Here is a 57,671-nt window from a genome sequence, read left to right as displayed (position 1 = left end):
ACTCGCCTGCGCTATTGGCCTTACATGACTGTACATGCTGAATGCCGGCGTCGCCTCTATTATCGATGTCGAAGCTCTCGCTAATCGTCCGGCGGGCAAGAATAAGAGGTCTCTGATCTATAGGAAGATCTGTAGTATCATCGATGACCGACGTCTCGCTGGTTTGTTTAAGCACGTTACCGTGGTGATCGATAAGGTTGGTGGTGACTTCCTGTTTTTCGATAAGGTTCTCAGGCGCCTCTACGGAAGTCCTGTAGCGCATTACTGTGGTGAATACGGCGTTGCCGCGCCTTGCGGCGATCTGGCCTTCCATGGGGCCTTCAACGACCCTCACTTCTATGGAGGATCCTGCCGCTGGAACATTGGTGAAGGTAATAACACCGGTGGATTCATCTACAGTATAGTCATAACCGACACCTTTGGTTTTAAGCTCGCCGTTTATGTAGATATCGTAGGTCTTGCCCACAAGCGAGTATTTACTGAACGTGTAAACACCATCTATAGCGGTGATGGTTACGACATCTACACCCTCTACCTTGCTTGAATAATCGTTCACTATAGTCTTATGCTCGACAAGGGCCGCCTTTTTGGAATCAACAGAGCTATCATTGGTAATGGATTTATCATTATAAGTATCTATAATCTGATTAAGGCAGTTATCGAATCTATCATAGTCAACATAGGTAATTATCTGTTTATCGACGAATTCTCTCCTGGAATTGTAGGAGGTGATAGTTGACAGTTTGGTATGGTCCCATATGTCAAATTTATCGTTTACGATCACGCGTTTCTGGCCGACATCATAGGTGTTTTCAGGATCCGTGGCTCCGGCTTCAAGCTTTTCTATGCTATATGATGTCTCCTTCAGGGAATCAAAGTCTTTAAAGCATTCATAAGTCGTCTGATTAAGAGCGTTGCCGCGTTCATCGAAGCTCGACGTGACGATTACCTGGGCATTAGAAAAGCCTGCGTAGGTGATAGTGCCATCAGCATTTAATGCGGCGCTAAGATACTTCTTGGAGGTGACTTTTTTAAAGTTACCATACTGGTCGGGTTCTTCATTTATTATAACCTTGCAGTCAAGGAAGCTGTCTATTACCGCATTTCCAAGTTCATCGGCCTTACTATAAGACGCGATAATCTGCTGATGGACGTTGTTGTGACTATCATAGGTCGTCCGTATTTCCTGGACATCGGATAGGTACTTTATGGTACCGGCATCGTCACTGTAAAGATAGTTAAGCACCTTCTGGTTCTTAACATTATGATCTCCGTCAAATACACGGTTGGTGATGACCTGGTAACTGGAGGCCACAGGAATGCCGGTATTATCAGTCTTCCATGACTGTATATGCTGGATGCCGGCGTCGCCTCTGTTATCGATGTCGAAGTTCTCGCTAATCGTCCGGCGGGCTAGGGATGGCTCGGTCGCTGCGGGTTGCAGGGTACTATCCATCACATAAGTCTCGCTGGTCTGCTTAAGCACGTTACCCTGACGGTCGATAAGGTCGGTGGTAACTACCTGTTTTTCGATAAGATTCGATAGGTCAGTTTCATCGGCAGGAATAGTCTTGTAGCGCATTACTGTGGTAGTTACAGCGTTGCCGCGCCTTGCCGCTACCTCGCCACTGACAATGCCGTCGTTAACTCTCACTTCTATGGAAGAACCCGCTATCAGGGCACTGGTAAAGGTTATAACGCTCTTGCCATCGCTATTTGTGGTTACTGTATAATCCGTAGTGGAGTCACCGTTTATAAAGATATTGCAGGCCTTACCTTCAAGAGAATACTTATCGAAAATATAGGAGGTCTGGCCCCCCACCGCTGTTATGGTTACAGTATCCGCGCCCTCCACCTGGCCTGAATATTTGCTCTCGATCGTCTTATGCTCTACAAGGGCTAGCGTTTTGGACTCAATGGAGCTATTATTGGTAATAGATATATCGTTATAGGTATTTATGGTCTGGCTAAGGCAGTTATCGAACTTGTCATAGTTGCCATAGGTGATGATCTGGGTGTCGACGAATTCTCGGCTGGAATTATAGGCAATAACTGTGGATAATTTTATCCGGTTCGATATGTCATAATTAATGTTATAAGTGACCTTCTTTTGACCGGCGCCATTTGCATCGCCACCCTGATCAAGCATTGAAAGCGTATATTTATCTGGATCAAGGTCCTTAAACCATTCATACGTTGTGAGAATTCTGGCATTATTCTGTTCGTCATAATAGCGGCCATCATAAGGGCCGGCCAAAAGAACGCCGTCCTTCACTTCACCCGCAACCGTTATTTGAGCATTTGAGAAGTCTGAATAGGAGATCTTGCCATTGGCATCCAATGTGGCGGCCAGGTATTTTTCCGTTACACTCTTCAGGGCATTACCCCAACGATCGACCGCCTCAGTCGTAATGTATTTACAATCGAGTAAGCTTGTCGTATCTACCTCATTAGTGACCTCGCTTAGCTTGCCATAAGAAGCTACCACCTGCTCAAGAGCATTATTATGCGCATCATAAAGACGCGTCCTTATCTCCTGGATATCAATTATAACTTTTTGTCCGCCGGTATTATCTAGGGGCTGGTAGTTAATGATCTTCTGGTTTGTCACATTATGATTTTGATCAAACTCTCTACTGAATGTTTCCATATAACCTGAAACAAAACGATTGCCTGCCTCATCCTTAATAGTGGTAGTGATATGCTGCTCAAGGGCATCACCGTACGTGTTATAGGCGATGTATTTGACTTCCTGTTCATTGATGAACAGCGTCTTATCAACATCTTTGTATGCGGTAATGATGGATGTAACGGCCCATCCTTTCGCGGCCCATGAACCAGTCGGTTCATCATACTTATTCACCATCTCTTTATAGTTAACCACCACCAGCGCGCCGTCGAGATTATATCGATAAAGAGTAGTGCTCTGGCTCTGAACATTGCCATAAGCATCATAGGCATCAATGATTGTGCCATCGGGTGCCTGATAAGGTTTGTAATCGACCGATTGATATTCGATAAATAATTTCTCTTTTGAAGAATCCGTATATGAGTTAATATCGGAATGTGAAGCCCATCCCCGAAGCGCCCACGAAGCGACAGCATAAACGTTTGCGATCTCCTTATATCCGATCATGACATGGGAGCCATCATACTCAGTTATCCGTTGATGAAGCGCATTTCCATAAGAGTCATACTCTTTCTCTTCCGTGATATTTCCATCGGCATCATAACTTCGGTAATCGACGAATTGTTCTCTCAGAAGCGTAATACCGTCCGGGGTAAAGTTCTTTATCGAGGACGTGTCGGCCAGAGACCTCAACACATTGACGCCTGAATATGTGCTGATAATATCCTTTTTATCAAGAACCGCGCCTGTTTCATCTTTGCGGGTGATGGTCTGATGTAGTGAATTACCCCATATGTCATAAGCATTAACGGTTGTGCCATCGGGTGCCTGATAGGGCGTATATTCAACTATCTCTTCACGGAATAGCGTATGATCGGCAGTGTAATTCTTAGTCCTCATCAGGTCGGCCTGCCTGTTATAACGAGCGGAATCGGTATTGTACTCGATCGTAATATCTTTTGACCCTAAAAGTTTATGGTCTTTGTCAAACGTTTCAACTGTCTGCTCAGTAGAGTTACTCCAGTCGTCATACTTCACATAGTGGACAACCTGCTGATCGACAAAGATATTAGATGTCGTAATGCTCCCGTCAGCGTTAGTTGTGCTGCTTGGGCTCCATATCGTTACATCACCGATAGCGGCGTAGCCTTTTATGGGATCAACGTAGCTGGTGACGATCGTTTTGACGCTTAAGACGGTCCCGAATCCGTCCTTGGCCGTCACTGTCTGCGAAGTCGCATTACCCCAGGCGTCGTAGCTGGATGTCGCTACAAGCTGATGTTCGACGAATATCTTCTTATTGATATCGGCGTAGGTGGTAACATCGGTGGTATCGGATAGGCCGCGCAGGGCATATACTCCGGAATATGTGTTTGTTATACCTTTGATCGAGAGGAGCTTATCATCGGCTTCAGAAGCATCGAAGTATGCCGCAACTGTCTGTTCGGTGGCATTGCCCCAGTCGTCGTAGCTGGCGGTTTTCACTATCTGGTGTTCGACAAATGTCCGTGTCAAGGGATCGGCCTTGTCATAGGTGACGACATCGGTTATGCCGGCGAGGCCTCTTAAGACGTTAAGATAAGTGGTGTTTATGACCTTGACACTCAACACAACGTCGTCTTTGTTCATGGCCGTAACCGTCTGCGAAGTCGCGTTACCCCAGTTGTCGTAGCTGGATGTCTCGATTACCTGATACTCCTCGAATGAGCCGTCAGCGGCTTTAGTGGTGACCTTGGTAGTAGTCTCGATCGTCTTTACGCTTAAGACTGTTCCGGAAGCGTTCTTCGCGGTAACTGTCTGTAAAGTCGCATTACCCCAGTCGTCATATGTGGATGTCTCAACGAACTGGTGTTCGGCGAATATGGTCTTGGCGATATCGGCGTAGGTGGTGACGTCGGTCTTAGTGGCAAGGCCTCTTATGGCGTAGATCTTGTTGTCATATGTGTTGGTTATGTCCTTAAATGAGAGGAGGCTAGCCGGGTTTCTAGTGGTATCGGAGTAGGCCTCAACGGTCTGGTTTATGGCGTTACCCAGGTTGTCATAGCTTGTTGTCGTCACGAACTGGTGCTCGGCGAAGGTGCCGTCAGAGGCAGTTGTGATGACATCGGTGGTATTGGTGCGACCGAGCAATGCGTTGACTCCCGCGTATGTGTTAGCTATGGATTTGACTGATAAGAGATTGCCATTATTTTCCGGGGTATCGGAATAGGCCTCTACCTTCTGGTAGAGCGCGTTACCCCAGGCGTCATAAGCGTCTTTGGCTTTAGTAGCCGCATGGCCGTCCTTATCCATGGCGGTAACTACCTGATACTCCTCGAATGAGCCGTCAGCGGCTTTAGTGGTGACCTTGGTAGTGCCTGAGAGGCCTCTTATAGTGTCTACATAGCTAGTCTCGATCGTCAGTCTCGATCGTCTTTACGCTTAAGACTGTTCCGGAAGCGTTCTTCGCGGTAACTGTCTGTAAAGTCGCATTACCCCAGTCGTCATATGTGGATGTCTCAACGAACTGGTGTTCGGCGAATATGGTCTTGGCGATATCGGCATAGGTGGTGACGTCTGTGGTTATGGTAAGACCCCGGATAGCATTCACCTTCTCGAGGTCGGAAGGTGTGGCGGAGGTAACATATTTATTAACTATCGCTTTAACCGAGAGGAGCTTGAGCGGGTCTCTAGTACTATCGGAGTAGGCCTCAACGGTCTGTGTGAGCGCGTTACCCCATGCGTCGTAACTTGTGGTCGTTACGAACTGGTGTTCGGTGAAGGTATTGTCAGCTGCTCTAGTGATGACATCGGTAGTATGGGCAAGGCCTCTGATGGCGTCTCGGCCATTGGTATATGTATTAGCTATGGATTTGACTGATAAGAGACTGCCGTTATTCTCCGGGGTATCGGAGTAGGCGTTTACCGACTGGTAGAGCGCGTTACCCCAGACGTCATAAGCGTCACTGGCTTTAGTAGCCGCATGGCCGTCCTTATCCATGGCGGTAACTACCTGATACTCCTCGAATGTGATGCCGTCAGCGGCTTTAGTGGTGACTTTGGTAGTGCCTGAGAGGCCTCTTATAGTGTCTATATAGCTGGTCTCGATCGTCTTGATCGATAGAAGCTTGGTCGCCTGAGCGGCCTTATCGGCGCCTGAGTATGCCCTGACTGTCTGTAAAGTCGCGTTACCCCAGTCGTCATATGTGGATGTCTCAACGAACTGGTGCTCAGCGAAGATCGTCTTGGCAGCATCGGCGTAAGTGGTGACATCTGTGGCGATAGCGAGACCCCTTAAGGCCAGAGCATTATCTTCGGAATACTTGTTCGTTATCGTCTTGACACTTAACACGGTTTCGGATTCATCCATAGCGGTCACCGTCTGAGTTACGGCGTTATTGAAAGCATCATAATCTGCTACTTCAACGATTTGGTGTTCAACAAAATTAGCATTTTTATCATAAGTTGCGGCATTTGTATTCCCCACAGTACCTTTGACCTGATCGAGATATGTGGTGATAATATTTTTAGTGTTTAGAAGCTTTGTTAAGTTAGTAGTACGATCACTATATGCCGCCACCGTCTGAGCTGTGGCGTTACCCAAGGCGTCATAACTGGATGTTGTGACGAACTGGTGCTCGGCGAATATGGTCTTGGCGGCATCGGCGTAAGTGATGACATCTGTGGTGCCGGCGAGACCCCGGATAGTATTTACCTTCTCGAGGTCGGAAGGTGTGGCGGAGAGAACATATTTATTCTCTATCGCTTTAACCGAGAGGAGCTTGAGCGGGTCTCTCGGGATATCAGCGCTAGAGTATGCCTCAACGGTCTGTATGAGCGCATTGCCCCAGTCGTCATAGCTTGTTGTCGTTACAAACTGATGTTCGGCAAAGTCGCCGTTAGCGGCCTTTGTAATAACATCGGTGGTATCGGCAAGGCCTCTTAATGGGTTCTTGGTATATGTGTTCGTTACATTCTTGATTGAGAGGAGCGTATTCAGGGTAGCATCGGAGTATGCTCTTACAGTCTGAGCCATGGCGTTGCCCCAGGCGTCGTAGTCACTGACGTTTGTGACTGTTGATACTTGGTGTTCCTCAAAGTTATAGTCCGCATTATAAGTAGTTATGTCAGTTACTCCCGCGAGGCCTCTCAATGGGTCGATGTACTGTGTAGTAATAGCTTTAATGCTTAGAACGGCGCCTTGCTCATCTTTTGCTTTTATGGTTTGAGCAGTCGCGTTACCCCAGTCATCATAGTCAGATGTTATGACAAGTTGGCGCTCAGCGAATATCTTCTTCTCGATATCGGCATAGGTAATAACTTCAGTAGTATCGGCACGACCTAGAACCGCATTTACTCCGGAATATGTGTTAGTTATACCTTTAACCGAGAGGAGCTTATCAACGGGTCTAGTGATATCAGAGTTGGCATAGGCTTTAACTGTTTGATTAAGAGCGTTACCCCAATCGTCATATTTGGATGTTTCAACGAACTGGTGCTCGGCGAATGTAACGCCATCAGCGGCCATTGTAATAACATCGGTGGTATCGGCCAGACCTCTTAATGGGTTCTTGGTATATGTGTTCGTTATATTCTTGATTGAGAGGAGCGTATTCATAGTAGCATCGGAGTATGCTTTAGCTGTCTGTCTTAACGCATTACCCCAATCGTCGTAGTCAGCGGCGCTTGCAACTATTACTACCTGATACTCCTCGAATGAGCCGTCAGCGGCTTTAGTGGTGACCTTGGTAGTGCCTGAGAGGCCTCTTATAGTGTCTACATAGCTAGTCTCGATCGTCTTGATCGATAGGAGCTTGGTCGCGGGATCGGTCTTATCGGCGGCGGAGTATGCCTTGACGGTCTGTAAAGTGGCGTTCCCCCAGTCGTCATATGTGGATGTCTCAACGAACTGGTGCTCGGCGAATATGGTCTTGGCGATATCGGCATAGGTGGTGACGTCTATGGTGATAGTAAGACCCCGGATAGCATTTACCTTCTCGAGGTCGGAAGGTGTGGCGGAGCGAACATATTTATTCTCTATCACTTTAACCGAGAGGAGTTTGAGCGGGTCTCTCGGGATGTCAGCGCTAGAGTATGCCTCAACGGTCTGCGTGAGCGCGTTACCCCAGCCGTCATAGCTTGTTGTCGTTACAAACTGATGCTCGGCAAAAACATGATCTTTATCCCATGTGGTAACGTCTGTGGTGGAGGCAAGACCCCGTATTGCATTCGCTTTGGAAGATAGTGCTACATTTTCGTCGAAATATACGGTCTCTATGTTTTTGATTGAGAGGAGCGTATTCAAAGTGATATCGGAGTATGCCTTAACGGTCTGGTTCTTGGCATTACCCCAGTCGTCGTAGCTGGCGGTTGTTACGAACTGGTGCTCAGCGAATATAGTTTTAGCGATATCGGCGTATGTGGTGACGTCTGTGGTAGTAACGAGGCCCCTTAACCTTAAGACGTTGTCGGTATAGGTGTTATTGACAGTTTTAAAGCTCAATACGTCTCCGGAGCCATTCTTGGTGGTCACTATCTGATACAGCGCGTTACCCCAGGAGTCGTAACCGTCTTCACCTGTACTGGTTACATTGCCGTCTTTATCCACGACTGTCACTATCTGATGTTCGGCGAAGGTCCGTGTCAGGAGATCGGCTTTGTCATAGGTGGTGACATCGGTTGTGGCGACCAGGCCCCTTAAGGTGTCAAGATAGGTGGTTTTTATCTCTTTTACGCTTAGGGTATCGCCCGATTCGTTCTTTGCTGTTACTATCTGTGAAGTCGCGTTGCCCCACATATCGTAGCCCTCAATACCCGCTACTGTCACTATCTGATGTTCGGCGAATATGGTCTTAGCAATATCGGCGTAAGTGGTGACATCGGTGATTTTCGCAATTCCTCTTAATACATCCAGATATTCGGTGTTGATATATTTAACTGAGAGGAGCTTGCCCTGATCCTTAGAAGCGTCAGAGTATGCCTTAACGGTCTGGTTCGTGGCGTTGCCCCATAGATCATAACCGGATGTTGTGACGAACTGATGCTCTGCAAAGGCTCCGTCTTTAGCGGTCTTCGTGACAACATCGGTGGTATCGGCAAAGCCTCGCAACGCGCTTACTATGGGATTATATGTATTTGTTATATTTTTTGCCGAGAGGAGCGCAGTCTCGTTTCTCGTATTGTCAGAATAGGCTTCTACGGTCTGAACCAGAGCGTTGCCCCAGTCGTCGTAGCCTTCCTTGCTTGCGACCGTTACTACCTGATGCTCAACTGAGGCTGTGCTTGTGAGGTCGCGATTGGTAATGACATCTGTGACACCAGCCAGGCCTCTTACGGCATCAATGTATGTGGTACTTATATGTTTAACCGAGAGAAGCATATTCTGGTCTCTAGTGCCTCCAAAATAGGCTTCTACGGTCTGAACCAGAGCGTTACCCCAGGCATCGTAATCCTGTTCACTCGCGACTGTTACTACCTGGCGCTCAACGCCAACAGCACCAACGGCCGTTGTGGTAACGTCAGTGGTGCCAGCCAAGCCTTTCAAGGAATTGAGATATGTGATCTCGATATTCTTGATTGAAAAGAGCTTGTCATCGGATTTAGTGCCGTCGGAGTACCCTCTAACTATTTGGTTCTTGGCGTTACCCCAATCATCGTAGTTGGAGGCTTCCACTACCTGGTGCTCGGCGAAGATCGTCTTAGTGCTATCAGCATAGGTGATAACGTCTGTGGTTTTAGCAAGGCCTCTTAAGACGTCGAGGTATTCGGTGTTGATATCTTTGACGCTCAATACTACTTTGTCTTTGTTCATGGCGGTCACTGTCTGGTGAAGCGCGTTACCCCAGTTATCATAGCTGGATGTCTCAACAAACTGGTGCTCTTCGAAGGTGACACCGTCAGCGGATGTTGTGACAACATCGGTGGTGGAGGCCTGGGCCTTTAAGGCGTTGGCCCCGGCATATGTGGTCCTGATGGTCTTGATCGAGAGAAGCGTATCTAAAGTGGCGTTAGCGTAGGCTTTGACTGTCTGGAGCGTGGCGTTGCCCCAGTCATCGTAGTCAACTTTAGAGGCTACCGTCACCACCTGGTGCTCTGTTACTACCCGGGTCAGATCGGTGGCGACTTTATCATAAGTGACGACATTGGTGAGTCCGGCAAGGCCTCTTATGACGTCGAGGTATTCGGTGTTGATATCTTTAACGCTCAATACTACTTTGTCTTTGTTCATGGCGGTCACTGTCTGGTGCAAAGCGTTACCCCAGTTATCATAGCTGGATGTCTCAACGAACTGGTGTTCTTCGAAGTCGCCGTTGGCGGCCGTTGTGGTAACATTCGTGGTACCGGCAAGGCCTCTTATGACGTCGAGGTATGTGGTATGGATCCTGATCCTTAGCTGTTACAGTCTGGTCGGCGGCGTTACCCCATGCGTCGTAGTTGGAGGCCTCTACTATCTGATGCTCCTCGAATGTGGTGCCGTCAGCGGCTCTGGTGGTAACATTCGTGGTACCGGCAAGGCCTCTTATGACGTCGAGGTATGTGGTATGGATCGTCTTTATGCTTAAGGTGGCGTTGTTCTGATCCTTAGCTGTTACAGTCTGGTCGGCGGCGTTACCCCATGCGTTGATCCTTAGCTGTTACAGTCTGGTCGGCGGCGTTACCCCATGCGTCGTAGTTGGAGGCCTCTACTATCTGATGCTCCTCGAATGTGGTGCCGTCAGCGGCTCTGGTGGTAACATTCGTGGTACCGGCAAGGCCTCTTATACTGTCAAGGTATATGGTCTCGATATCCTTGATCGAGATGAGATTGTCTTTGAGCATGGCTTTGTCGGGGTTGGAGTATGCCTTGACGTTCTGGTTCTTGGCATTACCCCATGCGTCGTAGTTAGTGGCTGTGACGAACTGGTGCTCTTCGAAGGCGCCGTTGGCGGCAGTTGTGACAACGTCTGTGGTAGCGGCCAGGCTCTTTAAGGCGTTCACCCCGGTATATGTGGTCGTGATGGTCTTAACCGAGATAAGCGTATCTAAAGTGGCGTTGGCGTAGGCCTTGACCGTCTGGAGTGTGGCGTTACCCCAGTCGTCGTAGTCAACCTTAGAGTCCACTGTCACCACCTGGTGCTCTGTGACTACCCTTGTCGAATCGGTAGCGATCTTGTCATAAGTTACTACGTTGGTGGTTTTAGCAAGGCCTCTTAAGACGTCGAGGTATTCGGTGTTGATATCTTTAACGCTCAATACTACTTTGTCTTTGTTCATGGCGGTCACTGTCTGGTGCAAAGCGTTACCCCAGTTATCATAGCTGGATGTCTCAACGAACTGGTGCTCTTCGAATGTCCGCGTTAGGAGATCGGCCTTGTCATACGTTGTCACATCGGATTTAGATGCTAATCCCCTATTGTGTCCCGTGAGCGAATATTCATTCTGTATCTCTTTATAGTCGATAATATCATCCGCTGTAACCTCGCCTTCTTTGGCATATTTTGTAATGTTCTGCGAAGTAGCATTGCCCCAGAAATCATATTCCTGATATATGACGAATTGTCTGTCAACAAAAGTCGTGCCATCCGGGGCCCTCCGGCAAATATCCGTTGAATCTGCTTGGGCCTTTAACGCATTAACTCCGGAATAGACCGATGTGAGGTATTTAATATCAAGAACTTGCGCCGCGGAATCCGCCCCTGTCTTTCGCGTTATATCTTGTTTTAGCGCGTTACCCCAGTTGTCATATTTAGTGTAGTTGACCACCTGGTTTTCGGTTACCTCACCGTCAACGGCGGTCTTCGTTGTCACTGAAGCATTGCTTATCCATCCCCTGTTAACATTGATACCCACATAAGTATTTATCGTATCTTTTACATCCAGGACCTTATCGTTGATGTCTTTTCTGATCATGCTCTGGCTGAGAACATTGCCCCAGTCGTCATAGGAGGCGTAAGAGACATCCTGTTTTTCGACAAATTCATTCTCGGCGCTATAGAGCGTAACTATTGATCTTCCGATCCGGCTTAGGTTCTCATCACTATATGTGTTCTCAATAATTTTCTTGTCAATAAGATTGCCTAGCGTCTTTGTCGAGGCATCATATGTCCCATATTTTTTAACGGTCTGAAGTTCGGCATTCCCCCAATCACTGTAACGTGTGTAGGTTACTTGCTGGCCGCTTACAAAAATTCCGCCCCTATCTGTGTAAGTAAGTATGGTCGACGTATTCGCCCAACCTTTGGATCTCCAGATGCCGGATTGGTCATCGTAAGTGTTGGCGATCTCCTTATAGTCGAGGATGGTTGTCATCTCTTTATCCGCATAACGCGTCACTTCTTGCTTGGTCACATTACCGGAAACATCATATGCGCGGTAGACAACTTCCTGGCTTTCTATGCAGGTTCCATCGCGCTTATCATAGGTCCAGATTTTTGCGCTGTCAGCGAGCCCTTTCAGTCTACCGATATCTGAGGTATAGGTGTTCTCCGATATCTTAAAGTCGAGAAGAATTTCTTTTCCATCAGCATCGTAGCCGTATCGCGCGATCTCCTGAGAAGTTGAATTTCCATAAATATCATACTTAGTGTAATTGATTCTCTGCTGTTCAACTATAACACCATCGGCATTCTTCACGATAATAGTCGACTGGCTTGCCTCGATAGAACCTTTCTGATAGATATTTTCGATAGCCTTCTTTTCAATTGTCCTTATGCTATCTTTATCGGCATATCGGACTATGTCCTGGTGAATGGTATTGCCGGAACGATCATACTGATATACCACATCCTGCATATCAACGAAATTTGTACATGCGACGTCGCTATAATTTTTGATGCGAGAGCTTTCCGCTCTATCATGGATATTAAAACTGTTGTTGGTCACTATCTGGGCCGAGCCAAATACAAAATCGGATATTGCCGCTTGATATGTCTCATTGACCATCTTTTGCTCTTTTGCATTGCCTCGGTTATCAAAAGAGGTTGGCGCGGTTGTGATAGTTTGACGATCAACAGCACTAATGGAGACAACCGTAATTGTGCCTTCCAAATTATCGGCTATAGTGGCTGAGCCATAACGCACGATGGTGCTCTTGCCCACATTGCCCTGGGAATCAACGTTATTGTTGGTGATCATCTTAGCCTCGATGAAGTCGGATGCGGTCATGGCCAATGCGGCATAGGTGACTATAAACTGTACATTAGCGGTCCCTGAATAGGTGAAGCCCGCAGTAGCGCGGATCTCTTGAATGTCTTTCAACACCTTAGTCGCACTATCATCGGAGTAAGTAATGATCCTTTGGTTTTCGGCATTGTGATTGATGTCAAATAAGCGGTTCTCTATCACCTGGTAGCTGGTGACCTGGGGATCCTTGCCGTTCTCATCGGTCTCGCTTGTGGTGATCTTTTGGATATGAGCGTCGCCTCTGGCATCTATGCTCTCGTTATGGGTAGTTATTATCTTCTGTGGGAGCATATTACCCTGGGCGTCTCTTACGAATGTCTCGGTCTTCTGATCAATGGCATTGCCCTTATTGTCGTATAACTCAGTGGTGGTGAAAGTCTTCTCGATCAGCTTAGCGCCATCGGCTGTATCGCCGGAATACTTCATAGTCGTGGAAGTCGTTGCATTCCCCTTCATCTGGGCTTTCTTATTATCATAGGTATTCACTATGTCCTTGAAGGTTTTCTGGCCGTCCGATGCGGCGGTGGTAAGTATAGTCTGGTGCAGAGCGTTGCCGTAACGGTCGTATTCAAGATAGCTGATGGCCTGAGTATCGATTTCAGGACCGTTGGTGGTGATCGTGGACTTAGTGGAATCATAGTTTGTGATCTTGGAAGTGGCCACCCTGTCATGGAAGTCATATCCTGAATTCTCGATGTGTTGTTTTTCGGCTACTTTATAGGCTCCTTCGATGTAGGCCTCTTTGGTGATGTCGAGTTGCCTCTTAAGTCGAATCTTGTGGTTATGATCGTTTGTTTTGTGACAGCGGAGACATCCGATAGAACTATGTTGCCGTTACCGCTCTCCAGTGTAGCCGCGGAATAGGTGGTGATGGTGCTCTTGCCCACATTACCCTGGGAGCCGACTGTTTCATTGAAGATATACTTGGCCTCTATGAAGTCGGAGGCGGTCATGGTCAAAGCGGAATAGGTGGCGATGCTCTGCTCAATGGCGGTGCCTGAGGAGGTGAAGCACGCCGAGCGTATCTCCTGGACGTCCTTTAATTCAGTCTTGGCGGCATCGGTGTAGGTGACAATCTTCTGGTTCTTGACGTTATGGCTTAAATCAAAAGCGCGGTTCTCTATGACCTGGTAGCTGGTAACTTCGGGGTTAAGCCCGTCCTTATCGGTCTCGCTTGTGGTGATATACTGCATATGAGCGTCACCGCGGGCGTCGATATTTTCGTTATGGACCGTTACCACTTTCTGGAGAATGGGTTCGTGGGAGCTGTTATAAACAGAAGTCTCGGTCGTCTGGTCTTCAGCGTTACCCTTTAGATCGTATTTGTCGGTGGTGGTAACAGTCTTCTCTATCAGGTTAGTTTCAATGACGGCGGTACCGGAATACTTGATGGTTTCGGAAGTCTTGGAGTTGCCTTTCATCTGGGCTATCTTGTTATCATAGGTATTTGCTATGGTCTTATAGATATAGGTCTTAGTACCGTCGATTTCTTCGGAGGTGGTGAGGATGTTCTGGTTCCAGGCGTTGCCGTAACGGTCGTAGTTAAGGTAGTTAATGTCCTGGGTATCTATAATCTTGGCAGCGTCAGAGGGCTTATTATAGTTAACGGTCACGGCCGGATCAGCGGAATCATAGTTTGTGATCTTGGAAGTGGCCACCCTGTCATGGAAGTCATATCCTGAATTCTCGATGTGTTGTTTTTCGGCTACTTTATAGGCTCCTTCGATGTAGGCCTCTTTGGTGATGTCCTGAGTTGCCTCTTAAGTCGAATCTTGTGGTTATGATCGTTTGTTTTGTGACAGCGGAGACATCCGATAGAACTATGTTGCCGTTACCGCTCTCCAGTGTAGCCGCGGAATAGGTGGTGATGGTGCTCTTGCCCACATTACCCCGAAGACTAATGTCATTATTGGTAATCACTTTAGCCTCAATGAAGTCGGATACGGTCTTGGTCGACTCAACATAGGTGGCATAGGTGGCGATGATCTGTTCGCCAGCGGTTCCCGATGAGGTAAAACCTTCCGAACGTATCTCCTGGACATCCTTCAATTCACTCTTGGTAGCATCGGTGTAAGTAATGATCCTCTGGTTGGTGACATTATGGCTCGGGTCAAAGGAGCGGTTCTCTATGACCTGATAGCTGGTCACTTCGAGGGACTCCCGGGTGCCGGTGCTATCAGTCTCACTGGTAGTGATATGCTGCAAGCCGGCATCCCCGCGGTTATCTATACCTATATTCTCTACCGTTGTGGACTTCTGGAGTTTAAGCTTGCCCTCAGAGTCTAAGACGTATGTTTCGCTGGTCTGTATGCTGGTCTGTATAAGGGCGTTACCTCTGTCATCGAAGGAATCTGTGGCCGTCATGGTCTTTTCTATAAGAGTAGTGTTGTCTTCGGTAGTAGAAGTGTATCTCTTCACCGTGCTTAAGCGGGCGTTGCCGCGCCTTTCGGCTTTATCTGTGGCGGCCTGGTCTATCGCTCCGCTGGCGTCATATACCGTAAAGTTGTTCTCTATCACTTTGTGGTCGATCAGTTCGGTCTTATTAGCATCGGAATAGGAGTTGATGGTCTGGGCTACTGAATTGCCGAATTTATCATATGCGCCGTAGGTGATGACCTGGACTTGCGAGAAGTCCGTCATGGCTTCATCTTTATAGTTATAGATGCTCGTCTGTGTGGCTCTGTCATGTAGGTCGTAGGGGGCGTTTTTGATAACTTGAGCCTCGGAGAACTTTAAGACTCCGTTATCATACCAGCTCTTTGTTATCGTCTGGATTAAAGCGTTGCCGCGGAGGTCGAAGTCGTTTTTCTCGGTATGGATGGCCTGGAGATCTATGGCGTTAGCGGGAGTTATCACCCCGGTGGCCGGATCTATGGAAGCCGAACTGTAACGCGTGACTACGGAGTCGCCCACGTGCCCCAGGCTGTCTATATTTTTATTCTCCACCACCTTCACATCAATTATATCGGTCTTCGCGGCATCGGAATAGGTGATTATGTTCTGCTGGCTGGCGACGCCTGAGGATGTGAAGCCCATAGAACGTATCTCCTGGACGTCAAGAAGAGTGCCGCCTTCCTGGGTGTAGGTCAGGATCTCCTGGCTCGTGGCATTATGGTTCGGGTCGTAGCTGTGGTTCTCTATCACCTGGTATGTGACCACGGTACTATCGGTCTGGCTGGTCGTTATATGCTGCGTGGCCGCGTCGCCGTGGTTATTGATGTTTATGTTCTCTACCAGGGTGGACTTCTGGAGCTTCATCTCGCCTGAGGCGGAGTCCAGGACGTAGGTCTTGCTGGTCTGCTGGACGGCATTGCCGTGGGTATCGAAGGAATCTGTGGTGGTTATGGTCCTCTCTATGAGATTAGACTCAGTCTCTTCAAATGCCTTATACCGTATCACAGTCGTAACGGTCGCATTGCCGCGCCTTCTGGCGAGGTCGTCTGTATAAGTGTTAGTTATAACCTTATGGTCGATCAGGCTGTCGGCGATGGGATTGCCATTGGCGGGATCGACGGATGAATAAGAGTCTATGACCTGGTTCTCGGCGTTTCCGAACTTGTCGTACTTCTGGTAGGTAATGACCTGGAGCTGCGAGAGCTCAGATTTAGCCTCATCCTTATAATTTAGAATACTCGTCTGTGTGGCTCTGTCGTAGAAGTCGTAAGGGGCGTTTGTGATCTTCTGGGCTTCCGAGAACTTTTCGACTCCGTTATCATACCAACTCTTTGTTATCGTCGGCGGGTATTAAGCTTATCGCACCTGTGCCGGTATCGGCTATTGTAGCCGCGCTATAACGCGTGATCTTAGTCTTCCCCACGTATCCTTGCGGAGTTATACTTTTGACGTCGTTCTCTACTACCTTGGCATCGGTTATGCTGGTCTTCGCGGCATCGGAATAGGTGGCTATGGTCTGTTTTTGCGCGGTTCCCGATGAGGTGAAGCCTTCCGAGCGTATTTCCTGAACATCCAAGAGCACTCCGCCTGACTCTGTATAGGTATAGACCATCTGGTTATCAACATTGTGGCTTGCGTCAAAATGTCTGTTCGTTATCTCCTGATAGGTGACTATTGTTAACTCACCGGCGTTGGCAGGATCAGGCTGCTTAATAGTGATATGCTGTAAGCCAGCGTCACCGCGGTTGTCGATATTTATATTCTCTACGGTGGTCTCTTTTTGGAGCTGAAGTATACCGGTAGAAGGATCTTTAACAAATGTTTCGCTCGTTTGCTTCACGGCATTGCCGCGGTTATCGAAGAGATTTGTCTTGGTTATGGTCTCTTCGATAAGGCTCTCGGGTGTTGCTTCAAGCGAAGTGTATCTATCCACTGTACTCATGTAGGCGTTACCGTGCCTTCTGGCTATATCGGTGGCGGCTTGATCTATTACTCCGTTCGCGTCACGTACTGTGTAATCATTAGTTATTATCTTATGGTCAATCAGCTTAGTAGGGTCAGGAGTGGCGGATGAATAGGAATCTATCACCTGGCTAGTTGAATTGCCGAAAGTGTCATATGTTCCATAGGTGATGACCTGAAGCTGAGAGAGGTCCGCCATCACCCCATCCGCATAATCCTTATAATTAAGGATATAGGTCTTCGAAGCTCTATCGTAGAAGTCATAGGGCTCGTTGGTGATCTTTTGGGCTTCGGAAAACTTTAAGACACCGCTATCATACCAACTCTTTATTATCTCTTGGGCCGTGGCATTACCGCGAATATCAAAGCTGGATGTGTTGAGTCGGCGGGTATTAAGCTTATCGCACCTGTGCCGGTATCGGCTATTGTAGCCGCGCTATAACGCGTGATCTTAGTCTTCCCCACGTATCCTTGCGGAGTTATACTTTTGACGTCGTTCTCTACTACCTTGGCATCGGTTATACTAATATTTCCATCGGCGTCAGAGGCATAGGTTACTATGGTCTGTTTTAGTGTGGTACCGGATGAATGGAAGCCTTCAGAGCGTATCTCCTGGACATCTAATAAGGTTCCGCCCGCCTCGATAGGCTCGGTATAGGTATATATCATCTGATTGTCAACGCTGTGGCTTGCGTCGAAGTGGCGGTTCGTTATGACCTGATAAGTGACTATGGTGAGTTCATTCGCGTTGGACGGATCGGGCTGCTTGGTGGTGATATGCTGAATACCGGCGTCGCCACGGTTATCGATGTTTATATTCTCTACGGTGGTCTCTTTTTGGAGCTGAAGGATACCGGTAGCGGGATCTTTAATGTATGTGCTGCTCGTCTGCCTCACAGCATTGCCGCGTTTATCGAAGAGATCTGTCGTGGTGAATGTCCTCTCGATAAGGTTAGTTTCGGTCTCTTCGAGTTTTATATAACGGAAGGTCTCTGTGCTAGTCGGGTTTCCTTTCAGCCACGCGATCTTAGCATTCACATAAGTCGGATCATCCTTATCAGGCAGATCGTAATTATTGACTATGCGCTTATGGTTTATAAGCTCGTCCGCAACAGGCGTCAACGTCGTATAAGTATCAATCGTCTGCTCAAGGGCATTCCCGTACTTGTCATAAGAGAGATACTTGACATCCTGGAGGTAGCTAAAATCGTTGAAACCTTTGTCCGTATAAAATAGGGTCTGGCTGCGCGCCACTCGGTCATGAAAATCATACGAGAAATTGGAGATCTTCTCTGCTTCGGAGAACTTCAGAATACCGTTATCGTAATATTCTTTCGTGATGGACTGTTCCAGCGCATTGCCCCGCGCGTCAAATGAAGTAGTCTCAACTGTCTGAACATCGATAGGATCGGTGTAGATTATATCGCCGGTGCCATTGTCAGCGATCGTAGCGTTTGCGTAACTCGTAATAATGCTCGTCCCCACGTTTCCTTCAAGAGACGATACATTGCTATTTACGGTTACCTTGATATCAACAAGCGATGTCTTGTCTTTATCGGTATACATAGCTACTACCTGCCTCATCGCAACGCCTGAGGAATAGAACCCGATCGACCGCACCTCCTGTACATCGCGAACATCTGTAGCCGCTTCATCACTATAAGTGGCTATCATCTGATTAATCACATTGTGCTGGGAGTCGAATTTCCTATTGGTCAGTTCCTGATAGTTAAGAAATTCCAGGGAGCTCTCAAGGCCTGTCGCGTCAGTCTGATAGACAGTGATATGCTGTGAATGCGCATCCCCCCGATCGTCAATATCGAGATTCTCTATATAACGCTTTGTGACAAGCTTCTCGACCGGTCCGAAAGCGTCCTGAGTAACCAGATAAGTTGTGTTTTCCTGCTTTACAGCAAAACCCCGGCTGTCAAATTGCGTTGTAACAATCAAATCTTCACTGATAAGATTTGTAATATCGTGTGACTTGTGCTGCGCATCGGTGACGATCGCGCTGTATTTACTAATAGCAGTCTTCGATGCGTTTCCGCGCTTCGCGGCAAGCAGGTTATCATAGGTATTCTCGGTTATGCTGTAATAGACTAGCGCCCCGCTCGCCTTCCGAACTTCCTCTATCCGAACTAGCACGTTATTGTAATAGTCAAACTGGCGGTTCTCAACTTTCTTAGTATAATCGTGTATGTGTTCTCCGTGTTCGATTGTATAACTCTCTATCGTCTGACGGATAACGTTACCCTTGGGATTAAAGAGTTCGTTGGTGACCTCCTGATAGAGAATCTCGGTACGCTCACCTGTTGTCTCATCGATAGCGTACGTAGTTCTCGCTTCAAAACCTGCGCGGAGCTTAGCTTTATATCCGGAATAATTGACATCCTCTTCCCGGTCAAGCCGTTCGACACCCTGAAAGAGAGAATAGGTCTTTATATTTTCATGCCGGATATTGCCATTCGCATCTTCGGCGGCTATATCGTAACGGGTATAATTCAGGTCTTTCTCTGTCTCGATCCGTTCTACTACCATACCCTTATCGTCGTAGGTCTTCTCCGCTATGTGAGAAACATAGGATATGCCCCGTGTGTTCTCATTGTAAGTGTAGAGCGTTTCCTTAAGGATCTTGCCGTCGGGATAATAGCTCAGGGCTCTCGAGATCTGCTCCCGGCCGGCTTTCCCTGAGTATATGCTCTCATCTTGAAGCGATGTCGTGCTGTCAAGCGAGAGGCCGGCTATCGCGTAAGTCTTTGTGGACCGCAGGGTGCGACCGTCATAATCATGATCTATGCGCAGCTGCGGAGCATTATTGGCGTCATAGAGAGTGTAGCTATAGCTCATGCGCTCATGATTAGCCTCGCCGGTATAAAATACCGTCTCATTGAGCTTCCCGGTTCCACGCGAGGTGCTATCCCCTGTATCCGAAATATCATATGCTTCGGTCTTTGTAAGCTTTTTGCCGTCATAAGTATAGTCGGTCCTTGTCCAGGGCCTGTATCCCAGGCCGCTCTGAGTATCGTCAAAATAGTCCGACAGTATATACGCGATCTTCTCTTTATCCTTTTCCCCCTGATACACAGAGACGCTGACAAGTTTCGACGGATCCTCAAGATTCATCTCCTTAAGCGACGATTCAGTCTTATCTCTGAGGTCCCCGATAGAGAAACCGTCTATTTCATAGGTCCTGACCTCGTCGAGCGCTTCTCCTGGATTTTTATTGCGGTCATAGATGACGATCTGATGCGGCGTATTCTTACCATCCTCGTCAATAAGAAAGGTATCTATCGAATATGAGATATTTTCTTTCTTGTCAGTGCCTGTATAAACAGTTAGGCGGGTCAGCTTATCTTCCGTGAGGTTATTTTTCCAATCCGAGGTAGAATAGTCGTTCTGGGAAGCGGTGATATTGTAGGTCCTCGTCTCATCCAGGCTGGGCCCGGCCACATGATTGTAATCGTAGATCGTAACTTCATTCGCGACATTCTTCTCGTCATAAGCGGATAAAATATAATCAATACGCTCTTCACTCTTATTGCCCGCATAAACGGTGCGCGATATTATCATGCTGTCGATAAGGCTCGTCATCGCCCCTACTTTCGTGTAGGAGCCCATGAAAGAATCGCCGCTATCCGTCTTTATCTCTTTTGCGGCTGAGGTAAACGGATTGGTGTCAAGCTTGCTTAAATCATATGAAACGATCTCGAGAAGCTTACCGTGCCTGGCATCATCCCCGGCGTATTTATAGACGTTGATCTGGCCCGGCCTTCCCGCGCTATTATAGTCCTCGAGGGTATAGTAAATACCGCCGGCATTCTTTCCCTCAGGGTTGGATCTCTTCTTCTTCAGCTCCAGATCGTCTTCTCCCGGCTTATTAATTTTATTTTTGAGGTCCTGGTCGATATTTGATAAAAGATCTTCTGTATCCTGTTTCTGGCGGATTATACCTTCGTGCTTCTCTTCCTGGTCCTGGATATAGGCAGGAGCAAATTTGTTGGACTCTTCTTTTTCCTGGTTTGTAGGAAGCAGGCCCGGAACAATGGATTTGCTTTTATTGTTGGAGAGCAGATCATAATTCGTAACATCGACAAGATTCTTAACGGGAACAACTGGAGACTTAGGAGCTATATTATAATAAAAGAGATCGCCGGCCCAGGCTATGTCGTACCAAACGAACGACACCACTAAGAGAACGGCGATCGCTTTCATCCAGAGTTTTTTATTGCCGTAGTATTCTATCATCTTAGTTTAACCTTATTAAATACTTTTTTAATACTGAAACTATGTGACGAAAAAAAAATTTCCCGATGACACTATAACTATATCATATATATATAATGGTGTCAATAGAAAATATACAACTTTTTTATATCTTAACATACGCCCTCTACCGATATCGTATTCTTATAGGAATACCTTTAAAATCATACACTTTTCTGATAAAGTTCTCGATAAATCTTTGCATGGTATCATTTAAAGATACGGCGGTATTTATACCTAAAATAAATCCCGGGGGTCTAATACCCTCTTGGACCAGGCATTTAAACTTTATTCTTTTGCCGCTTATCTGGGGCGTGTTGTTCAATAATTTTAGTGTTTCCGCCAACTTATCGGGCGGAATGGTCATTCTAGATTTCTCATAAACCGACAATATCATATCAAGGCTGGGATTAACGTTCCTCCCCGTCTTCGCGGATATAAATATAACCGGAATATTCCTGATGGCACTCATTCCCTCTATAAGCCTGTCGTTATATTTCGACATCTCGGTATCTTTTACAAGGTCCCACTTATTTACAGCTATAACAAGGCCCTTGCCCTCTGTAAGACATAAATCTATTATACGCGCGTCATCCTTCATGAGCCCTTCATAACCGTCAATCAACATTACCGCTACATCCGAGCGTTTTATAGCCTCTTCCGAGCGGACTCCTCCGTAGAAATCTGCCGCTCTGTTTATCTTCGGATTATGCCTTATGCCTGCCGTATCTATCAGAATATAGTCCCTGTCTTTATACTTAAAGTTGGTATCTATGGCATCTCTCGTAGTGCCAGCGACTGAATGGACGATAACTCTCTCTTCGCTAAGTAGAGCGTTTAAATAGGAGGATTTCCCTACATTCGGCCGGCCGACGATAGCGACCTTTATGCCCTGAAGATCGTCCGGCGCTACGGATTTCTCCATATTTTTTACAAGATCATCACATAACCTATCGATGCCTTTGTCGTGCATAGCCGAAATAGCGTAAGGCTCGCCAAGCCCCAGTTCAAAAAAATCGAGCGCGTTACCGGCGTCGCATTCCCTATCGATCTTGTTCACTGCAAGATATATCTTCTTCGACGTCTTCCTGAGCATAGATGAAAGTTCCCTGTCCAGGGGCGTTATGCCGGCGATGCCATCGGTGATGAAGAGTATAATATCCGCTTCTTCTATACCCTTACGAAGCTGTTTCAATACAAGCTCGGGCATATCGCCCTGGGCGGTATCCTCGAATCCGGCCATATCGATAAGCGTAAAGGCCTTTCCTTTCCACTTGATATCAGCATAGATCCTGTCGCGCGTGGTGCCGGAGGAAGATTCTACTATGGCTTTTCTGGCGCCAACGATCCTGTTAAAAAAAGAGGATTTCCCGACATTTGGCCTTCCGACTATGGCCAGTTTCGGTAAATTGGTGTTTTTCATATCGAATCATTCTATCACAGTTCGCATTGCGGGGCCATCCTATTTGGGGACACCCTTCTAGATTCAGGATTACAGGGTGTCCCTTTACAGGATGGCCCCGTTAGTCGTTTAGTGACGTTAGTCGTTAGTGGTGCCGGTCATAACATGCTTTTAGCATATTCCTAACATACATATCTTCAGGATTTGCCCGTAGGGCCTCCTTCCACAGCGCCGCAGCCTTCTCCTCCTTACCCTGTCTAAAATAAAGATTTGCCAGATTTATGCGGGAGCCGTTGTAATACGGCGTATTTTCTATCTCCATAATATATTCCGCTTCCGCCTTTTCCAGCAGTCCCTTACGTTCATAAATCAAGCCCAAACTATTATGTGCGTATCTCTGGTACGGATTTAATGCCAGAGCCTTTTTAAATCTCGTCTCGGCTTCATCATACCTCAGCTGCATGTCATAAACCCAGCCCAGGCTGGCTTGGGCCAATGCCGAATGAGGTGATCTCTTCACCGCGTACTCCCAGAACTCAAGCGCATTTTGAAAACGGCTCGAGTAATTTATGCTTATGCAAAATAATGATCCCGTAATGACCATCACCGCTAATAGAGCCCTTATATTCTTAAAGGTAATGCTCTTTACCGCGTCGATCTCCCCCAGAATGATGAATATGCCAAGTATGGGTAGATATATCCTGGATTCAAGGAATATCGTAGAAGCGCCTGGGACGGGACGGATAAAGGTCGGGGTCAAAAATGATAAAAACCATACTAGCCCTATCAGTATGAAACCATATCGTTTCTTTTTTGAAAAATATAAGCCTAAGGTAATTATTAAAACAGCCGCGATTCCATAGATCACGGCCGAATCTTCAATCGTCGGAATTATTGATAGGTCAAAAGGCATGATCACTTTGCCGATATACACAAAAAAGGCTGGAGCCCCGAGCGCCAGGTCCCGCAAGAGCGTAACAAACGATAATTTTACCGGATTGTACGACAGCGCGTAACCACGGAGTATTAGCCAAAAAGCCAGTGAGAAGAGCCATCCGATAAACAGCTTTTTTTGTTTTCGAGAAAGCAATACTCCCTTGAAAACAAATGAATAATAAAATAGAGCTACTACGAGAAGAGCCGGCGCGGTCTCCTTGGTAAATAGCGCCAGTACAAAAAACAAGATGTGCCCTGTATAGTAGGCCCACTTCCCCCGCTCCAGAAATTCCAGAAGATATATGAAGCTCGCAAGCACGAAGATCCCCAGCAGGGAATCATTCCTCCCGGGTATCCATGCCACGGTTTCGGTAAGAACCGGATGGACCGTGAAGATAAGCGCGAAGGAAAATGCCAGGGATCTGCTGTATTTCAATTTTAAGAACAGTAGAAATACCAGGCATGATCCTATCAGATGAAGGATAATGTTGGTGAAGTGATACCCAAGGCCAAAAAATTTATCGAGTTGCGTATCAATTATAAAGGAGACTGTCAGTAGGGGCCTGTAGGCCGCGTCGTACTCATGCAGCACATGAAATACATCCTGCTTAAATGCTTCGGCTATATTAGAAAGCTTACTGATAAATTCATGATTTTCCAGAATGAGAATGTTGTCGTCCAGATAGCTGAAGCCAAAAAAAGCGGCGGACGAATATAGCAAAAGGCCTATGAGTATGATTAAAAGGTAAGGGCGCGCACCGCCCAAAAACAACTCTCCTAAAGGCTCCCTGCCAGATGAGGTCAATATTAATCCCTCGTAGGTTACGAGATCTTTCTTTTAAATATTACGATGTATTTATCGGACTTAAGCTTGTATTCTTTGGCCTTATCGCCCCAACAATATATGCTCTCATTACGTGAAATTATGTCAGCAACTCCGACGACGTCATAATATTTTCTCGGATAAGCATTGACCCAATCGAATAAGGGCTTGGCCAGGTTCGGGCTCACATATCCATTGAACCAGGATGTATCTATATTAACACAAATTACGTATTCGGATTTGGACGACTCTGCCTCCTCTATGAATTTTTTCTGCATATTTAAGGCATACGGCGTACTCTCTAAGAGAGGATACATATAAATATATTTTACAGGAGCAGGCCTATGCAGATAAAAGTAGATTTGGGGTTCCGAGCCCAATACGAGAACACGGGCTTCTTTGCCGGAGTTGGCTTCTATATACCGGGAGATCTCGACCGATTCCGCAAAGGGTGATCTGTTGTAGATATCGCGGCATGCTTCTACAGGATTCAGTTGAAAAAGAAAGCGCTTCTGCTGAAATATCGAAAGGCTAAAGAAGAGAATAAGCATAGCCGCCAGTATTATATTCCGCGTAGGCAGGAAGATGCCCTTGGTTGATAAGAATTGGCCCGTATATCGTGCGGCAATGCCTGCGAATATCGCTACAACGGGAAAGATGAGGATAAAATAATGGTGGCGGAAGTATAGACCGGGAGTTACGGCAAGAAATGAAAATATGGAGAATCCAGTGATAAAAACTATTTTATCTCGGTCCAGCCTGCTCCATACCCCAGCAATTAATCCTACCCCTGAGATAATCCATACGATAGGCGAAGATCCTACGATCTTATCCGCCACATATAAAAACGACTTTATTCCGTCGGACAATGTCATGAATGAGCAGTACTTGGCCGCGTATTCGAAGACCCAGAACCGGAAGGCATTGAAAGCGCCTGTGGCATAAATATAAAAGCATACAAATATGAATGGTAATGCGGCGCCTGTAAAAAAGAGGCCTATTCTTTTTAAAGCGGCAAGCATCCGTATCGGCCGAACCATTATATGGGTCCAGAATATGTAAAAAACACCGAATAGTATAAAAAATACTGCGTGCTGTTTCGCGATGAAGGCCAACCCGAAAATCAGTCCGCTCAATAAGAAACCACCGCCACGGTCGATGGCGTAAAGCAGTATAAGAGATCCGGCAAGGACTAATAGTATGATCAGGTGCTCTATGTTAAAAGCCAGGGCATACTTTCCAAGCGTCAGCAAAGCAAATGCAGTGCCTGCTATAACTCCGGCATATGCGCCAAGCAAACGCTTTGTCAGAAGGAAAACGAGGATTATCGTAACTGCGGTTATCAGGACGAGCCCCATATGGATACCGTAGGGGCTCTGCCCGAATAGCGACATAAAGGCGGCGTAAACAAAATATATAGCCGGCAGCTTCATGGTGTAAGCATTTAGATATAAAGGCTCGCCATGCATAAGAAGCTGCGCTATATATGCGTATTCCCCTTCATCGCGCTCAAGAGGCATTTCAAACAAATGAAGCTTAATAATGCTTACAATGATTACTACGGCAAGAATAGCACCCCATGAAAGAAACTGCTTAAATCGTTCTCGCGTAGATCGTTTCGTCACTATAGGCCCTTCAGAGATATTTCTCCAAGTCAAAACGCCTGCCCTTAAGAGGCGAGTATCCTATTTTAATATAAACTTGACTCTTCTTTTGAAACTATCTTTCCGTCTTTCAGATAAATTATACGGTCAGCCTGAGAGCCGAGCTTAGGATTGTGGGTAGCTAAAATTATCGTCAGCCCCTCTTCCTTGTTTATCTTTTTAAAAATATCGAAGATCTCCTGGGAGCTTCTGGTATCGAGGTTCCCTGTCGGTTCATCCGCAATAAGGAATTTCGGAGAGACGGCCAGCGCCCTTGCGATCGCCGTCCTTTGCCTCTCCCCTCCGGACATCTCCTTAGGCAGATGATCAACGCGGTGAGCGAGCCCGACCTTCTCGAATAATTGCAGCAGTTTCTTCCGGTCCTGAGGACGCCTCGCGAAATAAAGGGAAAGCTCTACATTCTCGATAGCCGTAAGACTCGGTATGAGCAGGAATTCCTGGAATATAAACCCTATATGGCCACGCCTCAGGCCGACCAAGCTATTCTCTTTTACCTTCGACACGTCTTTGCCAAAGACTTCGAGCCTGCCAGAAGAGACATTATCCAGGCAGCCTATAAGGTCAAGCAGGGTCGTCTTGCCTGAGCCCGACGGGCCCATCAGGGCTATAAAGTCTCCGTCATTTATCTCCAGATTGATACTGTTGACCGCGTAGACCTCTTCGGTGCCGCGTATATAAACTTTGGTTAAACCGGAAGCCTTGATCATGGTCTTCTTCATACGTCACTCTCCCTTCCGGATGGCTTCTATGGGTTTCATCGAAGCGGCCCTGAAGGCAGGATAGAGACCGGCGATAAATCCCATTATAATGGCCCCAAAAAATGAAAGCAGTAATATGTGCGGAGTGATAATGACGAGATGGCCCTTAGGGGCGTACGGCAATACCTGTTTCAGTATATATTCAATGGTCTTGCCGCCCAAAAGGGCGACAACATTTCCTAACAGGCCGCCGAAGAAACAGATTAGCGTCGTCTCCACCCATATAATCTTGAAGATGTCCATCCGGGAAGCCCCTATAGCCTTCATCACGCCTATCTCGCTGGTGCGCTCGAAGACGGACATCAATATAGTATTCACCACTCCTATAACGGCGATTATAACGGCTATCATGGCGACCGAATTTGTCATCGCCTTAGCCGACGAGACAAGATTCAGGATCGTCCCTTTGACCTGGGCTAGACTGATGATCTGTATCCCCGGCACGTTATACAGGTCTTCCTCGAATTTGGACAGCTCTCTCATGTCCTTCAATTTTATACCTATGCCGGTAAGCTTTCCGGGAAGCTCAAAGATCCTCTGTGTGGTTTTTAGCGGCAGGAATATTATGCCATCGTCCTGCGTTCCGTTCCTCTCAAAAATTCCGACTACGGTAAGCACTTCGTTCCTTCCGGGTATAAAGATCTTGTCTCCCGGAGCGCGCTGTTCATATTCGGCAACCTCATATCCCATGATGACCTCATCCGCGTCTTCGCTTGAAAACCATTTCCCAAGCCTAAACTTGGTCCACGGCTTGAGATCGAGATATGATTTTCCAATACCCATATACAATGATACCCCGCCTCTGCCTTGCTGCCTTGCGGCGTCATAAGCCGTCGCGACGAGCTGGGGCGTTATCTTGTCGATCCGCGGATCATCGACGATCTTCTGGTATACGGCATCGTCCATATACCGCAGGCCCCCGCCGCCCTGCAGCATTAACGTCGCCGCCTCATAGGGGCAGCCCTTTGCCGTCACCAGCAGCTGATACCCCATCTTATCGATATCCGTATTGAGCGACCTCTGATACCCGGTATCGAATCCCCATAAACTCACAAGGACCGCTATGGCTATCGCCACACCGCCGATCGTCAATATCGTGCGGACCATTTTTCTAGTCAGATTCTTTAAAGCTACCGAGAAGAGATTCACCGTATCTCCACCGCCTTTCCGGTCAGCGTCAACTTTCCTTTTTCCACAGAGACTGTTCCCTCAACCATAGCGCTGTGACCGACTTTTTGCGGAATAGCGAATCCGTATGGTTGTATATCGGTATATATGACGGCGGCGCCGTCCTTAATATTAAACCAGCATCCCGTATCACATTCTAGAGCTATTTTTCCTTTTACTGTTACCGTCTTGCCCACATATTGTTCCGGGTGCGAAACGATATCTTTTATAGGGATGCTATTCCGGTTAGAGATACGCTCCCCATATGTTTCGATATGCCCGCACCCCGAAAACATAACGGCGCAGGCAAGCATTATAAGCACTATGAAGAGATCTCGCATTTTCATATCGATTTACCTCCCTTCAAAATGAACGTATCGAGCAGAATAAGGTTCTTCTTCGTGCCCCTGATGGTCGCTTTAAAATCGCCATGATTTTTTTCGGACGGATCTTTTATGTCCGCCACTTTTCCGGCCGGATTATCGGAATGGTAAAAATCGGCCAGCGTAAGACCGATGAACTTATCTGTGAAAGATTTATACCTGAACTTCGACGCTTCGGGAGAAGATATCTTCTGGTAATAAAAAGCGATGATCTTGCCTTCGGGATCGGTAGCGAGGATTATCTGTATCGCTCCGTAGATGCCTTTCTGGTTTACCCCATGCACGTATCCTATAACGTCTTTTCCTTTAAGGATGGTGTAGTATGAATACGGGACGTCCAGGCTTTCATACAGCGGATCGAAAACATCTTTCAGCTTCTCCTCCACCTCTTTCTTAAGCTTTTCTCCCCCGGCTTCCTGTATAGTGAAATACGAGGTCTTATAACCGGTCGATTGCGGAAATATCTTCTGGATGTCCCTGTCCGGATCGTTCAGCTCACAGCCGACAGCCGCGAAGGCCGCGCCGCAACCGAAAGATAGTATCGAAACAGCAACAAAGATCGCCAGTATTACAGTTTGCGTTTTATTTTCCATAATAATAGAATTGCACCAGAAATTCGGTGTCCCTTTCTTGGTGATACTGGTTAAGGTCATGCATGAACGCGGCGCGAAGCGTGATCGCTTGGCTTAATTTATATGATAGACCAACGCTTAATGTTGAATTATCCGTCCGGCTCGAGCCCAGATCATTGACAAATGATTGGAACTGCGTTTCAAATTCCCAGTTCTGCGCCCTGGGCGGCGTATAATCGGTTTCGACCAGATATCCGATCACATTACTATTATCGTTTACTCCGAAAGCGGTCTCCCCCTTCAAAACGAACGAGTTCCAATTATACAGGCAATCGAAACCTATCCGCTCTTTCAAGATCACTTTATCGGACAGAAGATGGTTCTTGGGAAACGTCGACATGCCTTCCGTGTCCAGCACATTTCCGCATAGAGCCGAGATGCCGTATTGAAATTCCCTGCCTGCCGGCGTTCCAACTCGGGCCGAAACGAGATAGCTTGAGTCTATTCTCCGTATGCTCATCCCCGAGCCAAGCTGTAAGGCTACCCAATAATCAAATCCGGACAGCGACCCTCGTAACTCTACGCCCCAGTCCTTCGTATAACCTATATCCTCCATCACTAAAGTCTGGAGAATGGTGCTGTGCGCGTCGATCACCTGTTCGAGTCCGAACGCCGGCTCGAAATGGCCGCCCTTTATTTTAAGGCCGTTATTTACCCTGTATTCCGCCCAGGCATTATGGATCTCGCACGACACGGCGTCACTGAATCTCTGGTTGGCGTCATAAGCGCCGCGGACCTGCAGGTCTGTCGTCAGGTAATCCCCGTAGTCGCTGGAAAATTTCGCGTAATGTTCAAATCCGGCCGAATTCGATAACTCCTGCGTTTTACCCACCCAGCCGTTTTTTCGCGAATATCCGCCTATAAGGTTTAATTCTTTATAGAACAGGAAATCGCTGGCAAATGCCATATCGCATAAAAATAGAGAAAAGAAAAGTATAATAAAACATATTATTTTTACAACGCCTTTCATCCCGGTCCTTTCAGAATAACTCTTACATTTAATAATATATCATATTTTAGAATTAATTAATTGGGGTATTCTGTTTCCTTATGACTTTTTTCCAATTCTCTACCTGCCCAAAAGGCTGTACATTAAGATGGAAAATACAATTAAAGTGATGATGACATAAAGGGTGTCCCGTTTACGCGCAAATATATAGATCGATAACGCGACCCGCGTTATGGGCGTTGCTATTAATAAGAGCAGGCCTAACTGGATCAGCCCTCGCCCATGAAACGAAAACGCATTTCCTATTATTCCCCGGATACTGCATAAATAAGAAGGCTCATGCTGAAAAACCCGGTAGTCGGCTGTCGTGAATCCGTGGCATACCAAATAAATCATACCCCCGAGAAATACCGTTGCCGCCGCGAGAATAACGCCGGTCCTCAAGAGATTGCCGATGAAGATCTCCATTTCGTGATTTGGCAGTCCTTGTCCGGTTTTGCTCATTTTAGAAGCCCGCCTTTCAATCCGGAATAGATCATCTCTATGGCTAATATGAAGATGACTACACCGAAGATCGCCCGTAGCTTTTTAGTCTCCGCGCCGAAGAGATGGCGCGCGCCCAGAGATGAGCCGAGAAGAACACCCAGCATGACCGGCATAGTCAGGCCCGGGTCTATATAACCTTTGTTAAGATATATGCCCGCGCTCGCCGCGGCGGTAACGCCTATCATAAAATTGCTTGTGGCGGTGGAGACTTTGAACGGAAGGCGCATCGCCTGATCCATGGCCAGCACCTTGACCGTGCCCGAGCCTATGCCAAGCAACCCCGACGCAATGCCCGCTATGAACATGAAACTAAAACCTGATGGGACCGAGCATACGTTGTACGCTTCAAGCCCCTCGGGGGTAGGATAGGTGCCGTTCATCTTTAAAATAGTCGCTAAGGGATCCGGCCTATCGAGGCACAGATTTTCATTCCTGGGCCGGCTCGATACGTATGCGGAATGCAAGAGCACAAGGCCGAAAATAACGGCGATTATCGGGGTGGGCAGCCTCAAAGCAAGGAACGCTCCGACCAGGGCTCCGACAGTGGTGGCGATCTCGAGAAACATACCTATGCGTATATTGCTGAAACCTTCCTTAACATATGCCGCGGCGGCGCCGGATGAAGTCGCGATCACTGAAACAAGCGACGCACCGATAGCATATCTGATATCCACCCCAAAAACTATCGTAAGCAGAGGCACGATAACTATACCGCCGCCCAGGCCGGTGAGCGATCCTAAGAATCCGGCTGCGATAGAGCCCAGCCAAATAAGTATAGTAAATACCAGAATGCTCATATATTATCAGCTAACTGAACACGTCCCTCCGCCGACTTTTGCTTTATACAATTTTTTATTATAAGGCAGTTTCATAAGCAACATACCCATCATGCAATTGTCGGTCAGCCCAGCGTAAATAAGCCCGCAGGCTACGAATAGCGAAATAGCCAGGAACCATGGGTTGACCAGAACGGAAAGCAGTATTCCCGTTAAAACCAGGCTTCCGGCGCCGATCCTTACCTGGCGCTCCAAAGATATGCCGCCCGCTCCTTTAATAACCGCAAGCTTATCTTTCTGCCATTTGGTGATACCGCCATCCATTACCCTTACCGAAGATAAGCCGGATTGTATCAGCATATCCGCTGCCATAGGCGATCTGTTTCCAGTGCGGCAAAGGACTATATAGGATTGCCCGGGCCGGCCAATTTCATTTAATTTTGCGCTTATCATATCGATGGGGATATTGACCGAATCTTTTATATGCATTTCATTAAATTCCAAGGCTGACCGGACATCCAGTAATTTTACCGTAGGGTCTTTAGAGATCAGATCATACGCCGCTTTTGGAGAGATCATCTCTAACGCGACTGCCTGGGCCTTCTGATTTACCCGTATGATATTATCTATATTAAAGGGCCTTGGCATCACCTTTGACCTCATATTGTTAATAAAAACATCCTTATCGGATTCCTTTAAGAACGGGTTCGTTTCTTTTTCTTTAGCGATGACCGAAGACCTTACTTCATGATAATCGTGCCCGGGAAACACTATGGTTTCGGCCGGAAAGGCTTTCAGCATCTGCAGTGTATCGAACATGGACTCGGGAGAACCGTTCTGGAAGTCCGTCCTGCCGACACTGCCGATAAGAAGCACGTCCCCGGTAAACAGCCTGCCTTCGGCGTAAATATTTATAGTATCATCGGTATGGCCGGGCGCATACAGGACCTTTAGCCGTACATTGCCTAAATCTATTTCGTCATTATGCCTGACCCTGCGGTCAGCGACGCTGGAAACAGCCTTTTCATGCATTATGACCGTGGCTTTAAGCTCTTTTTTTAATATGGCCGCCAGGGAAAAATGATCCGCATGTGTATGCGTATCAATGATATATTTTAACTGCAGGGTGTTTTTATTTAAATACTCGCGATATTCATCTCCCAGACTTATATGCGCGTCTATGATCAACGCCTCGCCCTGAGAACTCAATATATAAGAGTAACAGCTGCCGGCGATGAACTGTTTCACATTAAATATTTTTTTCACAGCTTTCACCCCCGCTTTATTATGCTCAACCCTGTCAAGAAAACCCGCCACCGTTTCGACACAACCGATGCACGGAAGCCTCTTGAGCTGCCTGATCTCTTTGCATTTGGCGGAACCCGCTTTAGACACGAACATGTCTCGGCATTCTTCCAATTTATCCCGATGGCTTTCGTTTAAAATAAATTTTGCGGCACATAAAGCCCCGCATTCGCCTTCCGGAGCCCTGCCGCTGCCGAAAGATTCAAATAAATGAACGGCGTTCTCATCTAAACCGAACTTTTCCCTGAACGCCGCTATGACCGCCTGGGCGCAGTTCAGTTTCTTAGGGCCGTTTCTATCAGTATAATATGCTTTCGCTCTCGCAATGCTCATAATTCACCTCTATCTCCTATTTGCCTAATATTTTTACCAGTTCGGATATCTTGCTATCAAGAACACGATAACACGTCTTAACGCCTTTTTTTCTCATCTCAACTATTCCTCTGGCCTTAAGAAGCGCCAGATGCTGCGAAGCTGTGGATTGGGGGATCTTTAAAGCTTTTACGATTTTATTTACATTACACTCATTATGCATCAAACCTTCGACCATCCTGAGGCGTATCGGATGGGCCAGCGCTTTTAAGATCGCGCTCTCTTTCCTGTAATCTGAGATCATAGCATATCTCCTTATATCGTATTATCTGAATAATACGATATTTAAACGAATTTGTCAAGACATTTTTAATATTATTGTGCCCTGCTCCGTCAGGATGATATAAGAATAGCTAAAAAGCCTATGACCGGCGATACCGATCACAGGCTTTTTAGCTTCTCCCATTATATAGGGAGAAGAATATTACTGGAGTGGCTAACTATACTTGAATCTACTGATCGCTTATTTTAGATATCAAAATAGAGATAGAATTCGTACGGATGCGGCCTCATCCTTACAGGGTCTATCTCTCTCTTCCTCTTAAATTCAAGCCATACGTCGATGACATCCTTGGTGAAGACGCCGCCTTTTAATAGATATTCGTGGTCGGCTTCAAGAGCATCGACAGCGCGTCTTAGAGATGAAGGCACTGTCGGTATCTTCGAGAGCTCTTCTTCGCTCAAGTCGAAGAGATCGGTATCCGTCGGATGTCCGGGATCGATCTTGTTTTGTATGCCGTCTAGTCCAGCCATTAGCATGGCGCTAAACGCCAGATAGCCGTTACAGGCCGGGTCAGGTGGACGAAACTCTATCCTCTTCGATTTAGGACTGTCGGAATACATAGGTATTCTTACGGCCGCCGAGCGGTTTCTTGCTGAATAGACAAGGTTTACAGGAGCTTCGTAACCCGGTACCAGCCTCTTGTAAGAATTGGTGGTTGGCGCACAGAAGGCCATCAAGCTATTGGCGTGCTTAAGTAAGCCTCCTATGTAATATTTCGCCATCTGGCTGAGCAGCGCATAACCGTTCTTATCATAAAAGAGGTTTGTGCCGTTCTTCCAGAGGCTCTGATGGCAATGCATGCCGGATCCATTATCCGCGAATAGAGGCTTTGGCATAAAGGTCGCGACCATATTATTCTTCTTCGCCATATTTTTAATTATATACTTATAGAGAAGGAGGTTGTCGCCCATCTTCAGAAGTGTATCAAACTTCATGTCAATTTCACATTGGCCGGCGGTTGCGACTTCATGATGGTGGACTTCGACGTTAATGCCTGATTCTATCATCTTCAGGATGATCCTGCTTCTCAGGTCCTGAATGGAATCGTGCGGCGGAACCGGGAAATACCCTTCCTTGAAGCGTATCTTATATCCAAGGTTAGGATTCTCTACCCTGCCCGTATTCCAATCGGCCTCTTGAGAATCGATAAAGTAGTAGCCGGAATTCTCAGTCTGGTCGAACCGGACATCGTTGAAGATGAAGAACTCAGCCTCAGGGCCGAAGTAAATCGTATCGGCTATCCCTGTCGACTTCAGATATTTCTCCGCCTTTTTGGCTATATATCTCGGATCGCGCGAATAGGCCTTCCTGGTAAGCGGATCATAGATATCGCATATGATGCTTAATGTTGGGACTTCGCATACCGGATCGACCACGGCAGTATCCGGATCCGGTATTAATATCATATCCGATTCCTGTATCTTCTGAAAGCCTCTTATCGAAGAGCCATCGAAGCCGATACCATCAACCCAGATGGATCTCGTAATATCATCCATATCCAGCATTTCCCTTGCAGGTATAGAAAAGTGCTGCCACAGGCCCGGTAGGTCATTGAACTTCAGATCTATTATCTGAATGTTTTTTTCTTTGATCAATTTGAGAACATCCCTTGCGGCCTTCTCATCGAATGAGCCATTCACAAGCGGATTTTTGGTCTTGATCTCAACCGTCGCTTTTTTCTTTGCCATTTGCTGCCTCCTTTTGTTAACCGATCGCGACATCGGCTTTCTCGCCGGTTCGTATCCTTATACATTCATGAAGATCGAGAACGAAAATTTTACCATCGCCGATATTGCCGGTCTTGGCACCCTTCATTATGGCGTCTATGGTAGGTTTGACGAAGGCTTCATTAACGGCGATCTCCAACCGGATCTTTTTGAGTAGCCCGCCAGTCTCTTTTCTGCCGCGATAAACTTGCGTTATCCCTTTTTGTCTGCCGCAGCCAAGCACGTTGCTCACAGTCTTCAAATAGATCTCTGCTTTATCCAATTCTTTCAGGACATCCTCCAGTTTATGCGGTTGTATAATTGCCGTAATAAGCTTCATTGTATCTCCTCCTTAATCTAGTAATGTATATGCGCTCTCTTCGTGCTGAGTGATATCGAGCCCAATTACCTCTTCTTCATCCGGAACCCTTAGGCCAACAATAGCATCAACGACTTTTAACAATATAAAAGTAACTACTATTGAGTACACCGCTGTAGCTGCAACTCCTATAAACTGAATCCCAAGCTGCCCGGGATTTCCAAAGAATAATCCGTTATTTCCGGCAGGATTGATAAGTTTCTGAGCAAAGAAGCCGGTTAAAAGAGCCCCGAGCGTCCCGCCTACGCCGTGGACACCGAACGCGTCCAAACTATCGTCGTATGCGAGTTTCAATTTAATTACCGCTACGGCGGTATAACAAACAAAGCCTACCGCTATTCCTATGAGTATCGCGGATAGCGGAGAAACAAATCCTGAGGCTGGAGTTATTGCAACTAATCCCGCGACCGCGCCGGTCGCTCCGCCTAGAATCGTCGGTTTGCCGGTCACCTTCCACTCTATAAACATCCATGTCAGCGCGGCTGCGGCTGCAGCGGTATTAGTAGCGATGAATGCCCAGACAGCCAATTCAGTGGAACCAAGGGCAGATCCCGCGTTAAACCCAAACCATCCGAACCAGAGCAAAGACGCTCCAAGAATTGTCAGAGGAAGGTTATGCGGCGGCATTGGTTCCTTACCGTAGCCTCGTCTTTTGCCGAGATAGAGCGCGCAGACCAGTGCGGCTATACCTGATGATACGTGGACTACTGTGCCGCCGGCGAAATCAAGCGCACCCATATTTCTTAACCATCCGCCTGCACCCCATACCCAATGACAGATAGGATCGTAAACCAAAGTTGCCCATAACAGAGTAAAGATAGCGTAGGCTGAAAACTTCATTCTTTCCGCGAACGCGCCCGTTATTAGTCCTGGAGTAATTACCGCGAACATCATCTGGTACACCATAAAAAGTAAATGCGGTATAGTTGACGAGTAATCGGGATTGGGTATCATGGTAACACCTTTAAGTCCGCACCATGCCAGGCTTCCTATCAAATGTCCCTTATCGGGCCCGAAAGATAGGCTATACCCCCATAGTATCCATTGAATGCTTATTAAGCATAGTACAAAGAACGACTGCATCATTGTAGCCAAAACATTTTTTCTTCTTACCAGGCCGCCGTAAAAAAAGGCCAGGCCGGGCGCCGTCATCAGCATCACAAGTGCTGTTGACATCAAGATCCACGCTGTATCTCCTGAATTAATCATCTTGCCCCTTCCCTTTCTTTTTAGTTAAACAATTACTTGTACAAATGGGAAAAAATAAACAACAAATACCCTTTTAAAAATATAAATTATTTTATTCCCAAACGCTCCTTTACAACATCCGCATACACTTTATTTATATGGCCCGTTTTCAGCCACCTCTGCAGCGTCGGCACCTGTATATCGATCTTCCTGGACAACTCATGAAGAGTGTATCCATTTTGCTCCTTGAACAACCTGACCTTTTCTATAAGCTCATTATTTACCATATTCCCTTGTCCTAGATACCATAAATAAAATGACGTTCCTTCTTCATGGAAGAATGGAACGTCATTGTTTTAAACACTACACGGTGTTTGTTTTACAAATCCAATGCTTTTAAGTATACAAGTAAAAAATGGTTAAATTTGGTAACTTTTTTATAAATTTTCTTTCTCAGCACCCCGCTAGAAAGTGATGAGAGCGTCCGTGCTGAATGTCAACTGATCGCGTTCGCCGGTACTAAAGACCGACCGGTCAGAGTGGTCGTAGCGAATTTCCGGACGGAAGAGCAAGTGGGATAGATTCTTGTCATTCGGGAACGGTTTTATGGCCACACCGCCTGTAACCTCATAGTAATTGGCGCCAACAGGCGCACCGGTGGAAAAACCCTGAGCGGCGTCTTTATACCACTCAAGCCGGGTGTTCAGCGTAAAATGGGGATCGATCGCATAGCTAGCATAACCAGCTACACCGCCCCACTGCTTGGCCTTATCTTGTAAGCCTGGGATTTTCGGAGTCTCAACATAGTCAGTGCCCAAGCCAAGGCTCAATTTGTCATCGATCTTCTGAGTGACAACCAAGTCCAAGGCGGTCCAATAGTCTTTGTGGTCACCTGGAGGTATATTGTGCCCAACAGCGATCGGGAATTCCGGGCCTTCTGTCATCACGAAAATAACGGAAGTCTTATCGCTGGGTGTCCATGTCGCACGGCCTAGAAAGTCAATAGCCTGGTTAGAATCACGAATAGACTGGTTCCATCCAAGCGTGAAGCCGGCATCAAATGTCCATTGAGGGTTCAGCACATAGGTAGCAAAAGCGCCCGTCTGCGTTCCGGGCTCGGCGTATAAGAACTGGTAACTATAGGAATAGAGCGCCCTCATAGGATCACCGAAAGCCCCGTAGATATTAGCACTGAATTGCTCGAAACCGGCTAGCTCAATCCATTTACCGACACGCAGTTTCACAGGTATATAAGGAAGTGCCGCATCCACATAGGCCTGGAGAAGGTCCCATTGGTTGTGACCCGTTTGGGTGTCCCACATACCATTCGAGTGGATGAAAGCGGCATCCGCACCAAATATACCCTCTATGCGGCCGCCCAGATCAAACTGTTTTTTTGTCGGATCGACCGTGCGTTCGACATTTAAACTTACCTTGTCAAGAGTGATATCGCTTTTGAAGTTGTTATATCCGATGAAAGTCGGACCGACTCCTTTACGGGGTGATGTGGCATCATAAAACCAACCGCCTTCAGCATAGCCGTAGATATTGATCCCCGCCTTGTTCAAGGGCTCGGCCAATCCTATCTTGTCCAAAGCGCTCATCAACGGCGCAAGTGACGGTCCATCCGCCGGTGTGGATGTAACTGCCGGTGCATTTTCATCAGCATACAGTAATGTGTTTGTAAATATTACCGCGAGCGCGCAGCAAGCTACGGCAACAATGAATTTAAAATTTTTCAACGGTCCCCTTGTTAACAGGTTCATGCTCCATCCTCCTTTATTTTATAACGAGCACATTATAGCATGTTTAACTATACCGCAATATCTCCTCTTTCAGCGGTGCGTATTCTCACGGCATCTGCTACCGGATAGATAAATATCTTCCCATCTCCAACTTCACCCGTAAAAGCGGCTTCACGGACAGCTTTAACTATATTATCGACATCTCCATCCTTAACCACAATCTCTATCCGCGCCTTGGTGATTAAATCCACTTTGTATGTTTTGCCCCGCACCTTTTGCTCTATACCCTTCTGTTTTCCATGGCCTTCGATCTCGGTAATCATGATACCGGGATGGCCCGCCCGATCCAGAGCAGTGCACACATCGCCGACTTTAGTCGGGCGAATAATCACTTCTATTTTTTTCATATTAATACCCCCGTTAAAAATATTTTTCTATTACTATACGGCGCAGATGCCTTTCTCTCCTGTTCGGACACGCATAGCCTCTGTCGCGTCAAGAACAAATATCTTTCCGTCCCCTGCCTGACCGGTATTCGTAGCGTCCCGTATAACGGCCATAATATGAGGGACGTCCCATTCCCTGACAACTACATCGACTCTTACCTTTGGTATGAAAGAGATCCTGTCGGTTTGAGGGCCGTTACCTGTCTGGCCTTTTTGCTTGCCGAACCCCTTTACCTTTGTTACCGTCATACCCTCTACCATCTCTTCTTCCTTTAAGATTTCAACTAATATGCCGAGCGATTCAGGGCGTATCATAGCCGAGACCATCTTTAAAGTATTAGTCTTCCTGAACGTGGTTATACCGATATATGCAAGACTTATGACGGCCCATGCGCCTGCTATGATAAAACATATCTTCGCTTCTGCCTTCGCGTCGGCATTACCTATTATATACAGATAAATTATCGCTACGGTCATGATCACGTTGGTTATGATGCCTAAAACCGGGATGATCCCGTGCTTCAAAATGTTAAAGTCCGCCCTTCTCTTAAAGGCGACTATTGTCCAAAAACAAGTGAGCCCATAAAGCACGAATGTGCCCAGGTTCGAGGCAAGCGTTATGCCTATCAGCCCTACAACCGATTGCACCCCGACAGCCGCTATTATAGAGGAGACTATAACCAGCACTACGATCGCCATGTGCGGTGTAATAAATTCGCCGTGTATAAAACTTAAGAAGTTAGGCAGCTCTCTGTGCTCCGCCATGCCGCAGGTCACGCGAACGGCCGTATTCATGCAGCTCAACGTAGTACCTATTATAGCGATGGCTACGGTGACTGCCATAGTGATCATCAGGCCAAATCCTATACCTCCGAGCATGCTATCGCCTATAAGCTTCGTAAGGTCGCCGATTGGCGCACCTGATGCCGCCGCGGCAGCTATTCCGTTAACCGCCGTCCCGGAAGCTGTGCCCGCCAATTTGTCACTGATCATAAAACCCGCCGCGAAATACTCTAACAGATACGCGAAGAGCCCCTGAATGATCAAAGAGAGTATGATCGCTTTAGGAATTGTGGTCTCGGGCTCCTTGGTCTCAGCGGCCAGAGAAGTGCAACTTTCAAATCCGACCAATATAAGGATAGCCAGAGTAGACTGGATCAGGACCCCTTCAAAAGTATGCGGACGCACCACATCCCAGGTTCCGCCGAAAGACCATTGAGAGGCATGCTGTGGATTCAAGATACGATAGCCGATAGCCAGGCCGCTGAATATAACTAATGTCACAAGCTGAATTATATTTATCCAGATAGAGGTAACGGTTGACCCCGTTATTCCACGGAAAGCAATGTAGCCTATTACAGCCGCAAAGACGGTTCCTATGATAACCAGGTTTACGCTTGATAACGTGTGTCCTGTAAACTGTGTATAGATGTACCCTATCATAGTGGCCATCATAGCGACCATGATCCCGGGATATACCCAGTAGAAGAGGTGGGCTGCCCATCCTGTAACAAGCTTCGCGATGCGGGCTAATGAATGTGGTGTAGTAAATCTCTTATTTTCGCCTTCTCCATCCAGGAAAGCTCTTTCAGCGAAATAACAACAGCTAGCGAATCCGGCTTCAGGATATATCTTTGCGAGCTGGGCATATGAAAGAGCTGTAAGAAACGCTACGATCAGCGCTACGACTATACCCGCCCACGTATCATTTGCCACGGATGTTCCGTTCGGAGCGGTAGCAGCGGCTTGCAGCTGGTAGCTGATCCACAAAAAAGCGCCGGGCGCGATCAGCGCCATAGCATTCATAGTCGCGCCCAATAGCCCAAGCTTGGGCTTTACCGGACTTACCTCTATCATTCCTTTTTCATACATGTTCAGGCCCTCCTCGTTCATATTTACTTACACATTCAGCCGATAAAAATTAAAAAGCGCCATTCCATCCATCGTGGATAAAATGACGCCACAGTCTTACATCTGATTGAAAAATAAAAACGGCGTTCCTTATCATCTTGGAACGCCTATGTCTCTTTTCGCAGCTATGCGAGCCTACATTAATACAAGTAAAAAAAGGTTGATCCTGGTAACCTTTATCTTAAGCACAGTTAACCGGCCTGTATCGGCATTACCATAAAAGGCATACCCTCTTGATGCAATCTTTTCTGCACCGCAAAGGTCACATGATTATACAGGAATTTGTCCAGATAGCTTTCCTCATCGAAAACTATCTGTCCGCCGAAAAATATACAGTTCGGATATTTCTCGTAGACCTTGCGCGCCATCGTGGATATCTCGTCTATGACATGCGGACCTATCGCGGAATATGTCGTCGCAAAAAATCCCTGCTCGCGCATATAATTTTCATATCGCGACAGATCGACGCTGATCTTCTCCTTCAGGGCATCTATCGCGTCGGTTCCCTTAAAGCTGCCCGCGTCTATTATCCCCGCCTCCATAAACACAAAATTCTTAAACGTATCGCCGAAGAGCCTCACTACGCTGAATAATGTATGCAGCCCCATGCCGTTGAATCCATTGACCAGTATAACCGCCGTCTTCGAAGTCTCATCAAAACCTGGAACGCTCTGTTTGACATCCGAACTTTTTTCCTGGTATGCCTCGACCGTATATACAAGCTTATCAAGCCTTTTCAATATTTTCTGCGTCCTGCGATAATATCTTTTCACGCCCGCCGCGACGGCTACCAATGATCCTGTCATGATAAGCGTTATCCATCCGCCCTCGCCGAACTTGATCACGATGACCATAACAAGAATAAATACCGTCAATATCAGGCCTATACCGTTCACGGCAAGCCTTCTCCTCCATGGGTCCGGGCCGAACCGGCTTTTCCACCAATGACGAACCATGCCGGCCTGAGAAAGACAGAATGTTATAAAGACGTTTATGCTATACAGGACGACGAGGAACTTGACAGAGCCGCGGCTGAATATCATCAGGGTAAGCGAGGCTAAACCCATCAGGACTATTCCATGCTTGATCACAAAGCGTTCGCTTAAAAGCGCGAACTGGAACGGAAACCAGCGGTCGGCCGACATGTTCGCCAGAACACGGGGCCCGTCCAGAAAACCTGTCTGCGCGGCCACAAAAAGCAGAATGCCCTCAGATAAAAGCGTGATGAGAACGAATGTGCCGCCGATATGGGGATCCCATCCGGCAGTTACGCTTCCCATTAAAACGGCATTGAGGGTCTTGCCGGGCACATGCTGTACCCTGTAGAGAAGGTAATTGACCATAAGGCCGAATGCCATGAAAGCAAGAGAAATTGCCATATAGAACATCGTCTTTTTCGCGGTCTTCACCTGCGGCTCCCGCAAAATAGGCACACCGTTACTGACCGCTTCTATACCTGTGTACGTTCCGGCTCCCATGCTGTATGAACGCATTATCAGCAGGACTATACCCATCGTGCCTAATTGAGAATATGTCTGTCCGATGTCGGCCCTGGTGGATTGGGCAAGGGCTCCGAAATCCATGAGGTGAGTGAAAAATCCGTATAAAATGGCAAAGACATGGGCGATAATGAAGGTGAGAAATATGGGCACAAGGGGTAGAACGGATTCTTTAACGCCCTTCAGGTTTAATACTATCAGAAGAAGAAGGCCGCATACGGCAAAAGGAAGTTTATAGATGATCCAACTTGGCGGCAGAAAACTGAATATCGCGTCGGCGCCGCTTGATATGGAAAGGGTGATCGTCAATACGTAATCTATCAGAAGGGCGCAGCCGGATATCATGCCGAGCTGCGGAGAAAGAAGCTTACTCGCGACGAGATATCCTCCGCCTCCCCCGGGGAAGAGCTCGACTATCTGACTGTAGCTTGCGGCTATTATCAAAATGGTCAACGCCGTGCCGATTGCTACAAATATACCCAGGAATATATGGCCTTGAAGCGCAAGAAAAGCTTCTTCCGGACCGTAACATGAGGAAGACAATCCGTCAGCGCCGAGGCCGATCCATGCAAAAAAGGCGATCAGGGAAAGCCTGTGGAAGAGCCGCGGGTCTTTTATGTCACAGGCTCTGCCCAACACAAAACACTTGATCCTGTTTATCTTATCCCTTAATCTATTAGACATAATTTTGGTACTCTACTTTATTAAAAAGCCTCTGCTTACATAGCAGAGGCTTTGTTGATATATTATACCTAATATATCAAAAGTCAATGAAATTGAGGTTTTTGTCATTCGGGAACGGTTTGATAGCTAATCCCTCCGTTATTTCGTAATAATTGGCACCGACAGGCGCACCGGTGGAGAAACCGCCAGCCGCATCTTTATACCATTCCAGGCGGGTATTCAGGGTAAGATGCGGATCAAGCGCGTAACTGGCATAGCCGGCAACACCTCCCCATTGTTTGGCCTTATCCTGTAATCCGGGGATCTTCGGAGTCTCAACATAGTCAGTGCCCAGGCCGAGGCTCAATTTGTCATTGATCTTCTGGGTGATAACTAAGTCCAGGGCAGTCCACCAGTTGGCGTTATCACCGGGAGACAGATTGTGTCCGACGCCGATCGGGAACTCCGGGCCTTCCGTCATCGTGAAAATAACGGTAGTCCTATCGCTGGGCGTAAAAGTCGCGCGGCCCAGGAAATCGAGAGCATGATTGGCATCGCGAAGTGATTGGTTCCAACCTAAAGTGGTACCAACGTCAAACGTCCATTGCGGATTCAGCACGTAGGTGGCCAGAAGACCGGTCTGAGTGCCCGGCTCAGCATAGAGGAACTGGTAACTATAAGAATATAGCGCCCTGGCCGGATCACCGAAAGCTCCGTAAATATTTGCGCTGAATTGCTCGAAACCGGCGAGCTCGATCCATTTACCGAATCGGAGCCGTACCGGTATATAAGGGAGAGCCGCATCCACATAGGCCTGGAGAAGGTCCCATTGGTTGTGACCCGTTTGAATATCCCACATACCATTCGAGTGGATGAACGCGGCATCCGCGCCAAAGATACCTTCTATACGGCCGCCCACGTCAAACTGTTTTTTTGTTGGATCGACCGTGCGTTCGACATTCAAACTTACTTTATCAAGAGTGATATCGCTTTTGAAGTTGTTATATCCGATGAAGGTTGGGCCCGATCCTTTATGAGGCGAAGTGGCATCATAAAACCAACCGCCTTCAGCATAGCCGTAGATATTGATTCCTGCCTTGTTCAATGGTTCGGCCAGTCCTATCTCATCCAAAGCGTTCATCAGCGGCGCATTTTCATCAGCGTGCAGTAATGTATTGGTGAATGTTATCGCAAGCACGCAACAGACCGCGATAATAACGAATTTGATCATTTTCATATTGGATCCTCCTTCCTGTCCTAACTATTATAAATACAACGACGTTCCTTCTTCTATGAAGAATGGAACGTCGTTGTATTAAAACACTGCCTAGTGCTTATTTTACAAATTCAATACTTCTGACTATACAGGTAAGAAATAGCTGACCTTGGTAACCATTTTTACAAGTGCTCTCATCTATGTCTCTTATATCATTTAAAACGCCCAGTTAGCAATAACCATGAATTCCATTGGTTTCTTATTACCGTTATAGTTGCCGAGACCTACCTGAAGCCCGTCGAGAGATTTCGTGTAATTAACAAGCCCCAGTTGAAACCCGTGCATCTCCCCGGCATAATTAACAAACCCTCCCTGGAAACCCCGCATCGAGGCTGTATTATAATTTACTACGCCCAGCTCTATGCCTGAAGACTGGCCCTTTGAGATATTTACGACACCGGCTTGTATGCCGTGCATGAATCCCTCTGCCCAATTTACAAGTCCCCACTGTAAGCCGGTAAAATCGCCTTCCACAACATTGGCCATGCCGTATTGCATACCGACAAAACGTTTTCCGGTATGATTGACTATGCCAATTTGCCCGCCACAGGCAGCGCCCTCAACCCAGTTCCCAAGGCCGATCTCAACACCGGACGCATCGTTCGTAGCCCTGTTCACGCCTAGCCATACAAGGCTCAATCCGGTTACATCTTTATTAACTGTGTAAAATAAACTAAGACGCGCTCCTTTAATGGATTCCTGCTCAGGAACGAGTTGGACAGGATTGAATACCGCCAGCTGGATGGGCTTGGCCTCTTCGGCTTTAGCAAAATACGGCATTACAACTAAACATGCTAAAACTAAAACTATGATCTTCTTCATTGCGCCACCTTTCCTCATTGTCAATACCGCGTTACCGATCGCCAAAAACAGCAATAAAAGCTAATCACAAAACAAGAAATTCTTAAAAGACCATACGTTCTTTCTGTCAAGGCATAGATTGGGGTTTTCCTTAAAGAAGATCTGATAATTTTTAAGCGGTGTCCAGTCTGAAGGAGTTGACACAAATTTTCCCAGATACGGGCGCGCTATGTTAAGAATGTACTCATATGGAAGATCATCCGGCATACAGATCCCTTTTTGCGGATTTTCCAGCATCCACATAACCGCTGATACTGCCCCTATAGCTACCTGTATCGTTGTCGCGTTTTGATGAGGAATGAGCCTGCGCGACTCTTGAATACTGAGTACGCTTCCGGTCCACCAGGAGTTATACTGATGCCCCATGATAAGAGCTCCCAGTATATCGTCGCCTCCAATGATCTCATCGCTCATGATCCTCAATTGTTTCTGAAGATCATAATTTCTGCTCCTGAGCTCATAAAGAGATGTTATCGTTTCGTTGCACGGCATATACGCATAATGCACCGTGGGGCAATAGACCGTCTTCCCTTTTTCTCTGACGGTAAGGTGATCTGAAATACTTGCCGCTTCCGCATGGCGTATAACCATCCCGATTATCTCTTCACTGGGAACCCAGGACCGGACCCACGTATTCATTCCCATCTGAGACAGAAATATCTGATTTTTGCTATTCGAGGGTGGAAACGTCGAGAATAACGGTATATCCGTTTCGTGGGTCCCCCATCCCATTTCCGCGGGAGCGATCCCCTCCTCTCTTAGACCTTCGATGCTCCATGTCCCCACAAATTCATTATGCCTTTTAGGTATATTTGTTATCTGCGTGTCGTGTTCACTTATATGAATAACCTTGACCTTCAGCTCCCTCGCCAAATAAGAGAATATCTTTGCCTTAAGGCATTCCTTGATCCTGTGTTTTATCTTCGGCGAAATATTATTTTCGTCTAATAATTTTTGGGCTATATCGGCAAGGCCCTTTTTTGTGAAATGAGAGATGAGCCCCGGGTTCGCGCCATGGTCCAAAATCGCCGTCGTCATAGGCCTCTTCCATCGGGACGCTACTTTCTGTATTTCTTTCTGACGGTAATATAGAGATTTCTGAAACGGGGTTTTGCTGTGAATATCGGCATACGGATCCCATTGCTCTACAGATGTATTGATATACAAAACTTTGTTCTCATGGCACCAGCTAAGCATCTCAACGCAATCTATATTCCACGATAAGTCGATTATAATGCCGCCGGGAGACACATGTTCCGATAGGACTTGCGAAATATTAAGAGGGGTGATTTTTTCCTGGAAGAATTTTATTCCGCGCTTAATCCAGCGCGAGAGCTCTTTCCTTTTATCTGTAAAATCGACTATTGTAATATTTTTGTACGGTATAGAGATATGCTTGAGGAGGATAGGTAAAACGCAGCGTGCTACTGATCCGTATCCGATCATCAAAACTTTATTTTTAAATATCATCCCAACAAAATAATATCACATATATAAAATTTTGGCAAACCCGAAAGAGGAGTGGTATAATCCTCTCAATGACTCTTATCCTGTCGGAAAAAGACGTTAAAAAAGTGATCGGCATTAAAGACGCCATTAAGGCGGTTGAATCGGCCTTCCGGGAATATGGAAAAGGCATGACTCAAATGCCCGCCAAGATATATCTGCACCTCGCCGGACATAACGGCGATTTCAGGGCGATGCCCGCATATATAGAGCGGACCGGCGCATGCGCCCTTAAGTGGGTCAACGTCCATCCCGGAAACAAAAGATTCAACCTTCCTACGGTAATGGCAATAATAACCTTGAGCGATCCGCGTAACGGATATCCATTATGTATAATGGCCGGTTCATATGCCACTGCTTTAAGGACAGGGGCCGCCGGCGCGGTGGCCGCCAAATACCTGGCCAGAAAAGATTCCAAAATTGCCGGAATGGTCGGCTGCGGCGCGCAGGCAGAATCTCAATTAAAAGGGCTGCTGGAAGTCGTTCGTTTAAAAGAAGTCAGGGTATGGGGTAAGCTCGGCTCCGACGCCGTGAGTTTTGTACGGAATATGAAAAGACCCGGCTTGAAGTTCACTGTAGCAAAAGATATAGAAAATTGCGTAAGGCCTAGCGACATAGTCATTACCACTACCCCCTCAAGAAAGCCGATCGTTAAGCTGGAGTGGCTGAAAAAAGGCTGCCATATAAACGCTATCGGCGCCGATGCGGAAGGAAAAGAGGAGCTTGATCCGGCAATCCTTAAAAAAGCTAAAATAGTGATCGATTCATGGGAACAGGCCTCCCACAGCGGAGAGATAAATGTGCCTCTCAGCAAGAAGCTGATTTCCAGACAGGATATTTACGCCGATATAGGCGAAATTATAAATGGGACTAAACGCGGCCGGATAAATCCCCAGGAGATAACGGTCTTTGATTCGACAGGGCTTGCTATACAGGATGCGGCCGTTGCGGATTTTGTTTACAGGGGCGCTCTCCGCCGCCGTATCGGGAAAAGGATGGACCTGATCCCTAAATCTTAACAACGGAGAGCCCATCAATACAATAGAACCGATCCTATCGAAGATAAGCAGTTTTCTCTGGGGACCCCCGCTCCTCATCCTTCTCTTCGGGACGCACCTTTTCCTGACATTCCGCCTTAAGTTCATGCAGGTGTTTATAGGCAGAGCCCTCAAGCTCTCCTTCACGAAAAAAAGTCATGCTAAGGGAGATATCAGCCATTTCGGCGCGCTGATGACCGCGCTTGCCGCGACGATCGGAACGGGCAATATCGTGGGCGTCGCTTCTGCGGTGGCTCTGGGCGGGCCCGGCGCCGTATTGTGGATGTGGCTCACCGGCGTCTTCGGAATGGCTACGAAATTTTCCGAGGCGGTGCTCTCCATAAAATACAGGATAAGAAACGATCGCGGTGAATATTGCGGCGGACCGATGTATGTGATTGAAAAAGGCATGCGTCAGAAATGGCTGGGGATCCTTTTCGCCGGTTTTACCGCCATTGCGGCTTTCGGCATCGGCAACATGGTGCAGGCCAATTCCGTAGCCGTCTTGCTTAAAGATACATTATCGATACCTCTCTGGATAAGCGGTATAATCATGACCGTCTTAACGGCATTCGTGATACTAGGCGGGATAAAATCCATCTCCCGCGCCTGCGAATGGATGGTCCCGTTCATGGCCATCTTTTATGTGATCGGCTGCCTTATTATATTATTTTTGAATTTAAATTCACTGCCGAAAACTATCTCGCTGATATTTTCTTCCGCTTTTACGGGCCAGGCAGCGGTGGGAGGGTTTCTCGGCGCCGGCATGCGCGAGGCCATACGTTATGGAATAGCCCGCGGGTTATTCTCCAATGAGTCGGGGCTCGGAAGCGCGCCGATAGTCGCGGCTGCCGCGCGGACGAAGAACCCGATCCAGCAGGCGCTGGTTTCATCCACAGGCACATTCTGGGATACGGTGGTCATATGCGCGATGACCGGCCTTGTTGTAGTCAATTCCGGAGCATGGACAAAAGGGCTGAATGCCGCATTATTAACTAAGGAGGCTTTTTCGCAGATCCCGGTAATAGGGCCGGCTATCCTGACTATCGGGCTTTTGATATTTGTATTTTCCACTATTATCGGATGGTCTTATTATGGGGAGAAAGCGATCGAATATCTCTTAGGTATAAAGGCAATCCTGCCTTACCGCTGGTTATGGGTAATAAGCGTAATGATCGGTTCGATAACAGTCCTTCCGGTCGTATGGACGTTTGCGGATATCGCAAATGCTTTAATGGCTGTTCCCAACCTCGTATCGCTCATTGCCCTAAATGGCGTGATAGTGGCGGAAACGAAGCGGCATCTATTCCTGCCTGTCTCAAGAGCAAAAAGATTGCGCGTCAGAAAGCTTAACCCAAGAAGAGGTCGTAAACTTTGAAAACGCTTTTTTGGACTAAGGCCGAACGTTTTAGTGGGGTCGCTGGCTCAAGGACGTTAGAACTTGTTTTATGGCGGCTTAACTCTTATTCCCTTAGAAACTATACCTTACATCCAGAGTGCCGTAATGTTCATAGTAGTCTGCCTTGAAAATGAAGTCATAGTCTAAGCCGAGGGTGACATTGTATTTTGTCTTAAAGTCGAGTCTGACGCCGAAATCCCACTCTGATTGCGCCGGAGAGAAGCCGTTCGTCCCGAAGGCTGAACCGCCGCCCGCAAAACTTGCCGTCGAGGCCTGAGCATCGCCTACCCAGTCATATAGCCATTTGAAATGCAGATCGGGTGTGAGTGTCCCCCATTTATTTTCAAATGGGCATGCTACTTTGGCACCAAACCCCGTCTGGGCCATGTCATAATCCTGAGAGACAACACTTAGATCAAGTGCACCGGCATTTGATTCAGTATAGCTACCGGTATGTAGATGCATATATTGGAATGAGGCAAGCGGTGTCAAGCTGATATTTTTGTAGAAGAAAGAGTAACCGCCTTCTACATATCCCGAATACTGTTGTCCGTTATAATCTGCGTTAGCAGTACGTGATATAATGCCGGCTGTGACCTGACGGGAACCATTATAAAGGTTATAGATAAACGTAAACGCGGCATCGACATAAAAAGGAAGAGTATTATTTTCATAATCGCAATATATGGTAGCCGGTATACTATCTATATCGGTCCTGCCCGAGAAGTCCTTTGAGCGGACAAAAGTCTGGCCGTAACCGGTGCCGAGTCCGGTACGGAACGAATCATTGCAGAGCGACTTGTCGGCACCGCCCGAAATACCCCATGAGGTTGCGTTGTAACCGTTACTTGTGCCGCGGGGGCCCTGATGGGCGTAGTCCCCCAACCCTTGCGCCCATATATCGATACCGTTAAGGTAATCATCACCTGTCGCGATACCGGTAGCGCCTCCTGTAGTGCGCACATTTTCAAGATGCGTTTCCATATTAGTGACAAAATTATTGAGCATCGCTGTCGAGGCTTGAGTTGTCGCACCGTCAGTAGCAGGAGTCATGCTATTTTCGGAAGAAGCGACCTGACCCGGTGTTGATAATGTGAGCGCATTGAGAACCGTGGTCATATCTGCGGACGGGTTAGTGATATTGGAAAGAACTGCACCTACGGCGGCACCGTTAGAACTGGAAGTGGCTGTGCTAAAATTAGTATTCGCGGTAAGGACAAGATTATTGTTGGAGATCGCGCCGGAGAATGTCACGTAAGGATTGCTTGAGTTAATGGTCCCGGGGGCGACGTTTCCTGCAATGCCCGCGCCGGTTGTATTCACAATCGTCATCGTTGCGCCGTTTGGTATGTAGCCACCGATATTGACATAGACATTGCTGGCCGCATCGAGTGTCGGCACGACAGCAGTGGTCATAGAACCAAAATTCCCTGCCGAAGCGGAGTTCGCTGTAAGCGCCAGCGTTGAGCCGGCATTCTGCGTATACTTACCTGTTATCGTGAGAGGTGCCGTGTCAAGATTCAACGTGGCGCTGTTCGTAACGGCTCCTACGCTCACGGCCCTGGCATTGCCGACAGTAAGCGTGCCGCCGGTAATTGTCGTGGCTCCCGTATATTCGTTGGCTGCGTTGAGCGTTACAACGCCTGCGCCGGTTTTGTTCAGCCCTCCGGCTCCGGCAAGTATCGCAGAAACGGTGCCACTCTGCATATCAAACGTATTCGGGCTGGTTAGTTTTCCGGTTGTACCGCTGATACCGCCGCTCGTCATCTGGACGTTGGTGGCGGTCTGATTGAACGTTTGGATATCTAAAGTGCCGCCGGCAACATCAAGATTGGTTACATTTATAGTGCCGCCTCCTCCCACCGTGGCAGTCCCGCCTTGAACAGTAAGAGTACCGCAAGTAGCAGTGACGCCCGGATTCACCATAAACGATGAATCCGAATATCCGTTCATGGTAAGTGAAGTCGTATTAAAGCCATTCCCATTTATTGTAAGAACAGGGGTAGTAAAATATTCTGTACCGTCGATGGTCGTCGTGGTCGCGGTTATGTTGCCTTCCAGAGTGGCGGTTCCGCCTTTAATAGCAATTGTGCCGCATGTCGCAGAGGCACCCGCATCTACTTTAAACGATGAAACTCCGTCCATGTCCAGCAAGGTCGTGTTAAAACGTGAAAGAGCTCCTTTTATTTCAAGGCTCGGACGATAGGTGGTATTTTCGATGCCGGATATATAGGTGTTTGTTGCTTTATAAGTGAAGCCCGCCAAATCAAAGATAACCGGGCCGCTTGCTATGAATAACTCCGCGTTGCTGGTGGGAAGCGGAGGAGCCGTCGCAAATGTGACTGTTGTTGCGTTCCCGGGGCCGTTGTTAAATACAGCCGTATCTGTTATGCCGGGCACTGCGTTGACATCCCAATTTCCGACGGTCGCCCAGTCGGTATCCGCACCCCCTCCGCCTGTCCATGTGTTAACTGGATCGGCGGTTAAGATAATAGGCAAGTGAGAGCCGGGAATAGTAGAACCGAGTTTCCACGTATCGCTGGAGGAATCATATAAATAATAGTCAATGCTGATGGTATCTTTGGCTACCGTATAGAGGGCAAATCCGTAATCCGAAAAATTCTGATAGACCATTGTTAAGTCCGGATCCGTCGTACCCGGCGTTGTAACAAGCGGCGCGCCGCCATTACCCGACATGTTCTGGTAAATAGTGTTCTGGGGGAAACTGCTATCCTTGGCTGTCCCCACCTGCAGATTGTGCACATGACAACACAAATACATCTTTACGCCGTTAGAGCCGAGAGAATTCCAGAATACATCACGAGCAGCTATTCCTTGCGCATTTGGAGAACCGTCCGGATTCGTAGTACCATAAAAGTCGCCCTCGGGATTGGTACCCCCACCGCTTTCCAGATCCACATAATATGCCGGCTCATGAGCCATAACGAAAGTATACCGCGTGGGCGCCGTCTCTTTAAGTTGTTGATTAAGCCATGCCTGGTCTATCTGATAATAGTGACTGGTGCCTTGCGCGGTTGAATTATAATAAAAGTATTGGTCCACTCCGATTACGCGAACCCATTTTTTATTAAGGCTGCTTTGGCTGCTAAGGTTCCAGGTAAATCCTGTCTGATTACCGTTACTATTCGCGTCATTCGGGCCGTTCTGGGGAACAGGCGACCCAACCGTGGGAGTAGTTGACCCAAAGGCAGTGTAGTAGGCAGCCTTTAAGGTTTCGCTCGTAGGCAAAAAATCGGTCACTTCGTTTTCGTGATTACCGCGCACCGTGTAGATGGGTATGGCGCCGAGCGATGTCATAGCAGTCTTCCAATAATTGAATTGTATTGAGTAGGGCTGGAGGTAAAATGCGCTGTCACCGTTTACGAGATCGCCGTTGACGAATACAGATGTCGGATTTAAAGAAGCCGCTTTAGCAGCTATTATGGGCAGATATTGGCTCACACCTGTTTGAGTTGGGTCATTGTCCCGCGTGTCTCCTATAACAGCGAATGACCAGTCATCTGTGCCGTAGGCGCGGTGAGCACATAGAGAACTACAAGAGAGTATTGCAATAAAAAACAGAAAAACTGATTTACGCATAGAAATTTTTAATTTTCTAAAATGAAATGTCCAAACCCGCGGTGGCTCCGTGAAAAAGCACGCTGGAATTGGAATTCACGGCGTGTGTATACACCCTGGTCGGATTATTAAATATATAGGTCTGGCATATCTGCCCGGGTGCCGTAGCGACGCCCGAGAGCCAGAGCACCTCATAGCCGAGCTTCAGCGTAATAGCACGGGTAACTTGATATTTGCACTGCAAACCGCCTTCGCCAACAAAGGCGGCATTATTAGCGGAGGCGCCCGATTCGTATACGGTCTTTGCGACACTGACCCCGGTTAACTCTGATGCATGGTTCAAAGCAACTATTAGGGCCATCCTACATGGGGACACCCTATATACTAAGATGTCACTTTGTGGGATGGCCCCATTTTCGACTTCCCTTTTAATCCGGTTATATTTTTTGCACCGGTCGATTCTTATGCCCCCACGATCATTATTCGTTATTTCTTCTTTATAAAATTAATTGCAGATTTAACAACTATTACCGTAACGCCGATTATTACCAAAGCAATGCTAATACCTGTAAGTATATCCAATCTTTTGACAACTTTTTCAAGTAAGCCGATCATAGTTTCAAACTCTTTACCATATGGCATTTGGACCTCCTATACATTAAGGATGGAAGATTCATAATCCAAAAATTAAAATTGGGCTGGCTAACGGAATTCGGCGACTTCGGCTCGCGGAGCTCGCCTCCGTCGCCAGCTCGGCCGCTGTCGCGCATAGCACTTTTCCTCGCTATTCGCTCGGCGCGGCCTCGCTTCGAATCCATGCAGTCACTGAGTGAGATGGGGTCCCTCTCGTATAAGCCGAGGGGAAACCTCTCTCTTTATATAGGTATCTATTATAGCCGAATCATTGGCAGAAACAAGCGAATTTTGCTATTTAGAGAGGTCTATTCCTCACCAAAATGTCCGTTTTGTCCGGTCATTTTTGGCTCAAAAAGTCGTAACTCTTTACAGCGCAAACCGATACAAAATGTCCACCGGCTTTAGCTGGACAAATGGATATTTATACTTTATTTTGAGAGCGTTGCCGGATGATTGCGGACAGAGCGCTATTTCCTTTCAAGGTAGAGATCTCGTAGGGCTTTCTGTCCGGCGGCATCTATACCCAACGCTTCGGAAAAGTAGTTCTCGATCGTGCCGTATTTTTTCTGAATTTCGTCAAACGCGGCATCGAGATATTCCGCCTTTACACTGAGGACGTCCATGGGAATCGCCCGCTTTCCACCGGCCGCGACAAAAGCATTGATCATTGTCTGATAGGCGGGGAGAATGTACTCGTTGCTGCGCAGGTAATCCTCCATGACCTTGTCCTTCGGCACGCCGAGCAATGTTAGTAGTGCGGCAGCGGCCCATCCGGTTCTATCCTTGCCGGCCGTGCAATGAAAGAGCGCGGGCAGTTGGTCCGGTTTGCCGAGCGAAACGAACAGTTGACGGTACGCCTGCTTTGCGCTCGGCAGGGAAATGAGTTCGCGATAAACCTGGGCAGACATGGCCTGGGCCTTGCCACCGCCGAGGACGACGTTCGCCTCCTTCGGGTTGTGTAAGAGCTCTTCGATTCGTGCCGCCACTGACTGCTTCTCATCGGCTAGCACGTTCAGCCAAACGTTCTGAACGCCGGGCAGTGACTCATCGGGGCTGGCGCTGCGCTCTTGGGCAGTGCGTAGGTCATAGTCGGCCACGAGGCCCAGCCGGGCAATCTTCTTTAGGTCATCCGGACTAATCGGGTTGAGTTGACTAGCGCGATACACAAGCCCTCTGCGCACGATGGCGCCATTGCGGGTTTTGTAACCGCCGATGTCCCGCAGGTTGGGTACTGAAGCGATGCCGAGACTTTGACCGGGCACGAGATTCAGTCCATTGATCTTATCGAACATGTTGCTAACGTCACCCACAAAGTCTATCCGCAACAGATCGATATCGCTGGAGACAATAGCAGAGGCGGACAGCTTGTTCAGGTCGATACTGGCAATCGTCGGATTATTCGCCGTGCGGAAATAAATCTGCTTGTTGTCGATGTCGGTCACGATCGTCCACTGCGTGCCACCGTGAGTAAACCCAGAAGGTACCGTAAGAAGCTGAGTGGCGGCGAAACCATAATTAATCGCCTGTGTCATATCCGCGGGCACGGGTAGATTCTTCCAGTAATACACACCGCGAACAAAACGATTGAGCGACTCAATGTCACCTGGGATGGCTAACTCGCCACCGAAACCATTATAGAGTTTGAGATGTTCGAGCGACTTGGCGTAAGTATCATTGGTCAGCACGGGAATCTCCGGGTTCCTGGTGACCTTTATTTTGCCGTCGATGAATTCGACTATCGCCGATTGTCCAGTGGAGTCGTGGAGGAACAGATGCAGTTTGATCTCGACCGATTCGGTCGGTGTGAATGTTATGCGGTATCGCTCGCCGGCCAAATCAGCAAGGGCTTCGTCGACGCTCTTAAAATTATCCAGCAGATACTGCGACAGCGAAGCAATATCCAAGGTTGTCTTGATTCCATCTTTAGGAAAAACTGAGGATCTCAGGAAATAAGTGCCTATTTTTAGACCAGCCTGATTAATGCCGTCTACACCCGCTTCATATACACCATTGGTTGATGATTTCGTTTTATTAAGAGAAGCGTTGAATGTCACAGATGCGTATTTGCTCGTCCATTTCAGAGGATGAGAATCTTGGGGTGCGTACTGGGCCTGTCTATCTATACCCGCGGGACTGTATCGTATAAAACCATTGCCGGCAGGGAAGTCAAAGTTGCGGGCCGAGATCTTGACTTTACCGCCCTTGTCTATAAAAACTTCCGAACAGGCCATCGCGTCAACGATTAAAACACCGAGTAAAAAAGCAACGCAAAATATTAATCTAAGAAAACCAATTCGTGCCCTTTTAGTCATATCATCTCCCACTTTGACACTCTAAAACAATATATTCACCGTAGCGTTGGCGCCCTGGCCCTTCATGGCATTCTCCCCGTAATATTGGTAGAAGTACCGCCCTACGATACTGACTCTATTCGGGATAAGCCAGATATCTACTTCGCCGCCAACGGAATGAACCATTTCATGATTGGATTTGCTATGTGCGCTGGTGCCAAAATCATTAGTCATCTGAAAATAGCTTGAACCGCTTACCGCAACTTCGAGCCACTTATTGAGGAACTGGTCTATGCCATATTCGAGGATCAAGTTCTGTCCGGGATATGTATCCTGTCCCGACATCCTGGTGTTGAATTCATACGTCGCATTGCACAAAACCGCTGTCGCCTTTTTATTAAAATAGTACAGGCCTCCAAAAGATATATCATGGCTCCAATATCCCAGGCCTACATTCGCCAGTTTGTTTTCCGCGTAATGTCCGGTAGGAGCATAAAAAGAATACGCTAAGACGATATCATAACGGTCGCTCCCCCAATCGAGCATTAGCGGGCGGACCATCAAATCGCCGAATCCTGAATCGGAATCTTCCACTTTTACGTGGCCGCTTGCCGATTTTACAGGCGTTCCGTTAATCGAAAGAGTTCCGTTTAGATCGGCGTCTATCTTCGTGTAAACATAATTATATGAAGGGGCTATCCCAACGGCATATTTGGCGCCTAAGATGTTAAAGTCTGAGCAATAGAAGAGCATAGGGTTTACATCGTAACTGAACATCTTAACGTTGATATCGGCTGTCGCGGTAACATCTGCCGTGATAGTATTATTGATAGTGACCGAACGATCTGCATTAAGCGGCTGGAGCTTCTTGCCATTATTGACCATATATTCGCCGCTCCAGTAGAATGGATTATATACGAGCACCGCGAAACCCTTGAACTGAGGAGGTATCACGAAGTCGCGAACATTCGCAAAGCCGGGCCTATAATGGCCCCCTTTAGCAAATGCAGGTTGAATAAAACTCAGCAAAAGCACCGGAATGATTATCGCTGTAAGTATTTTTTTCATTCCGACCTACTTAATTTTGCCAATTTTGTCCGCATCTCAGGGCTCAATTGTTTTATAAGCTCCGCATTGTATGAACCAGTAGGCATTGGTTTTATGGTTGGATCATTAGTTGGATTAAAATCATACATATCAGCACCGACTATCTGCTCTGCCGCAAGCGCATATGAACGCGATGTCGCAGCCAGCGACCCGTCTTTAACTGCCGGATCAACGTCGGTCGTAACGATTGAAATTGTATAGTCGCTGTTGAGGTAGATCTCAAAAGTCCGGAATTGTTGAGGGAAATCTCTTAACGATGAAGTTTCAACCTGCCAGAAGCCTTTTTCAGGAACGTTGGCTGGATCAGGTGATATGAATGCTTTAACGGTATTGATATGACGGTGTCCCGAGATCCACATGATCAGATTCGGATGGCTTTGAAGTTCAGTGATCAGGTCCGGCAGGGTTACAGCATTTTTAGGATCAGTCCACCAGCCCATCTCGGACGTAGGTGCAGTCACTTCAACGCCTATCGGTATGTGCGCAGCGATGATCATGAGCTGACCGGCAATATCACCATCCGCAAGTTCTTTTTTAAGCCAGTCCCAACGCATCTGATCAAGAAAGCCATGCCCATGGACATCGGCAGAACCATCATCTTCCCTCTGGGTATCGTCGAGCACGATAATCTTGATCGGTATAGTCGACTTAGGTACGAAGCTATAACAGGCAAAGCCCTTGTTAGCATCGGTCAAGTTGAAACCGTGACCGATCGGATTAGAAGATGTTGTAAAAAATTCTTTCATCCACTCCGTTCTCAAAAGTGACCTGCGTTCCGGATCGGGTACAACTTTCGGAGGGCTCTTGAAGTCTGCGACAGGTCCGGCGTATTTGATATCACCGTAAGGAGTCGAGCCATCGAGTATGCCCATATAATAATCAGATTTGGTTATGTTTGCAGGGTTGACGAGAGGATCTCCCATAGCTAAGACAGTGTCACTGATATAGGACTGTCGGAGGTCCTTTCTAGGGCCATCGTCCACAGGGAATGAACCGATCCAGAAATGATCGTGGTTGCCGAGGGTCTGATACCAGAGAATTGTCTTATCAAGCCCTGC

The 57,671-nt window shown here is 47.4% G+C and carries 39 protein-coding genes (1 of these 39 running past the window's edge); 3 read left to right on the top strand and 36 right to left on the bottom strand.

The features are described from left to right. A protein-coding gene (locus NTY76_05735; GenBank protein ID MCX5678594.1) for a hypothetical protein crosses the window boundary here: on the bottom strand, positions 1–4,921 show its start. The gene continues 60,668 nt to the left of window position 1, outside the view; the window shows 4,921 of its 65,589 coding nt (coding positions 1–4,921); the start codon lies at positions 4,919–4,921; its stop codon lies beyond the left edge, outside the window. A 94-nt stretch (positions 4,922–5,015) separates the two neighbouring features. Next, a complete protein-coding gene (locus NTY76_05730) occupies positions 5,016–9,857 on the bottom strand; it encodes a hypothetical protein (protein MCX5678593.1) in 4,842 nt (1,613 codons plus the stop codon). Between the two features lie 73 nt (positions 9,858–9,930). Here NTY76_05730 and NTY76_05725 point away from each other — a divergent pair, with 73 nt between their 5' ends. Beyond that, positions 9,931–10,170 (top strand): hypothetical protein, encoded by a 240-nt coding sequence (locus NTY76_05725; GenBank protein ID MCX5678592.1) that lies wholly within the window; start codon positions 9,931–9,933, stop codon positions 10,168–10,170. A 46-nt stretch (positions 10,171–10,216) separates the two neighbouring features. Here NTY76_05725 and NTY76_05720 read toward each other — a convergent pair whose 3' ends face one another. The 28 genes from NTY76_05720 to NTY76_05585 all read right to left on the bottom strand — a co-directional run bounded on the left by NTY76_05720 (position 10,217) and on the right by NTY76_05585 (position 46,528). Further along, entirely contained in the window at positions 10,217–13,432 is a 3,216-nt protein-coding gene (locus NTY76_05720; GenBank protein MCX5678591.1) for a hypothetical protein, read from the bottom strand. A 47-nt stretch (positions 13,433–13,479) separates the two neighbouring features. Then, positions 13,480–14,427, bottom strand: a complete 948-nt coding sequence (locus NTY76_05715; GenBank protein MCX5678590.1) for a hypothetical protein — start codon at positions 14,425–14,427, stop codon at positions 13,480–13,482. 52 nt (positions 14,428–14,479) lie between these two features. After that, positions 14,480–16,168 carry a hypothetical protein gene (locus NTY76_05710; protein ID MCX5678589.1) on the bottom strand — a complete coding sequence of 563 codons (1,689 nt, stop codon included), beginning with the start codon at positions 16,166–16,168 and terminating at the stop codon, positions 14,480–14,482. 313 nt (positions 16,169–16,481) lie between these two features. Beyond that, complete coding sequence (locus NTY76_05705; GenBank protein ID MCX5678588.1) at positions 16,482–17,324, bottom strand: hypothetical protein; 843 nt, start codon at positions 17,322–17,324, stop codon at positions 16,482–16,484. Between the two features lie 131 nt (positions 17,325–17,455). After that, positions 17,456–21,370, bottom strand: coding sequence for a hypothetical protein (locus tag NTY76_05700; GenBank protein ID MCX5678587.1), 3,915 nt, complete (start codon positions 21,368–21,370; stop codon positions 17,456–17,458). A gap of 145 nt (positions 21,371–21,515) precedes the next feature. Beyond that, complete coding sequence (gene der / locus NTY76_05695) at positions 21,516–22,811, bottom strand: ribosome biogenesis GTPase Der (GenBank protein ID MCX5678586.1); 1,296 nt, start codon at positions 22,809–22,811, stop codon at positions 21,516–21,518. A 124-nt stretch (positions 22,812–22,935) separates the two neighbouring features. Continuing rightward, positions 22,936–24,492, bottom strand: coding sequence for a tetratricopeptide repeat protein (locus NTY76_05690; GenBank protein ID MCX5678585.1), 1,557 nt, complete (start codon positions 24,490–24,492; stop codon positions 22,936–22,938). Between the two features lie 56 nt (positions 24,493–24,548). Next, positions 24,549–26,174 (bottom strand): glycosyltransferase family 39 protein, encoded by a 1,626-nt coding sequence (locus NTY76_05685; GenBank protein ID MCX5678584.1) that lies wholly within the window; start codon positions 26,172–26,174, stop codon positions 24,549–24,551. 65 nt (positions 26,175–26,239) lie between these two features. Continuing rightward, positions 26,240–26,932 (bottom strand): ABC transporter ATP-binding protein, encoded by a 693-nt coding sequence (locus tag NTY76_05680; GenBank protein ID MCX5678583.1) that lies wholly within the window; start codon positions 26,930–26,932, stop codon positions 26,240–26,242. Between the two features lie 3 nt (positions 26,933–26,935). Further along, positions 26,936–28,120, bottom strand: coding sequence for an ABC transporter permease (locus NTY76_05675; GenBank protein MCX5678582.1), 1,185 nt, complete (start codon positions 28,118–28,120; stop codon positions 26,936–26,938). Next, positions 28,117–28,485 (bottom strand): hypothetical protein, encoded by a 369-nt coding sequence (locus tag NTY76_05670; protein MCX5678581.1) that lies wholly within the window; start codon positions 28,483–28,485, stop codon positions 28,117–28,119. The genes NTY76_05675 and NTY76_05670 overlap by 4 nt, the downstream gene beginning before the upstream one ends. Further along, positions 28,482–29,114 (bottom strand): hypothetical protein, encoded by a 633-nt coding sequence (locus NTY76_05665; GenBank protein ID MCX5678580.1) that lies wholly within the window; start codon positions 29,112–29,114, stop codon positions 28,482–28,484. The genes NTY76_05670 and NTY76_05665 overlap by 4 nt, the downstream gene beginning before the upstream one ends. Continuing rightward, the gene (locus tag NTY76_05660; protein ID MCX5678579.1) at positions 29,104–30,060 is read right to left on the bottom strand and encodes a hypothetical protein; all 957 of its coding nucleotides are present in this window, start codon (positions 30,058–30,060) and stop codon (positions 29,104–29,106) included. Before NTY76_05660 ends, NTY76_05665 begins: the two co-directional genes overlap by 11 nt. Before the next feature lie 162 nt (positions 30,061–30,222). Then, positions 30,223–30,606 (bottom strand): DUF1634 domain-containing protein, encoded by a 384-nt coding sequence (locus NTY76_05655; protein MCX5678578.1) that lies wholly within the window; start codon positions 30,604–30,606, stop codon positions 30,223–30,225. Then, positions 30,603–31,445 carry a sulfite exporter TauE/SafE family protein gene (locus tag NTY76_05650; GenBank protein ID MCX5678577.1) on the bottom strand — a complete coding sequence of 281 codons (843 nt, stop codon included), beginning with the start codon at positions 31,443–31,445 and terminating at the stop codon, positions 30,603–30,605. Before NTY76_05650 ends, NTY76_05655 begins: the two co-directional genes overlap by 4 nt. Positions 31,446–31,451: 6 nt before the next feature. Continuing rightward, positions 31,452–33,062: an MBL fold metallo-hydrolase gene (locus NTY76_05645; protein MCX5678576.1), complete on the bottom strand. Its 1,611-nt coding sequence runs from the start codon at positions 33,060–33,062 to the stop codon at positions 31,452–31,454. Positions 33,063–33,078: 16 nt separating this feature from the next. Next, on the bottom strand, positions 33,079–33,345 hold the full coding sequence (locus NTY76_05640) for a metalloregulator ArsR/SmtB family transcription factor (protein ID MCX5678575.1): 267 nt from the start codon (positions 33,343–33,345) through the stop codon (positions 33,079–33,081). A 224-nt stretch (positions 33,346–33,569) separates the two neighbouring features. Beyond that, the gene (gene glnA, locus NTY76_05635; GenBank protein MCX5678574.1) at positions 33,570–35,072 is read right to left on the bottom strand and encodes a type I glutamate--ammonia ligase; all 1,503 of its coding nucleotides are present in this window, start codon (positions 35,070–35,072) and stop codon (positions 33,570–33,572) included. Between the two features lie 16 nt (positions 35,073–35,088). Continuing rightward, complete coding sequence (locus NTY76_05630; protein MCX5678573.1) at positions 35,089–35,430, bottom strand: P-II family nitrogen regulator; 342 nt, start codon at positions 35,428–35,430, stop codon at positions 35,089–35,091. Positions 35,431–35,442: 12 nt separating this feature from the next. Beyond that, complete coding sequence (locus NTY76_05625; protein MCX5678572.1) at positions 35,443–36,678, bottom strand: ammonium transporter; 1,236 nt, start codon at positions 36,676–36,678, stop codon at positions 35,443–35,445. An 86-nt stretch (positions 36,679–36,764) separates the two neighbouring features. Continuing rightward, positions 36,765–36,944 (bottom strand): hypothetical protein, encoded by a 180-nt coding sequence (locus tag NTY76_05620; protein ID MCX5678571.1) that lies wholly within the window; start codon positions 36,942–36,944, stop codon positions 36,765–36,767. Between the two features lie 177 nt (positions 36,945–37,121). Next, the gene (locus tag NTY76_05615; protein MCX5678570.1) at positions 37,122–38,423 is read right to left on the bottom strand and encodes an outer membrane beta-barrel protein; all 1,302 of its coding nucleotides are present in this window, start codon (positions 38,421–38,423) and stop codon (positions 37,122–37,124) included. A 47-nt stretch (positions 38,424–38,470) separates the two neighbouring features. After that, on the bottom strand, positions 38,471–38,809 hold the full coding sequence (locus tag NTY76_05610; GenBank protein MCX5678569.1) for a P-II family nitrogen regulator: 339 nt from the start codon (positions 38,807–38,809) through the stop codon (positions 38,471–38,473). A gap of 33 nt (positions 38,810–38,842) precedes the next feature. After that, positions 38,843–40,720, bottom strand: coding sequence for an APC family permease (locus NTY76_05605; GenBank protein ID MCX5678568.1), 1,878 nt, complete (start codon positions 40,718–40,720; stop codon positions 38,843–38,845). 230 nt (positions 40,721–40,950) lie between these two features. Beyond that, positions 40,951–42,942, bottom strand: coding sequence for an APC family permease (locus NTY76_05600; protein MCX5678567.1), 1,992 nt, complete (start codon positions 42,940–42,942; stop codon positions 40,951–40,953). Positions 42,943–43,018: 76 nt separating this feature from the next. Continuing rightward, entirely contained in the window at positions 43,019–44,158 is a 1,140-nt protein-coding gene (locus NTY76_05595) for an outer membrane beta-barrel protein (protein MCX5678566.1), read from the bottom strand. Between the two features lie 195 nt (positions 44,159–44,353). Then, complete coding sequence (locus NTY76_05590; protein ID MCX5678565.1) at positions 44,354–45,019, bottom strand: hypothetical protein; 666 nt, start codon at positions 45,017–45,019, stop codon at positions 44,354–44,356. A gap of 60 nt (positions 45,020–45,079) precedes the next feature. Next, positions 45,080–46,528, bottom strand: coding sequence for a saccharopine dehydrogenase NADP-binding domain-containing protein (locus tag NTY76_05585; protein ID MCX5678564.1), 1,449 nt, complete (start codon positions 46,526–46,528; stop codon positions 45,080–45,082). A gap of 68 nt (positions 46,529–46,596) precedes the next feature. Between NTY76_05585 and ala the strand changes: the two genes are divergently transcribed. After that, positions 46,597–47,583, top strand: a complete 987-nt coding sequence (ala, locus tag NTY76_05580; protein MCX5678563.1) for an alanine dehydrogenase — start codon at positions 46,597–46,599, stop codon at positions 47,581–47,583. A 13-nt stretch (positions 47,584–47,596) separates the two neighbouring features. After that, the gene (locus tag NTY76_05575) at positions 47,597–48,979 is read left to right on the top strand and encodes a sodium:alanine symporter family protein (protein MCX5678562.1); all 1,383 of its coding nucleotides are present in this window, start codon (positions 47,597–47,599) and stop codon (positions 48,977–48,979) included. Positions 48,980–49,072: 93 nt separating this feature from the next. Here the strand turns inward: NTY76_05575 and NTY76_05570 are convergent, their stop codons facing one another. The 6 genes from NTY76_05570 to NTY76_05545 form a co-directional block, all read right to left on the bottom strand. Then, positions 49,073–52,600, bottom strand: a complete 3,528-nt coding sequence (locus NTY76_05570; GenBank protein ID MCX5678561.1) for an autotransporter domain-containing protein — start codon at positions 52,598–52,600, stop codon at positions 49,073–49,075. Between the two features lie 16 nt (positions 52,601–52,616). Continuing rightward, positions 52,617–52,940 carry a BBP7 family outer membrane beta-barrel protein gene (locus NTY76_05565; protein ID MCX5678560.1) on the bottom strand — a complete coding sequence of 108 codons (324 nt, stop codon included), beginning with the start codon at positions 52,938–52,940 and terminating at the stop codon, positions 52,617–52,619. Positions 52,941–53,065: 125 nt separating this feature from the next. Then, positions 53,066–53,221 carry a hypothetical protein gene (locus tag NTY76_05560; GenBank protein ID MCX5678559.1) on the bottom strand — a complete coding sequence of 52 codons (156 nt, stop codon included), beginning with the start codon at positions 53,219–53,221 and terminating at the stop codon, positions 53,066–53,068. A 461-nt stretch (positions 53,222–53,682) separates the two neighbouring features. Continuing rightward, positions 53,683–55,527: a tyrosine-protein phosphatase gene (locus tag NTY76_05555; protein MCX5678558.1), complete on the bottom strand. Its 1,845-nt coding sequence runs from the start codon at positions 55,525–55,527 to the stop codon at positions 53,683–53,685. Between the two features lie 21 nt (positions 55,528–55,548). After that, positions 55,549–56,574, bottom strand: coding sequence for a transporter (locus NTY76_05550; protein ID MCX5678557.1), 1,026 nt, complete (start codon positions 56,572–56,574; stop codon positions 55,549–55,551). Further along, on the bottom strand, positions 56,571–57,671 hold a 1,101-nt coding region (locus NTY76_05545), incomplete at its 5' end, for a TIGR03768 family metallophosphoesterase (protein MCX5678556.1). The genes NTY76_05545 and NTY76_05550, both read right to left, overlap by 4 nt.

The sequence above is a fragment of the Candidatus Omnitrophota bacterium genome (genome assembly GCA_026387175.1).
Lineage (GTDB): Bacteria > Omnitrophota > Gorgyraeia > 2-01-FULL-45-10 > 2-01-FULL-45-10 > CAIMPC01.
Note: the sequence above shows the minus strand (reverse complement) of the source record. Positions and strands in the feature narration are given on the sequence as shown.

Bases quoted from the DNA above. Each gene is read 5' to 3' on its own strand.
- NTY76_05705 (MCX5678588.1), bottom strand. From the start codon at position 17,324: ATGGCGGACCTCTCTCAGCTTCAGGTCATCACCTATGGAACATATGAC.
- NTY76_05700 (MCX5678587.1), bottom strand. From the start codon at position 21,370: ATGATAGAATACTACGGCAATAAAAAACTCTGGATGAAAGCGATCGCC.
- der (MCX5678586.1), bottom strand. From the start codon at position 22,811: ATGAAAAACACCAATTTACCGAAACTGGCCATAGTCGGAAGGCCAAAT.
- NTY76_05680 (MCX5678583.1), bottom strand. From the start codon at position 26,932: ATGAAGAAGACCATGATCAAGGCTTCCGGTTTAACCAAAGTTTATATA.
- NTY76_05670 (MCX5678581.1), bottom strand. From the start codon at position 28,485: ATGAAAATGCGAGATCTCTTCATAGTGCTTATAATGCTTGCCTGCGCC.
- NTY76_05665 (MCX5678580.1), bottom strand. From the start codon at position 29,114: ATGGAAAATAAAACGCAAACTGTAATACTGGCGATCTTTGTTGCTGTT.
- NTY76_05660 (MCX5678579.1), bottom strand. From the start codon at position 30,060: ATGGCATTTGCCAGCGATTTCCTGTTCTATAAAGAATTAAACCTTATA.
- NTY76_05655 (MCX5678578.1), bottom strand. From the start codon at position 30,606: ATGAGCAAAACCGGACAAGGACTGCCAAATCACGAAATGGAGATCTTC.
- NTY76_05650 (MCX5678577.1), bottom strand. From the start codon at position 31,445: ATGAGCATTCTGGTATTTACTATACTTATTTGGCTGGGCTCTATCGCA.
- NTY76_05645 (MCX5678576.1), bottom strand. From the start codon at position 33,062: ATGAGCATTGCGAGAGCGAAAGCATATTATACTGATAGAAACGGCCCT.
- NTY76_05640 (MCX5678575.1), bottom strand. From the start codon at position 33,345: ATGATCTCAGATTACAGGAAAGAGAGCGCGATCTTAAAAGCGCTGGCC.
- glnA (MCX5678574.1), bottom strand. From the start codon at position 35,072: ATGGCAAAGAAAAAAGCGACGGTTGAGATCAAGACCAAAAATCCGCTT.
- NTY76_05630 (MCX5678573.1), bottom strand. From the start codon at position 35,430: ATGAAGCTTATTACGGCAATTATACAACCGCATAAACTGGAGGATGTC.
- NTY76_05625 (MCX5678572.1), bottom strand. From the start codon at position 36,678: ATGATTAATTCAGGAGATACAGCGTGGATCTTGATGTCAACAGCACTT.
- NTY76_05620 (MCX5678571.1), bottom strand. From the start codon at position 36,944: ATGGTAAATAATGAGCTTATAGAAAAGGTCAGGTTGTTCAAGGAGCAA.
- NTY76_05615 (MCX5678570.1), bottom strand. From the start codon at position 38,423: ATGAACCTGTTAACAAGGGGACCGTTGAAAAATTTTAAATTCATTGTT.
- NTY76_05610 (MCX5678569.1), bottom strand. From the start codon at position 38,809: ATGAAAAAAATAGAAGTGATTATTCGCCCGACTAAAGTCGGCGATGTG.
- NTY76_05605 (MCX5678568.1), bottom strand. From the start codon at position 40,720: ATGTATGAAAAAGGAATGATAGAGGTAAGTCCGGTAAAGCCCAAGCTT.
- NTY76_05600 (MCX5678567.1), bottom strand. From the start codon at position 42,942: ATGTCTAATAGATTAAGGGATAAGATAAACAGGATCAAGTGTTTTGTG.
- NTY76_05595 (MCX5678566.1), bottom strand. From the start codon at position 44,158: ATGAAAATGATCAAATTCGTTATTATCGCGGTCTGTTGCGTGCTTGCG.
- NTY76_05590 (MCX5678565.1), bottom strand. From the start codon at position 45,019: ATGAAGAAGATCATAGTTTTAGTTTTAGCATGTTTAGTTGTAATGCCG.
- NTY76_05585 (MCX5678564.1), bottom strand. From the start codon at position 46,528: ATGATATTTAAAAATAAAGTTTTGATGATCGGATACGGATCAGTAGCA.
- ala (MCX5678563.1), top strand. From the start codon at position 46,597: ATGACTCTTATCCTGTCGGAAAAAGACGTTAAAAAAGTGATCGGCATT.
- NTY76_05570 (MCX5678561.1), bottom strand. From the start codon at position 52,600: ATGCGTAAATCAGTTTTTCTGTTTTTTATTGCAATACTCTCTTGTAGT.
- NTY76_05565 (MCX5678560.1), bottom strand. From the start codon at position 52,940: ATGGCCCTAATAGTTGCTTTGAACCATGCATCAGAGTTAACCGGGGTC.
- NTY76_05560 (MCX5678559.1), bottom strand. From the start codon at position 53,221: ATGCCATATGGTAAAGAGTTTGAAACTATGATCGGCTTACTTGAAAAA.
- NTY76_05555 (MCX5678558.1), bottom strand. From the start codon at position 55,527: ATGACTAAAAGGGCACGAATTGGTTTTCTTAGATTAATATTTTGCGTT.
- NTY76_05550 (MCX5678557.1), bottom strand. From the start codon at position 56,574: ATGAAAAAAATACTTACAGCGATAATCATTCCGGTGCTTTTGCTGAGT.